The sequence below is a fragment of the Sphingosinicella microcystinivorans genome (assembly GCF_003634215.1).
GTDB lineage: Bacteria > Pseudomonadota > Alphaproteobacteria > Sphingomonadales > Sphingomonadaceae > Sphingosinicella > Sphingosinicella microcystinivorans.
Map to the genome: position 1 here is coordinate 115344 of NZ_RBWX01000010.1, position 57671 is coordinate 173014.

General features: G+C 63.6%; 43 protein-coding genes, 2 tRNA genes and 1 pseudogene (2 of these 46 cut by a window edge). 29 read left to right on the forward strand and 17 right to left on the reverse strand.

The genetic code is table 11. From position 1 onward, the window contains the following. The 3 genes in view from pglX to brxL are tightly spaced (at most 10 nt apart) and all read left to right on the forward strand, a layout consistent with a single transcriptional unit that may run on beyond the window. On the forward strand, positions 1–3260 hold the 3' portion of the coding sequence (gene pglX / locus DFR51_RS15185; protein WP_121052754.1) for a BREX-1 system adenine-specific DNA-methyltransferase PglX. It extends 277 nt beyond the left edge of the window; 3260 of the gene's 3537 nt are visible here — the last part of the coding sequence; the start codon falls outside the window, past its left edge; it ends in the stop codon at positions 3258–3260. A 2-nt stretch (positions 3261–3262) separates the two neighbouring features. After that, positions 3263–5764 (forward strand): BREX-1 system phosphatase PglZ type A, encoded by a 2502-nt coding sequence (gene pglZ / locus DFR51_RS15190; protein WP_121052756.1) that lies wholly within the window; start codon positions 3263–3265, stop codon positions 5762–5764. 10 nt (positions 5765–5774) lie between these two features. Then, positions 5775–7844 carry a BREX system Lon protease-like protein BrxL gene (brxL, locus tag DFR51_RS15195; protein ID WP_121052758.1) on the forward strand — a complete coding sequence of 690 codons (2070 nt, stop codon included), beginning with the start codon at positions 5775–5777 and terminating at the stop codon, positions 7842–7844. A gap of 564 nt (positions 7845–8408) precedes the next feature. Here brxL and DFR51_RS15205 read toward each other — a convergent pair. After that, positions 8409–8915 carry an RES family NAD+ phosphorylase gene (locus DFR51_RS15205; RefSeq protein WP_160119257.1) on the reverse strand — a complete coding sequence of 169 codons (507 nt, stop codon included), beginning with the start codon at positions 8913–8915 and terminating at the stop codon, positions 8409–8411. 76 nt (positions 8916–8991) lie between these two features. Next, positions 8992–9486, reverse strand: a complete 495-nt coding sequence (locus DFR51_RS15210; protein WP_126494958.1) for a hypothetical protein — start codon at positions 9484–9486, stop codon at positions 8992–8994. Between the two features lie 291 nt (positions 9487–9777). Between DFR51_RS15210 and DFR51_RS15215 the strand changes: the two genes are divergently transcribed. Both DFR51_RS15215 and DFR51_RS19400 read left to right on the forward strand, forming a co-directional pair. Further along, positions 9778–10167 carry a hypothetical protein gene (locus DFR51_RS15215; protein WP_121052764.1) on the forward strand — a complete coding sequence of 130 codons (390 nt, stop codon included), beginning with the start codon at positions 9778–9780 and terminating at the stop codon, positions 10165–10167. Positions 10168–10188: 21 nt separating this feature from the next. Continuing rightward, a pseudogene (locus DFR51_RS19400) lies at positions 10189–11241 on the forward strand (recombinase family protein); the annotation flags it as partial. 237 nt (positions 11242–11478) lie between these two features. Here DFR51_RS19400 and DFR51_RS19405 read toward each other — a convergent pair. The 4 genes from DFR51_RS19405 to moaA all read right to left on the reverse strand — a co-directional run bounded on the left by DFR51_RS19405 (position 11479) and on the right by moaA (position 13780). Further along, positions 11479–11799, reverse strand: a complete 321-nt coding sequence (locus DFR51_RS19405) for a hypothetical protein (RefSeq protein WP_243446571.1) — start codon at positions 11797–11799, stop codon at positions 11479–11481. Positions 11800–11823: 24 nt separating this feature from the next. After that, a tRNA-Asn gene (locus tag DFR51_RS15225) sits at positions 11824–11898 on the reverse strand. A 77-nt stretch (positions 11899–11975) separates the two neighbouring features. After that, the gene (locus DFR51_RS15230) at positions 11976–12758 is read right to left on the reverse strand and encodes an NAD kinase (RefSeq protein ID WP_121052766.1); all 783 of its coding nucleotides are present in this window, start codon (positions 12756–12758) and stop codon (positions 11976–11978) included. Further along, a complete protein-coding gene (gene moaA / locus DFR51_RS15235) occupies positions 12755–13780 on the reverse strand; it encodes a GTP 3',8-cyclase MoaA (RefSeq protein WP_121052768.1) in 1026 nt (341 codons plus the stop codon). Before moaA ends, DFR51_RS15230 begins: the two co-directional genes overlap by 4 nt. 138 nt (positions 13781–13918) lie before the next feature. Here moaA and DFR51_RS15240 point away from each other — a divergent pair, with 138 nt between their 5' ends. The 3 genes from DFR51_RS15240 to DFR51_RS15250 all read left to right on the forward strand — a co-directional run bounded on the left by DFR51_RS15240 (position 13919) and on the right by DFR51_RS15250 (position 18084). Further along, a complete protein-coding gene (locus DFR51_RS15240; protein ID WP_121052770.1) occupies positions 13919–16003 on the forward strand; it encodes a putative bifunctional diguanylate cyclase/phosphodiesterase in 2085 nt (694 codons plus the stop codon). A 66-nt stretch (positions 16004–16069) separates the two neighbouring features. Continuing rightward, positions 16070–17428, forward strand: a complete 1359-nt coding sequence (locus tag DFR51_RS15245) for a diguanylate cyclase (RefSeq protein ID WP_121052771.1) — start codon at positions 16070–16072, stop codon at positions 17426–17428. A 26-nt stretch (positions 17429–17454) separates the two neighbouring features. Next, positions 17455–18084, forward strand: a complete 630-nt coding sequence (locus DFR51_RS15250) for a DsbA family oxidoreductase (RefSeq protein WP_121052773.1) — start codon at positions 17455–17457, stop codon at positions 18082–18084. Between the two features lie 38 nt (positions 18085–18122). Here DFR51_RS15250 and DFR51_RS15255 read toward each other — a convergent pair whose 3' ends face one another. Both DFR51_RS15255 and DFR51_RS15260 read right to left on the reverse strand, forming a co-directional pair. Continuing rightward, a complete protein-coding gene (locus DFR51_RS15255) occupies positions 18123–19412 on the reverse strand; it encodes a chloride channel protein (RefSeq protein WP_121052775.1) in 1290 nt (429 codons plus the stop codon). A gap of 143 nt (positions 19413–19555) precedes the next feature. Further along, a complete protein-coding gene (locus tag DFR51_RS15260; protein ID WP_121052777.1) occupies positions 19556–19936 on the reverse strand; it encodes a VOC family protein in 381 nt (126 codons plus the stop codon). A 195-nt stretch (positions 19937–20131) separates the two neighbouring features. Here DFR51_RS15260 and DFR51_RS15265 point away from each other — a divergent pair, with 195 nt between their 5' ends. Continuing rightward, the gene (locus tag DFR51_RS15265) at positions 20132–21943 is read left to right on the forward strand and encodes a DUF885 domain-containing protein (protein ID WP_121052779.1); all 1812 of its coding nucleotides are present in this window, start codon (positions 20132–20134) and stop codon (positions 21941–21943) included. A gap of 19 nt (positions 21944–21962) precedes the next feature. Here DFR51_RS15265 and mfd read toward each other — a convergent pair whose 3' ends face one another. Together mfd and DFR51_RS15275 are read right to left on the reverse strand one after the other, a co-directional pair. After that, positions 21963–25439, reverse strand: coding sequence for a transcription-repair coupling factor (mfd, locus tag DFR51_RS15270; protein ID WP_121052781.1), 3477 nt, complete (start codon positions 25437–25439; stop codon positions 21963–21965). Next, positions 25436–25708 carry an FAD assembly factor SdhE gene (locus tag DFR51_RS15275; protein ID WP_121053156.1) on the reverse strand — a complete coding sequence of 91 codons (273 nt, stop codon included), beginning with the start codon at positions 25706–25708 and terminating at the stop codon, positions 25436–25438. The genes mfd and DFR51_RS15275 overlap by 4 nt, the downstream gene beginning before the upstream one ends. 86 nt (positions 25709–25794) lie before the next feature. On the opposite strand from DFR51_RS15275, the gene recG reads away from it, so the two are divergent. Genes recG through DFR51_RS15290 form a run of 3 tightly spaced genes read left to right on the forward strand, consistent with a single transcriptional unit; the run spans position 25795 to position 28805 of the window. Next, a complete protein-coding gene (gene recG, locus DFR51_RS15280; protein WP_121052783.1) occupies positions 25795–27858 on the forward strand; it encodes an ATP-dependent DNA helicase RecG in 2064 nt (687 codons plus the stop codon). Between the two features lie 24 nt (positions 27859–27882). Beyond that, positions 27883–28389, forward strand: a complete 507-nt coding sequence (locus DFR51_RS15285; protein ID WP_121052785.1) for a tetratricopeptide repeat protein — start codon at positions 27883–27885, stop codon at positions 28387–28389. A 17-nt stretch (positions 28390–28406) separates the two neighbouring features. Next, complete coding sequence (locus tag DFR51_RS15290) at positions 28407–28805, forward strand: GFA family protein (protein ID WP_121052787.1); 399 nt, start codon at positions 28407–28409, stop codon at positions 28803–28805. Positions 28806–28813: 8 nt separating this feature from the next. Here DFR51_RS15290 and tyrS read toward each other — a convergent pair whose 3' ends face one another. After that, entirely contained in the window at positions 28814–30037 is a 1224-nt protein-coding gene (gene tyrS, locus DFR51_RS15295) for a tyrosine--tRNA ligase (protein WP_121052789.1), read from the reverse strand. 32 nt (positions 30038–30069) lie between these two features. On the opposite strand from tyrS, the gene DFR51_RS15300 reads away from it, so the two are divergent. Together DFR51_RS15300 and DFR51_RS15305 are read left to right on the forward strand one after the other, a co-directional pair. Further along, positions 30070–31155, forward strand: a complete 1086-nt coding sequence (locus tag DFR51_RS15300; protein WP_121052792.1) for an anhydro-N-acetylmuramic acid kinase — start codon at positions 30070–30072, stop codon at positions 31153–31155. Between the two features lie 105 nt (positions 31156–31260). Continuing rightward, positions 31261–32346, forward strand: a complete 1086-nt coding sequence (locus DFR51_RS15305) for a branched-chain amino acid aminotransferase (protein WP_121052794.1) — start codon at positions 31261–31263, stop codon at positions 32344–32346. Between the two features lie 60 nt (positions 32347–32406). Here DFR51_RS15305 and DFR51_RS15310 read toward each other — a convergent pair whose 3' ends face one another. After that, on the reverse strand, positions 32407–33054 hold the full coding sequence (locus DFR51_RS15310; protein ID WP_121052796.1) for an alpha/beta hydrolase: 648 nt from the start codon (positions 33052–33054) through the stop codon (positions 32407–32409). 97 nt (positions 33055–33151) lie between these two features. Here DFR51_RS15310 and DFR51_RS15315 point away from each other — a divergent pair, with 97 nt between their 5' ends. The 4 genes from DFR51_RS15315 to DFR51_RS15330 all read left to right on the forward strand — a co-directional run bounded on the left by DFR51_RS15315 (position 33152) and on the right by DFR51_RS15330 (position 39324). Further along, positions 33152–34216 (forward strand): cysteine desulfurase family protein, encoded by a 1065-nt coding sequence (locus DFR51_RS15315; protein ID WP_243445444.1) that lies wholly within the window; start codon positions 33152–33154, stop codon positions 34214–34216. Continuing rightward, positions 34180–35340 carry a cysteine desulfurase family protein gene (locus tag DFR51_RS15320; protein WP_243446572.1) on the forward strand — a complete coding sequence of 387 codons (1161 nt, stop codon included), beginning with the start codon at positions 34180–34182 and terminating at the stop codon, positions 35338–35340. Before DFR51_RS15315 ends, DFR51_RS15320 begins: the two co-directional genes overlap by 37 nt. Then, positions 35337–35672, forward strand: a complete 336-nt coding sequence (locus DFR51_RS15325; RefSeq protein WP_121052800.1) for a 2Fe-2S iron-sulfur cluster-binding protein — start codon at positions 35337–35339, stop codon at positions 35670–35672. The genes DFR51_RS15320 and DFR51_RS15325 overlap by 4 nt, the downstream gene beginning before the upstream one ends. A gap of 196 nt (positions 35673–35868) precedes the next feature. After that, positions 35869–39324 carry an indolepyruvate ferredoxin oxidoreductase family protein gene (locus tag DFR51_RS15330; RefSeq protein ID WP_121052802.1) on the forward strand — a complete coding sequence of 1152 codons (3456 nt, stop codon included), beginning with the start codon at positions 35869–35871 and terminating at the stop codon, positions 39322–39324. 57 nt (positions 39325–39381) lie between these two features. On the opposite strand, the gene DFR51_RS15335 is transcribed toward DFR51_RS15330, so the two are convergent. Then, positions 39382–39714 carry a hypothetical protein gene (locus DFR51_RS15335; protein ID WP_121052804.1) on the reverse strand — a complete coding sequence of 111 codons (333 nt, stop codon included), beginning with the start codon at positions 39712–39714 and terminating at the stop codon, positions 39382–39384. Between the two features lie 105 nt (positions 39715–39819). Here DFR51_RS15335 and proC point away from each other — a divergent pair, with 105 nt between their 5' ends. Beyond that, positions 39820–40623: a pyrroline-5-carboxylate reductase gene (gene proC, locus DFR51_RS15340; protein ID WP_121052806.1), complete on the forward strand. Its 804-nt coding sequence runs from the start codon at positions 39820–39822 to the stop codon at positions 40621–40623. On the opposite strand, the gene DFR51_RS15345 is transcribed toward proC, so the two are convergent. After that, positions 40620–41114 (reverse strand): MarR family winged helix-turn-helix transcriptional regulator, encoded by a 495-nt coding sequence (locus tag DFR51_RS15345; RefSeq protein WP_121052808.1) that lies wholly within the window; start codon positions 41112–41114, stop codon positions 40620–40622. The genes proC and DFR51_RS15345 overlap by 4 nt on opposite strands. A gap of 260 nt (positions 41115–41374) precedes the next feature. Here DFR51_RS15345 and DFR51_RS18845 point away from each other — a divergent pair, with 260 nt between their 5' ends. The 3 genes from DFR51_RS18845 to DFR51_RS15355 all read left to right on the forward strand — a co-directional run bounded on the left by DFR51_RS18845 (position 41375) and on the right by DFR51_RS15355 (position 45840). Then, positions 41375–41584: a hypothetical protein gene (locus DFR51_RS18845; protein WP_126494957.1), complete on the forward strand. Its 210-nt coding sequence runs from the start codon at positions 41375–41377 to the stop codon at positions 41582–41584. A gap of 76 nt (positions 41585–41660) precedes the next feature. Then, positions 41661–44516: an SLBB domain-containing protein gene (locus DFR51_RS15350; RefSeq protein ID WP_121052810.1), complete on the forward strand. Its 2856-nt coding sequence runs from the start codon at positions 41661–41663 to the stop codon at positions 44514–44516. Between the two features lie 46 nt (positions 44517–44562). Beyond that, entirely contained in the window at positions 44563–45840 is a 1278-nt protein-coding gene (locus DFR51_RS15355) for a nucleotide sugar dehydrogenase (protein ID WP_121052812.1), read from the forward strand. On the opposite strand, the gene DFR51_RS15360 is transcribed toward DFR51_RS15355, so the two are convergent. Both DFR51_RS15360 and DFR51_RS15365 read right to left on the reverse strand, forming a co-directional pair. Next, positions 45835–46572: a YdcF family protein gene (locus tag DFR51_RS15360; protein WP_121052814.1), complete on the reverse strand. Its 738-nt coding sequence runs from the start codon at positions 46570–46572 to the stop codon at positions 45835–45837. The genes DFR51_RS15355 and DFR51_RS15360 overlap by 6 nt on opposite strands. A 5-nt stretch (positions 46573–46577) precedes the next feature. Next, the gene (locus DFR51_RS15365; RefSeq protein WP_121052816.1) at positions 46578–47576 is read right to left on the reverse strand and encodes an NAD-dependent epimerase; all 999 of its coding nucleotides are present in this window, start codon (positions 47574–47576) and stop codon (positions 46578–46580) included. Between the two features lie 124 nt (positions 47577–47700). On the opposite strand from DFR51_RS15365, the gene DFR51_RS15370 reads away from it, so the two are divergent. From DFR51_RS15370 to DFR51_RS15390, 5 genes are all read left to right on the forward strand, one after another. Beyond that, positions 47701–48753, forward strand: coding sequence for an MraY family glycosyltransferase (locus tag DFR51_RS15370; RefSeq protein ID WP_121052818.1), 1053 nt, complete (start codon positions 47701–47703; stop codon positions 48751–48753). Positions 48754–48843: 90 nt separating this feature from the next. After that, positions 48844–48918, forward strand: a tRNA-Gln gene (locus DFR51_RS15375). 284 nt (positions 48919–49202) lie between these two features. After that, positions 49203–51356: a TonB-dependent receptor gene (locus tag DFR51_RS15380; RefSeq protein ID WP_121052820.1), complete on the forward strand. Its 2154-nt coding sequence runs from the start codon at positions 49203–49205 to the stop codon at positions 51354–51356. A gap of 10 nt (positions 51357–51366) precedes the next feature. Further along, positions 51367–52191 carry a DUF4440 domain-containing protein gene (locus tag DFR51_RS15385; RefSeq protein WP_121052822.1) on the forward strand — a complete coding sequence of 275 codons (825 nt, stop codon included), beginning with the start codon at positions 51367–51369 and terminating at the stop codon, positions 52189–52191. Between the two features lie 40 nt (positions 52192–52231). Continuing rightward, positions 52232–54919, forward strand: a complete 2688-nt coding sequence (locus DFR51_RS15390) for a LuxR C-terminal-related transcriptional regulator (RefSeq protein ID WP_121052824.1) — start codon at positions 52232–52234, stop codon at positions 54917–54919. 39 nt (positions 54920–54958) lie between these two features. Here the strand turns inward: DFR51_RS15390 and DFR51_RS15395 are convergent, their stop codons facing one another. Next, entirely contained in the window at positions 54959–55666 is a 708-nt protein-coding gene (locus tag DFR51_RS15395; RefSeq protein ID WP_160119250.1) for a type 1 glutamine amidotransferase domain-containing protein, read from the reverse strand. A gap of 212 nt (positions 55667–55878) precedes the next feature. Between DFR51_RS15395 and DFR51_RS15400 the strand changes: the two genes are divergently transcribed. Both DFR51_RS15400 and DFR51_RS15405 read left to right on the forward strand, forming a co-directional pair. Further along, positions 55879–56901, forward strand: coding sequence for a Rieske (2Fe-2S) protein (locus DFR51_RS15400; RefSeq protein ID WP_121052828.1), 1023 nt, complete (start codon positions 55879–55881; stop codon positions 56899–56901). Between the two features lie 10 nt (positions 56902–56911). Beyond that, positions 56912–57671, forward strand: the 5' portion of a protein-coding gene (locus DFR51_RS15405; RefSeq protein WP_160119249.1) for an FAD binding domain-containing protein. 5 nt of this gene lie beyond the right edge of the window; 760 of the gene's 765 nt are visible here — the first part of the coding sequence; the start codon lies at positions 56912–56914; the stop codon falls past the right edge of the window.

Sequence of the window (57671 nt, forward strand, 5' to 3'; positions counted from 1 at the left end):
AGTTCCAGCCCGAAATCCTGGCCGAGGCTAAGGCCGGGAACATCGACGAGGACCGCGTCCCGGAAAAGATTCGCGTTCAGGTCCGCGCCCTGCTGGACGGACGTGCGCCCAGTCCCGACGCGCAGGCCGAAGCCTATCGACTACTGCTCGTCGCGATCTGCAATGACTGGCACAGGGTCATGCCGTTCCTGTTCGAGCGGATCGACGACTACACTGAGCTGCTGCTGCCCGAGGATCTGCTGTCGAACGCCTCGATACTCGCCTATTTGCGCGAGGCGATGACGCCGGACGTCTGCGAGGATGTCGAGGTCATCGGCTGGCTTTACCAGTTCTACATTTCTGAAAAGAAGGACGAGGTCTTCGCAGGGCTGAAGAAAAATGTAAAAATCTCGGCCGAGAATATTCCGGCCGCCACGCAATTGTTCACCCCGCACTGGATCGTGCGCTATCTGGTCGAGAATTCCCTCGGCCGTCTCTGGATGCTGAACCGGCCAGGCTCCCGGCTAAAGGAGCGCATGGACTACTACGTCGCTCCGGAAGAGCCGGAAGCGGACTTCCTACGCATCACGTCACCGGAGGAAATCAAAGTCTGCGATCCGGCCTGCGGATCGGGGCACATGCTGACTTATGCCTTCGATCTCCTGCACGCCATTTACGAGGAGGAGGGATATGACGCGGCCGAGATCCCGGGCCTAATCCTGGCCAATAACCTGTATGGGGTCGAGATCGACGAGCGTGCCGGAGCGCTGGCGGCATTTGCCCTGACGATGAAAGCAGCCGGGCGTCGCAAGCGGTTCCTGCGGCGAGTCGGCAAGGACGGCGTGCAGCCCAACATATGTGTGCTGGAGAACGTCAGCTTCAAGGACGATGAACTCGCCGATTACGTGAAAGAGGTGGGACGCGACCTGTTCACCGCGGACCTACGCGAGACGCTTGGACAGTTTCGAGAGGCGAAGAACTTCGGTTCGCTCATAGTACCCAAGCTGAAGGACGTCGCGGAGCTGCGCCGAGTGATCGCCGAGAAGCAGTTCGAGAACAACCTGTTCCTACGTGATGTTCATGAGCGGGTGCAGGTTGTGCTGCGCATGACCGACTATCTGAGCCCCAAGTATCACGCGGTAGTGGCTAATCCACCCTACATGGGAGGTAGTGGAATGAACCCTGCCTTGGCCGCATGGGCAAAGGAGGTATACCCAGACGAGAAATACGACCTTTACCTCATGTTTATTGAGCGCAATCGCCGCATGGCGTTGCATTCTGGTTGTATTGCTATGATTACAATGCAGGGCTGGATGTTTTTGTTTCGATACCAAAAGGCAAGAACAGGGATTCTTTCGCGCGCAGGAATCGAGACAATGGCTCATCTTGGTCAACGCGCGTTCGACTCGATTGGTGGCGAAGTTGTGTCAACTACTGCCTTTGTCCTTAGGAACGACAGGAAAGCCGCCAGAGTGGGTCAGTTTATTCGACTTGTGGATGGGGCGTCAGAGGCTGAAAAGTGTAGTTCTGCAATCGACGCAATATCGAATAGAAATTCGGGGTTGAGATACCGAGCATCCACGGAGGATTTTGAAGCCATTCCCGGATCGCCAATCGTCTATTGGGCGTCGCGCCGTGTGCGAGATGTCTTCCAAGAGCGACTACCTCTCGGACAGACGATCGAAACCCGAGAGGGTCTGACTACCGGAAGCAATGATCTGTTTCTGCGTGAGTGGCATGAAGTCTCGATCGGCAAGGTGGGGTTTGAAATCTCGTCAACCGACGAGGCTGCAACGACGGACTATCGTTGGTTCCCTTATGTAAAGGGAGGCGGATCGAGACGGTGGTTTGGAAATTCGGAGCATTTCGTCAATTGGTATCGGGACGGAGCTGAACTTCGGGAATTCAAAGATCCCAAAACGGGCCGTGTGAGATCGCACAACTACAATGGTGAATACGGGTTCCGTGAGGGGTTCACTTGGTCCGGTATCTCTAGCAGCGATTTTGCAGTTCGCCAGGTGCCAAGCGGTTTCATGTTCGATGCCAAAGGCCCGATGGGATTTCTGAATGTTCCATCTGACGAGGCAAAAGTCGTCTCCTTCTTAAACAGTAGGGTCAGTAGCTATTTTTTAAGAATGCTGGCTCCCACGCTAGATTTCAAATTGGGCCATGTTCTTAACTTGCCTTTCGAGGCCAGCGATTTGCCATCTGTATCCGGCAGATACCAGTCAGTTTTGGAAATGGCCCGTGCTGATTGGGACGCCTACGAAACCTCTTGGGCTTTTGTCGCCTTACCACTGCTCAGCCGCGAATATCGAGATAAGACAATGGAGGGCACTTATGCGCGTCTCCGAGCGCATTGGCGCGGCATGACGGAGGAGATGAAGCGCCTGGAAGAAGAGAACAACCGCGTTTTTATCGATGCCTATGGTTTGCACGATGAGCTGACACCAGAAGTGCTACCTGAGGCTGTCACGCTCACCTGCAATCCAGCTTACCGCTACGGGAACCAGAAAGCCGAGTCAGAGCTGGAGACATTGCTGCTTGCTGACACGATGCGCGAGTTTGTCTCCTATGCTGTAGGCTGCATGTTTGGTCGATATAGTCTTGATGCACCTGGCCTGATCCTTGCGAACCAGGGTGAGGGAGTGGAGGACTATCGCGCTAGGATCCCGAACCCGACCTTTGAGCCAGACGCCGACAACGTGATTCCTGTGCTCGATGGCGACTGGTTCGCTGATGACATCGCTGCTCGGTTCCGGCGGTTCCTGCGCGTTACTTTCGGCGAGGAGCATTTCCAAGAGAATCTCGCCTTTGTCGAAGGGGCGCTCGGCAAGGATATTCGCAAGTATTTCACTCGTGACTTCTTCAACGATCATGTGAAAGGATACAAGAAGCGGCCGATCTATTGGCTGTTTTCCAGTCCGAGGGGGACTTTCAATGCGCTGATATACATGCACCGCTACCGTCCCGACACGGTGAGCGTGGTGTTGAACGACTATCTGCGCGAGTTCCGGTCCAAGCTCGAGGCGTATCGCAGGGCGCAGGAGGCGCTTAGCATCAGCGGGGACGCTTCGCCTGCGCAGAAGACCAAAGCCTTGAAGGAGATCGAGGCGACAGTCAGGCAGATTGAGGAGATCGATGCCTGGGAGCGTGATGTCCTGTTCCCATTGGCAACGCAAAAGATCGAGATCGACCTCGATGATGGGGTGAAGGCCAATTACCCGAAGTTCGGCGCCGCCCTGAAGCCCATCAAGGGCCTCAACGATTCGGACGACTGAGCGTGCAGGACCGGATCGCCAAGGGGATCGAGGCCCAATTCGACAAGCACCGGATCGTCTTCTGGTACGATCCGGCGCACGAATTTCGTCAGGCGTTCGAAACATTGACGCTCGACGGCGTCGAGAAGATCGAGGTGGCGAACACCGAGTTCGCGGTAAAGCATCGCATCCTGCGGGAGGAGCCGAAGCAGCGCTTTCTGCTCTATCGGGACGGTCCGCGCCCGGCTGACATCGACAACTGGCTGCTCGACGTCGAGTTGGGGCACGGTGTGTTCAAGACCGATCAGGTCGCGATCTGGCTGGCGGACCTGGGGTTGCCGATCAGCTTCGAGGATCTCGCGCGGGAGCATCAGGAGTTCTTTCGCTCCGGCCGCCGGCTGGAGAAGCTCAAGGCCGTCGTTCGTGGTGACGACACCAAGGTCACACTTCGCCTGAGGATGCTCGGTGTGTGCGCAGGGGCTGATGGTGACTTTGATACCGTCGTCGAGGAACTGTTGGCAGAGCTGGCCGCCGACAAGGACGACAGCCTGCGGTTGATCGGCCGCGTCGGCCTGAGCGACTTCCTTTGGGATCAGATGTCGCGGCTGTTTGGTTATCGCGCCGATGAGCCGAGCATTGGCGATTTTGCGATCACACTTTTCAAGTCCTGCTACCAAAGTGCTGTTGGCGGTGAAGCGCTCCTGGCTCCCGAGGCGTTGGTTTTCTTCCGTCGTTGGAAGAACAACCGGAACGCTGAGGAGGCCTTCGCGACGCTCTCGGCTGAGTATGCTGAGGCGTTGGGCGTGGCGCAGGATCTCGCCAAGCGGGACTTCCGAACCCTCATCGAGGTGGACTATTTCGAGGAGGTTGATCGCGCGATCATCCGCGCGTTGGTCCACGAGGTTGGCAGCCAGACAGTCGCGCAGGCCGACGTCCTAACTTGGATCCGCCAGCGTCGGCAGAGTCATTGGTATGGCTCTTACCGCGACATTTACGAGGCTATCGGCTTCGCCGCCGAGTTCCAGCAGGCGATGGCGCAGGTGACACTCGGCATGACCAGCCTCGCGGAAGGCGTCGAGCGCTATGCAAAGAGCTGGTATCGGATCGACCAGCTTTATCGAAAATTCATCTGGCGCATGCAGGGCTCCGGGCAGGCGACGCTGATGCGCGAGCTGTTCGAGCAGGTCGAGAATCACTACGTCAATAGCTACCTGTTGCGTCTGAACGACGCTTGGCAGAGGCATGTGGACGCGGCCAACTCCTGGTCGGCGCCGCCGATTCCCGCGCAGCGGAGCTTCTACCGCGAGCATGTGGGCGAGTTCCGCCGGCGTGACCAGAAGATCTGCGTCATCATCTCCGATGCGCTTCGCTATGAGATCGCCGAGGAGCTGTTGGGCCGTATTCGCAGCCTTGACCGATACGAAGCGGGGATCGAGCCGATGTTTGGGAGCCTGCCGAGCTATACCCAGCTCGGAATGGCGTCGCTCTTGCCCAATGAGGATCTGCAGATTGCCGACAACGATAGCGGAACCGTCCTGGTCAACGGCCAAAGTTCACAGGGCCTGGAGAACCGCAGGAAGGTTCTAGCGACCGGGCGGGCCGGCGATAGGACGGCGGCCGTGAAGGCCGAGGACCTGATGGGCATGGACAAGGATCAGGCCCGTGCGCTGGTCCGCGATCATGACGTTGTCTACGTCTACCACAATTTGATCGATGCGATCGGCGATAAGCAAGTGTCCGAGGATCGCGTCTTTGAGGCCGCTGAGGATACGATCGAGGAGCTCGTCAGGGTGGTCAAGAAGCTCAACGGCGCCAACGCCAACAATCTGATCGTAACGTCCGATCACGGTTTCATTTACCAGCACCGGCCGATCGAGGAGAGCGACTTCTCTTCAGCGCAGGTTGAGGGTGACATGATCCTTTTCCGCGACCGGAGGTTCATCCTTGGGCACGGCCTGAAAGGCAATCGCGGCCTGCGGCGCTTCACGCCGGAGCAAGCGAGCCTCGAAGGTTCGGTGGAAATGCTGATACCCAAGTCGATCAACCGGCTTCGCCGCCAGGGCTCGGGGAGTCGGTTCGTGCATGGCGGCGCAACCCTTCAGGAAATCGTGGTCCCGGTCGTCAAGATCAACAAGAAGCGTCAGAGCGACACTTCGGCGGTCGAAGTCGAGATCATTGGCAGCTCCAACCAGTTGATTACGTCGAGCCAAATTTCGGTTCGCTTCTATCAGGTTGCCGCCGTCACGGAGAAGACCCAGCCCCGCACGCTGAGAGCCGGCATTTATGCACAATCGGGCGAGTTGATCTCCGACAGCCATGAACTGGTCTTCGATTTCCGGTCCGAGAACGCTCGCGAGCGCGAAGTCGCGGTTCGTTTCCTGTTCTTGCGGCAAGCGGATGCATTCAACGGTCAGGAGGTCATCCTGAAGCTGGAGGAACGGCACGCCGATACCTCCCACTTCAGGGAATACCGCACGGCTCGCTACACGCTGCGCCGCAGCTTCTCGAACGACTTCGATTTTTGAGGGGGAAGCGATGACCGCGCTTGACGACAAGATCAATGAACGCTTCCCAGGCCTCGTGGTGCGCAAGGACCTGGTCAAGGCGGTGAAGGGCAACGCCATCGTCCCTTCCTACGTTCTGGAATTCCTGCTCGGCCAATATTGCGCCACGAATGACGAGGCTTCGATTCAGTCGGGCATCGAGACGGTCAAGGAGATCCTGCGCAAGCACTATGTGCATCGCAACGAGGCGGGCCTGATCCGGTCGAACATCCGGGAAAAGGGCCGGTGGAAGGTGATCGACAAGATCAGTGTCGACCTCAACACCGACAAGGACGCCTATGAGGCGACCTTCGCGAATCTCGGCATCAAGAAGGTCATCATCGATTCCGACACGGTCAAGGCCCATCCCAAGCTGCTCGTGAGCGGTGTCTGGTGCATTGCCGATGTCGAGTACGAGCGCAGCGAGGACAAGAATGTCGAGCCCTGGATCTTGAGCAGCCTCAAACCGATCCAGCTCTCCAAGTTCGACTACGATGCTTTTCTCGGCGCGCGCGCCGGCTTCACGACCGAGGAATGGATCGACCTGCTGTTCCAGACGGTCGGATTCGACCCTGAGATGTTCGGACGGCGCAGCAAGCTCCTGCAACTGATGCGCCTCGTGCCCTTCGTCGAGCGAAACTACAATCTGATAGAGCTAGGGCCGAAGGGAACAGGCAAGTCGCATATCTTCTCGGAATTCTCGCCACACGGCATCCTGATTTCCGGTGGCGAAGTGACGGTTCCGAAGCTGTTCGTCAACAACAGTTCGGGCAAGATCGGCCTAGTCGGCTACTGGGATGTCGTGGCCTTCGACGAGTTTGCCGGGCGGCAGAAGCGCGTCGACAAAGCGCTTGTCGACATCATGAAAAACTACATGGCCAACAAGAGCTTTTCGCGCGGTGTGGAGACGCTTGGCGCCGAGGCATCGATGGTCTTTGTCGGTAACACCAAGCACAATGTTCCCTACATGCTGAAGCATACCGACTTGTTCGAGGAGCTACCCGAGAAATATTACGACTCAGCCTTTATCGATCGGCTTCACACTTATGTACCAGGCTGGGAGATTGACGTCATCCGGGGGGAGATGTTCGCGTCGGGGTATGGGTTCGTCGTCGACTATCTCGCCGAAATCCTTCGGCACATGCGTAATGATGACTATTCCAACCGCTACCACGGGCTGTTCACGCTCTCGTCGGATATTTCTACCCGTGACCGCGACGGCGTGAATAAGACTTTTTCAGGTATGATGAAGCTGCTCTTTCCAGCGGACAACGCAACCGAGGCCGAAGTCGAAGAGATCTTGCACCTGGCTGTGGAAGGGCGGAAACGGGTAAAGGACCAACTTCTTCGGATCGACAGCACCTATCCGGAAACGGACTTCTCGTTCACGGCGCAAAATGGACGGAAGGTCGTCGTCAAAACGCTCGAAGAGACAGAGTACCCGCAATACTACCACAAGCGCGCGATGGGCCACGACGGTCCAATGTCCGAGGGCGCAAGCGATGTCAGCGGTGCGTCCACCTCAAATGTCGCGCAGCGCGTGGGAGAAGCAAAAACTGATGCCGTCGGTCCGCGCGAAGGACACAAGGTTTTCAGCGAGAACCAGAAAGGAGTCACTTTCGCCGATCTCTTCTGGCCATGGCTTGAAGGCGCCACGAATATCGTTGTCACCGATCCCTACATCCGCATGTTCCATCAGGTGCGGAATCTGATGGAGTTCATCGAGATGATCGCAGTGCGCAAAGCGCCGGAAGAAGAGGTCGCGGTGCGGCTCATCACCTGTCCGGACGAGACATACCCCGAGAAGCAGCAGGCCAATCTAATGGCTGTCGAAAGCGCCAGCACGGCCGCCGGCGTTAAATTTTCCTGGGAGTTTGACGGGACAAACACGATCCATGCGCGTCACATCGTCAGTGATGCAGGGTGGAAGATCAGCCTCGATCGAGGTCTTGATATTTTTCAGAAGTTCGAAATGAGTGACGCTTTTAACCTCGCCAATCGGTTGCAGGCTTATCGTCAGGTCAAAGCATTCGAAGTCACATATTTAAGGGTGAAGAAGTAGCGTCTCGTGGGCAAATGCGAACCATTAAACAAGATTCCATTGCCGACGCTCAGTTTCCGCCTTCTGGCGCGTGACGTTCTCTCAGTAGGTCTCCGATGCTCCGCCCGTCCACGCGACAGACTGCGATTACTCGATCGTGCGAGATGACGCGTCCGCTGCGCCCGAGACGAGCCTCGCATCGCGCCCGACGGCCGAACGCGACCTGCTCAAGTAGCGCCTTTGCTCTGCGACCTTCAGGTGCGTGAAGTTCAGGCGCATTAAAGTCGGCGAGGCGGACTTCAATCCAAGTGCCGGGATCTGCCGCCTGCCCAACGCAGAGGCTGTCACCGTCCCCTACGTACCGTACCAAGCCCTCGAATTTCTGCCCTGCGACTGAAGGAAGTCGCCCTTCGCATGGGGCGGCCAGCGCTGGCGTGGCCCATGAGAACATCATGAGCGCAAAGGTAGCGGCCAGCAGGTGATGAACTGGCCGGGGCGAGTTGATGAAAAACTCTGGGCCGGTCGGGATCAGCGGCAGCATCAGGTTCTTGCTCGTTGAAGGTTCCACCGCCGATATTCCCCCATCTATCCCAGACCGACCTTGTAGCGTGCAAGAAGTCCAACCAATCGGTCGCGGTCTATTGTCATCGGGTGAGGGGTGCCCGCCGGCGCAAGGCGATCGCCGACGTGCTCAAAGAGCGCGACGCAGATCTCGCCATTGTCGTGGTTGGAGCGGTAGGCAATGCCGTCCGGCACCGTAGGATGGTCGTGGATGGCTCGCGACCACCGTTGCGCGACGGCATGAGGCCCACTCGTGACGGCACCGGTCGCGCCGACCTGCGCTAAGCCGGGGCCGTGAAGGGAGACCAAGCGGAGGGTCGCGGTGACCTCTACTTCGGAGAAGGATCGCGCCTCGAGGAAACTCATGGCGACAAAGCGTGCGCCAACGCTGCGCAGGCAGGTTTCCGCGAAGGCACCTTCGAGCGTCGTCGCGAGATAGCAGACCCCGTAGGTCTTTGTCGGATCGTCGAAGCGATTGCCGCCAGTCGAGCCGAAAAAGAGCGGACGGAGGTCGCTGCGATGGATGCGCACAAGGCGAGCGCCGCTGGCAATCTCTTCAAGAGGAAGCTCGCGGCTGGCGAAGTCGGGCGGCGGAAGTGGGCCAGGACTAGGCGGCGCCATGTTCGCCGTAAGCCGCCGCTGCCGTCACCACATCGTCGATCTTGCCCTTGCGAAGCAGATCGATCGGCCGCTTGCCGCCAAGTCGCTGGTCGCCCGTGAGCATGAAGTTGACGCGCATCCAAGGGTCATCGACCGTGAAGGCGTCGAGCACCTCCCGGACGCCGGGCAGCAGGCCGTTCTTGCCGATCTGGAAGGCCGGGTAGACATAGCCGTCCCCGACGTCGAGCCAGAAAACCTGGTTACGCTCCCGCTTGCGGCCGAGGCCCTGCGGCGTGATGCCCAGGTGCTCAGCGAGCTGCTGCGCGGAGAGCGCGCCGCCTTCTGCCTTCAGCATGTCGCGCTTCATCTCCGATCCGCGCAGGAATGCCTCGGTCAGAGGATCGGGCTTGTCGGGCTCGATTTCTGCTCCAATCGCGGCGGCTTCACGCAGGGACGTGAATAGCACGTCCGTGTCGGTCGATGCTCCAACGGCGGCCAGCAAGCGGTCGCGCGGGATCCGTTCTGCAATTCGCGCGAGGGCGCGGCCGGTCCGAAGGACGAAGGCCTCGACGAGATCCTCGCTTGGTGCGGGCTCCGAACGGCGGCTGCGCGTAGATGCCGTGGAAGTGGCCTTACCTCCGAAGTGGCTGGCGCGACTGCGGCGGCGAGTTCCGGCTGAAGCTGTGGGCGCCATGGCGATGTCCCTTGGAATGGTTCATTTGTCGTGATAGATATATGCCATGAAAGTCGAAACTTCAATTGCGATTGTCATGCAGGCACAGAATCCCGCTAATTGTACGATTTTGCACTCCTCCATGGTTCGAGGCGCTGCGCCAAGAGCACCGAGAAGCGCCGGGCACCGCCGATCTTGCGTCGGCAGCACCTCGCGCAACCCATTGATGTCCGTGCGCTTTTCTCGATTTTGTGCAATCTTGGGCGCATGGATGTCAAGGCTGCAGCACCCACCTCGGCGGACGTCATCGACTTCTTCGACTACGTGTCCTCCGAGCCCCGCACAAGCCGTCAGAGGGGTGACGTTGAACGCCGAACCGCGGTCTCTCGACTGGGCATGCGGATCACGGACGATTGGCCGGCATGCGTGCCGGTCACGGAGGCTGAACTGGATCTGTTCGAGGCCCATTTCGGCCCGCTCATCGATGAGCTGCTGCGCTCGACAGACTGACTTGTTGAATGGAGGTCCTGCATGAACGCCAAAGCGACCCCCGCCTTGGCATCGCCAGGGCGTGCCGCCCTCTATCTCCGCGTCTCGACCGGGCGCCAAGCCGAACATGATCTCTCGATTCCCGATCAGCGGCGTCAGCTACGCGCTTATTGCGAGGGGAAGGGGATTGCCGTGGTCGCCGAGTTCGTCGAACCCGGAGCGTCCGCGACGGACGACCGTCGTCCCGAGTTTCAGAGGATGATGGACGCCGCAGCGGAGAAGCCCGCGCCGTTCGACTGCATTATCGTCCACTCGTTCTCCCGGTTCTTCCGCGATCAGTTCCAGCTTGAGTTCTACGTGCGTCGGCTGGTGAAGAGCGGGATCCGCCTGATTTCCATCACGCAGGACCTCGGCGATGATCCCATGAGCGTGATGATGCGTCAGATCATGGCGCTATTCGATGAATATCAGTCGAAGGAAAATGCCAAGCATACGCTTCGCGCCATGCGTGAGAACGCGCGCCAGGGATACTGGAACGGCTCGCGCCCGCCGTTTGGGTACAGGATTGTGGTCGCCGAGCAGCGAGGCACGCGCGCGAAGAAGAAGATCGAGCCAGACCCCATGCAGACCGAAACTGTTCGGCTCATGTTCCGCCTTGCTCGGATCGGCAATGAAGACGGTCCCATGGGGTCACGTCAGATCGCCGATTATCTCAACGCGCATGGCATTCGGACCCAGACGGGCGGCCGGTGGGGCGTTGGTGCAGTCCACCAGGTTCTTACGCGCGAGACATATATCGGCCGCCATCGCTTCAACGTCTCGGGCAAGCGCAAGGGTGAGCGGAAATCCGAGGATGAGATCGTCGAGATGGCGGTCGAGCCGATCATTGGCGAGGAGGAATTCGCCGAGGTGCAGGCGGTCATGCGTTCGCGAAGCCCGCAACTCCGAGCGCCCCGGTTCGTGTCCGCTGGTACACTGCTTGGCGGAGTGTGCTTCTGTGCCGACTGCGGTGGAGCGATGACGCTTCGCACCTCCGGCAAGGGTGAGCAATACCGCTACTACACCTGCTGCACTGCTGCCCGACAGGGGAAGAGCGGATGTCGAGGACGCACCATTCCGATGAATGAGCTAGACGAGATGATCGTGTCCCATCTCGAAGAGCGACTGCTGGCACCCGATCGACTGGAGGAGCTGCTCTCAGGTCTGCTCAAGCGCCGGGAAGAGCATACGGAGCGTCTGCGAGGGCGGATCGCCGAATTGAGGAAGCAGGCGGCGGACGCCGAAGCCAAGCTCACACGGCTGTACGAGGTAATCGAGAACGGGCTCGCTGACCTAGACGACCCCAACTTGAAGGGACGAATTGTGGAGCTGAAGCGGATCCGGGATGCCGCCCGGGCCGACGCGGATCGGGCGGAAGGCCGTGCCGACGACAGAGGCAACCGGCTGACCCCTGAGTTCTTGCGTCGATTCGGAATCGAAGCGCGCAAGAAGATCAGGGCGCGCGACGGAGGCTTCCGGCGAAGCCACGTTCAGGCGCTGGTCCAGCGCGTCGAGGTGGGAACAGACGAGATTAGGATTAAGGGTTCGAAGCCAAGGCTCCTCCAGACGCTCGTGGCGTCCGGAGGAGGCTATGGAGTGGAAACGGCGACGCACGGCGTTCGCAGTTTCGTTCCGAAATGGCTCCCCGGGCCTGATTCGAACAGGCGGCCGTCCGATTAACAGTCGGATGCTCTACCGCTGAGCTACCGGGGAACATGGTCAGGGCGCGGCGTATAACAGTGCCGGTTTCGGCTGCCAAGCCCTGAATGCACGCGGCGTGCGGTCCGGCTTCAGGTCAGGAACTGTTCCATCGCGATGCGGTCGTCGAGCGCGTATTCCGGGTCGAACAGCAGCTCGAGCGTGATCGAGCGGTCGGTGCTGATGCGAACCACATCGACGTCGCGCACTTCGAGCTGGTCGGCGACCGCGCTCACCGGGCGTTTGCCGGCCTCCAGCATCCGGAACTCCACCACCGACGTGTCGGGAATAAGTGCGCCGCGCCAGCGGCGGGGGCGGAAGGGGCTGATCGGCGTCAGCGCGAGGAGGTCGGACTGGAGCGGCAGGATCGGGCCGTTCGCCGAGAGGTTGTAAGCGGTGGAGCCCGCGGGCGTCGCCACCAGCACGCCGTCACAGGTGAGTTCGGACATGCGCACGCGCCCGTCGATGGATATTTCGATCTTTGCGGCCTGCCGTGTTTCGCGCAGCAGCGAGACCTCGTTGATGGCCGGGGAGACGATACGGTCTCCCGAAATCGTGCGCGCATCCATTTGCAGGGGGTGCAGCTTGAACGCGCGCGCGTTCGCGATGCGCTCCGCGATGCCGTCCGGGCTGTATTCGTTCATCAGGAAGCCGACCGTGCCCCGGTTCATGCCGAAGACGCGTGCGGGGCGCCGCCGATGGAGCACGGCGTGCAGCGTTTGCAGCATGAAGCCGTCGCCGCCGAGCGCGAGGATGATGTCCGCCTCGGCTTCGCTCGCCCAGTCGTGCAGCGGCAGGATATCCGCAGCGGCCTCGTGGGCGGCAGGGGTGGGCGAGACGGCGAGCGCCACCTTGCCGGGCAGCTTGTGGTTCATCCGCCGGTCACGCTCATATGGCGGGGAACGGCCGCACGGGGCTGTCCGCGTCCGATAACGAAATCGTGGCCTTTGGGCTTGCGCGTAATCGCCTCGGTGATCGCGGCGTCGAGGTCGGCGTCGGAGGGGGAGGGGCGCACGGCGGCGCGCAGGTCGGCGCTGTCTTCCTGCCCAAGGCACATATAGAGACGTCCCGTTGCGGTCAGCCGCACGCGATTGCAGCTTTCGCAGAAATTGTGGGTGAGGGGGGTGATGAAGCCGATCCTGCGGCCGGTCTCCGCCACCTCGACATAGCGGGCGGGGCCGCCTGTCACATAATCGGTCGGTCGGAATGTGAAGCGTTTCGCAAGTTCGGCGCGCACGATGGAAAGCGGCAGGTAGTGGTCGGTGCGGTCTTCATCGACCTCGCCCATCGGCATGGTTTCGATGAAAGTGAGGTCGTGGCCTTCGCGGCAGCACCAGGCCGCCATGTCGCCGAGCTCGTCCTCGTTGATGCCGCGCAGCGCCACGGTGTTGATCTTGATCGCGAGCCCCGCTGCCTTGGCGGCGGCGATGCCGTCCAGCACGCGCGGCAGCTCGCCCCAGCGGGTGATGCGCCGGAAACGGTCCGGGTCCAGCGTGTCGAGGCTCACGTTCACACGGCGCACGCCTGCGGTGGCGAGAGCTTCGGCGTGTTTGGCAAGCTGGTTACCGTTGGTGGTGAGCGTCAGCTCGTCGAGGCCGCGTCCCAAATGCCGCCCGAGCGAGTCGACAAGGCTCACGATGCCGCGTCGCACGAGCGGCTCGCCGCCCGTCAGCCGCACCTTGCGCACGCCCCGCCGGATGAAGGCGGAAGCGATGCGCTCGATTTCTTCCAGGCTCAGCACTTCGGATTTCGGCAGGAACTGCATGGTTTCCGCCATGCAGTACGTGCAGCGGAAATCGCAGCGGTCGGTCACGGAGACGCGCAGGTACGTCACCGCCCGCCCGAAGGGGTCGACCAGCGGGCCTTGCCCGGTCGTCTCTGCGATTACGTCCTTCATCGTCCTCCAGAGTTAGTCGTGCCGGGGGCGGGGGGCAAGTTTTGCCGTATCTGGCAATGACTTCGTTCAGGCTCGGCGCTGGCCTTTGCAGGGCGTCGTGATAGTGTTACAGGCGCTGCGGTCTCCAAACGAGGTGAAATGCACGGCTCATCGCTTTCTGCGCCCGTCTTTCTCGCCTCATTCCGCTACCGGCGCGAAGCGCAGGATGCCATTGAGGCGACAGGACGCCCGGTTATCGTCAGCCTTCGGCCTGACGATGCCGCCCGTCGCTATGCCGCGTCGGAAGCGCTGATCGCGATTGTCGACGCCCGCGGCGCGCTGCAACGCGGTCTCCAGCAGGTCGAGCAGCTTTCGCAGGCGGTGCAGGAGCGGCGCGGCGGCCTTCTCGTCCTCCTTTCGCGCAGTGATGCCGCCTCGCTCGGCGATGTCTACACCGCGGGGGCGACGCACTATCTGATCAGCCCGTTCGGCGCGTCCGAACTTGGCCAGTCGCTCCGTTTCGTCGAGCGCTCCATCCGGCGGATGCAGAAGACGAGCGCCGAGGCGGCCGTGGCCTCCGCGCAGGCCTCGATTGGCGGCACGGCGCGCTGGGAGTGGAGCGTGGGCGACGATTTCGTCCGCACCAGCCCGGCGCTGGCGGTGCTCATCGGCGATCCCCCGCACACCGACCGGCTTTCGCTCGACGATGCGTTCTTGCGGCTCGATCGACGTGCGCGCGCGCAGGCGCGCCGCGCCGTCCGCCGTATCTGGCAGGCGGGCGTGCCTGGAGAGGTCGAACACCGCCTCATTCTCGACGGACGGCCCCACACCTACGTTCACCACATACGGCCCACGCGCGATGCTGCGGGCAGCGTGATCGGGCTCACCGCCACGGTCGAGGACCTGGATTCAACGCTCATTGAGCGGCGGCTGTCCGCACATTTCGATACGCTCACCGGCCTTGCGAATCTCCGCCACGCCCGCGCGTGGGTCGATGAGAAGCTGAACACGCGCGCCGGGCACAACCCCGCATGCATCGTCGTGATGTTCGCGATCAGCCGCTTCGATCAGGTGAACGCCGCCTATGGCCGCGCCGTCGCGGATTCGCTGCTCCAGGCTGTCGGCCGCCGCCTGCGCCGCCTGCTGAACGACCAGACCGCCGAAAGCGAACTTCCCGCGCGTCTCGGCGGCGCCGAGTTCGCGGTGGCTTTCGCTGGGCCGATCACGCTCAATCAGGCGGTGTTCTTCAGCCAGCGCATCGGCAAGGGTTTCGAGAAGCCGTTCATCGTCGGCGGGCGTGTCATCCACCTTTCGTGCCGCATCGGCATCGCCGCAAGCGACGAGGAGGTGACGAGCGCTGACGAGCTTTTCCAGCGCGCGAGCGCGGCGCTCTCCAGCGCGAAGGAGCTCGATCCCAACAGTTTTCAGGTGTTCCTTTCCGACGAGCACGGTAACCCGGCGCGCTTCGCCAGCCTGGAGGCGGACCTGCGCGCGGCGGCGGAACGGCGCGGCCTCAGCCTGCTCTATCAACCGCAGGTCGATATCGTCACCAACCGTATCGTCGGCGTCGAGGCGCTCGTGCGCTGGGAGCATCCGCTCTACGGCGTGCTCCCCGCCGAAACCCTGTTCGCGATCGCGGAGCGCGCCGAGTTCGGCACCCGTCTCGGCGAACAGATCATGCGGCAGGCGTGCAGCGAGGCGGCGGCGTGGCCCGACCATCTGCGCGATCTCAGGCTGTCCATCAACGTCACGGCGGCGGACATGCGCGCGGCGGATTTTGAGCGCATCGTCGCGGAATCGCTTGCCGACAGTCACTTTCCGCCGTCGCGGCTGACGCTGGAGGTCACCGAGGGCGGCCTCGTCGAGGATCTGGAGCACGCGTCCGAAATCCTCTCCAAGCTCCGCCAGCGCGGCATCAGCGTCGCCATCGACGATTTCGGCACCGGCTACTCGTCGCTCGCCTATCTGAAGTCGCTGCCGCTCGATATCCTCAAGGTCGACAAGAAGCTCGTCACCGACCTCTCGGGCTCGACGCGCGACCGTGTGATCGTGCGCGGCGTCGTCGACATGGCGCGGTCGCTCGGCATGGTGGTGGTCGCGGAGGGTGTCGAATCCGAAAGTCAGCTCGAAACGCTCGTGCGCGAAGGCTGCAACTGGTATCAGGGCTATCTGTGCAGCCCGCCGCTCGCGCTTGGCGAGCTTCCGCCGTTCGTGGAAAACTGGCAGCGCGCCCGCGCCGCTTGACCAATCCTTAACCGCCGTCTCATACAAAGCCGTACATTAGCGCTTTAACAGGGGGCTGGCTGGTTCGTGCAGGCCAATCGCGTACTCGTCGTCGGCAAGGATGAAACGCACGCGAAAGCGGGCGTCGCGAAGATCGCGGCCGACAAGTTCACTTTGGTGGAAGGTGCGTCCTGGACGGAAGCGCTACCGCTCGCGTCGAGCGGACGCTACCAGCTTGTCATCGTGCTTGCGGGCGCGGAAATCGGGATCGCCGCCGTCACCACCTTCGCGCGCAGCGCCGAGCGGTGGGCACAGCGCGAGGACATGATGCTCGTCGCGCTCACCGAAGACGGCACCGCCGCGCTTCACCGCGATCTCCAGCACGCGGGCTTCGACGACATCATTCACCGGCCGATGCACCCCACACAGGTCGCAAGCCGCGTCGCCATCCTGCTGCGCCTTTCCACCATGCGCCGCGAACTTGCGCGTCGGCAGGCGACCGCACGCGGCTTCACGAGCGGCGACGGGCTGTTCCTGGCGCCCGCCGAGCCGGTGATCGCCAGCCGCCGCGCGTCGGTCCTGCTCGTTCAGTTCGATCAGAGCGCGCATTGCGCCGAACAGTTCAACCGCGCTGTGCGGTCCTGCACCGAGGCGACGATCTGCGATGATCCGGAGGCGGCGCGGGCGCTGCTTTATCGCGGCGGTCTCGATGCCGTGCTGCTCTGCTCGGCGGTCGACCCCAAAAGCGCGATCGATTTCGCGGACCGGATGCGCCGCGTGCCCGCGCTCTACAATCTCCCCGTCCTCCTCGCGACGCCGGACGTCGAGAAGCTCGATCTCGACATGGTGTTCAATGCGGGCATCACCGATGTCGCGCCGACCTGCCTGTCGAGTGAGCAGCTCTCCGTGCACCTCACCTCGTTCAAGCGGCTCGAAGCACTGCGCGCCGCGCTTGCCGCGCGCTATGCGCAGCACGTCGAGATGGTCATTCGCGACGGGCTCACGGGATTTGCGGGCCACGGCTTCGGCATGGCGCATCTGCAGTCGACCTTGCGCGACTGTGCCGAGCTTTCGCTTCCCGTGGCCATAGGCGGCCTCACGATCGAGAATCTTGACGAGATCAATGCCGCGCACGGCTATCTGGCGGGCGACATCGTGATGCGCCGCGTCGGCGACATGGTGCGCCGCTGCATTCGCGGTGAGGATATGGCGACGCGCCTGTCGGGCAGCCGTATCCTCGTGCAGTTCCCGGACACGCGCTACGCCAGCGCGAACGTCGCGATCCGCCGCCTCGCAAACGTGCTGCGCTTCCAGAAGATCGATCTGCCGGGCGGTGCTTCCATCGCGCTCAGGATCGGCTACACTCTCGCCTGCTGGGATGGCGATGCCGACGCGCGGACCCTCGTTGCGTCGCTGAAGGCGCGGAAGGTCGCAGTCGCCGCCTGATCCAGCTTCCCCGCGGGAGGCTTTTCATGGCGATCACTATCGATGTCGTTTCGGATTTCGTTTGCCCGTGGTGTTGGATCGGCAAGCGCCATCTCGATACCTTCGCGAGCGAGGCGGATATCGATCGGCGCTGGCATCCCTACCTGCTGCACCCCGATATGCCTGAAGGCGGTGTCGACCGTGCCGATTTCGTACGCGCGAAGTTCGGCAGCGACGAGCGGGCGCGCGAACTCGGCGCGAATGTCACGGCGGTGGCGAAGGCGGCCGGTCTCGATATCGATTATTCCCGCGTGGTTCGCATCCCCGATACGCGCGACGCGCACCGTCTCGTGCGCTGGGCTGGCGGGCAGGGGCGTGCGGACACTGTCGCAGAGGGGCTTTTCCGGGCCTATTTCAGCGAAGGGCGCGATATCGGCGATGCCGCCGTCCTTGCCGATATCGGCGCTGCGGCGGGCATGGACCGGGCCATTCTGGAAGGGCTGCTTGCCGGCGATGCCGACAGGGATATCGTCGATGCGCAGGCGGACCGGGCTCGTTCAATGGGCGTCAGCGGCGTTCCCACGCATATATTCGCCAACAAGGTCGCCGTGGTCGGCGCGCAGCCGATCGAGGCACTGAGGCAGGCGGCGGAGCTCGCGGCGGCCACCGGGGATTAGAGCGATTGCGTCGGCAGGGCCGCCTGCCGAAGCGGAAATCAGGCGTCCTTGCCGGCTTTTGTCGATTCCGCGGCAAGCTTGGCGTGCCAGGGCTGGGCGAGCCCGTGATAAAGGCGTTCCTTGCAAACGAGGCGTGACGTGCCGTGCGCGATCAGCGCTGCTGTGAACAGAGGAAGAATGAGGCCCCGGCTCGCGGTCGCCTCGACGATGATGATCACGGCGGTCAAGGGGGCCCGAACGACGCCCGTGAAATAGGCCACCATGCCGAGCAGCACCACCGCGCCGCCCGGCTCGTCGGGGAAAATCGCTTTCAGGATGGCGCCAAGCCCCGCGCCGGCTGACAGCGACGGGGCGAAAATGCCGCCCGGTATGCCCGCAACAGCGGTTGCCAGCGTCGCGATCAGCTTGGATGGACCATACCAATAGGGCGTCTCCGTACCTTCGATGATACCGCGTGCGGCTTCGTATCCCGTGCCCCAGGTCAGCCCTGTCGATACGCCGGTCAGCGCGACGACGGCGCCGCAAAGCAGTGCCCAGCGCACTGGCTGGTCCCGCATCGCCGGTATCCAGCGATCCTTGTACCGGTCGATGTCGAGCATCATGCGCGCGAACAGCCCGCCGGTCAGGCCGCCGGCGATGCCTGCGATTGGCGCGACGCGAAGCGCTCCGCTGAAATGCATGGTCTGCCTGACGAAGCCGAAATAGACATAGTCCCCGGCAAGGCCGAGGCTGACCATGCCTGCGATCAGGATGGTGGTCATCGCCAGCAGCGCCATGCGCTGCTCATAGGCGTCGGCGAGTTCCTCGATCGCGAAGGTGAGACCGGCCAGCGGCGTGTTGAACGCGGCGGCGACCCCCGCCGCGCCCCCGGCGATGATGACGGAAGCGCGCAGCGGCACCTGAAGCAGGCGGTGATAGCCGGCCATGATCGCTGCGGAGATCTGCACGGTCGGACCTTCACGACCGACCGAACCGCCGACGAGCAGCGCCGCTACGGTCAGGATCAGTTTCATCGCCGCGGCTCGCAGCGGGATCAGCAGCGGCACCGCGCGCGGCGGATCGCGCGTTGCGGCGATGACCTGCGGAATCCCGGATCCAGCCGTCTCAGGCGCGAACGTCCGCGTACACCAGGCGATCAGCGCGAACCCGGCAGGGGTGAGGATCAGCGGAAGCCACCAGTGTTTTGCGATATGATGCGTGAACACGTGGCTGGCGCTGTCGGCGAGCCGGGCGAAGAGCAGCGCGGCAAGGCCCACGGAGACCGCACCGATGCTGAGAGCGATCCGTCGTCGCCAGATTGGTGCGGCGGGGCCATGCCGCCGCACCATGATTCTCAGCTTGCGCAGTGCTTCCAAAGTGAAGGTGTTTCCCCGGAGCCAGTATGAAGGATGGACCTTCGTCTAACGGCAAATGCAGGGCCGGGGCAAGAAAAGGGGCTGCCCGCGCGTCAGCAGGCAGCCCGAAATGCGGTTCAGCTCATCCGGTGCAGAGCGCAGAGCTTGTTGCCGGCAGGGTCGCGCAGATAGGCAAGGTAGAGCTTGCCGAAGCTGCCTTCGCGCACGCCGGGCGGGTCTTCGCAGGTCGTGCCGCCGTTCGCCACGCCCGCGGCGTGCCAGGCATCGGCTTCCGCCGGCGATTTTGCGGCAAAGCCGATCGTACCGCCGTTGGCGCAGCACGCAGGTTCGCCGTTGATCGGCTGCGTCACCGCGAAGATGCCGCTCTGCGTCATGTAGAAAAGGCGCCCTTTGTCATCGACTGTGCCCGGCGGAACGCCGAGCGCGCCGAGTGTCGCGTCGTAGAACGTCTTGGCGGCTGCCGTGTCGTCCGCGCCGACCATAATATGACTGAACACGTCTTCTCTCCTCCTCCAATGCCGCAGGGGAATGCGGCTTCAGATGACTGATTGCATGGGCCCCGTGGCGCATCAAGATATCACTACCGGCAGTCGGAATGCAGGTAGTACTCGACATCGCCCCCCCCAAACTGTGAAAAGTGGGGCCGCGTTCAATTCGGTACGCGAAAATCCGGCATTCGACAGGAGAAACTCATGCGCTTCACTCTTGCTCTGCTGCTGGCCTGCGCCACGCCGCTCGCTTTTGCTCCTGTTCCGGCGATCGCGCAGACAGCGCCTGAAAATGTTCAGGATGCGGCGCTGCTCCAGTTCCTCGATCAGGCGTTTGACGAGCGCGTGAGCCTCCAGCCCGAAACCTTGACGCAGCTCGGACTCAAGACCGACAACGACCGGCTCAATGACTACACGGATGCCGCTGCGGTGCGCGAGCAAGCGCTTGCAGAGCGCCAGCTCAAGGAGATGCGCGCGCGCTTCCGGCCCGAGCATCTCAGCAAGGGCGCGCAAATCAGTTTCCGCCTTTTCGAATATGACGTGGAGCGGAGCCGCAAGGCTTTCGCGTTTCGAAAACTGCGCTTCCCGGTCACGACCAACGGCAGTCCGGCGGGGGATATCCCGGTGCTTCTCATCAACAACCACAAGGTCGATACCGTGGCGGATGCGGAGGCCTATATCGCCCGCCTGCGCGATACCGAGCGCGTGATGCGGGAGGTTGCGGCAAACATGCGGGAGCAGGCCGCGCAGGGCGTTGTTCCCAACATAGTGAATTTCGCGCCCGCACGCGCCGACGCCGGAAAAGTCCTCGTGGGGGCGCCGTTCGACAGCGGTCCGGATTCAACGCTGATGGCCGATTTCCGCAAGAAGGTCGGCGCTCTGGATGCACCGCCGGCGGTGAAGGAAAAGCTTCTTGCCGATGCAAGTGCGGCGCTGACAGGCCCGCTCCGCACCGGCTACAACGTGCTGATCGCAGCGATCGACGAGGTCGCGCCCCTGTCGAAAGGCAATTTCGGGGTCTGGAGCCTGCCCGGCGGCGACGCTTATTATGCAGACCAGCTTGAAAGCGCGACGACGACGAACCTCACGGCGGATCAGATTCACGCGCTGGGGCTGAAGCAGGTTGCGGCGATCCGGCAGGAGATGGAGGCGATCAAACGCGAGGTTGGGTTCGAGGGCACGCTCAATCAGTTCTTCGATCACATCCGCACCGACCCCGAATTCAAATATCCCAATACCGATGCGGGCCGCGAAACCTATCTGAAGGATGCGCGGGCAGTGATCGCGTCGGTGATGGATGTCGCACCGCGTTACTTCAGTGTGCTGCCCAAGGCCGCGCTGGAGGTGCGTGCGGTGGAAAAATGGCGCGAAGCGACCGCGCCGACCGCGTTCTACAATCAGCCCTCGGCGGACGGTTCACGGCCGGGCATCTACTACGTCAATCTCGTTGATATGAACCAGACGCAGAAGGTGCAGGTCGCCGGAATCTCCGTGCATGAAGGCGCGCCCGGCCACCACTTCCAGATTGCGCGTCAGCAGGAGCTGACGGGCATTCCGAAGTTCCGCATGTTTGGCGGCTACGGCGCTTATATCGAGGGCTGGGGCCTTTATTCTGAAAGGCTGGCGGACGAGATGGGGGCGTACAAAGGCCCTTACGAACGGTTCGGCATGCTCTCGCTTCAGGTTTGGCGGGCGATCCGACTGGTCCTCGACACCGGTATCCATTCGAAGCGCTGGACGCGCGATCAGGCGATCGCCTATTTTCGCGCCAACAGTTCGGTGTCGGATACCGACATCGCGCGCGAGGTCGATCGCTATTTCAACTGGCCGGGTCAGGCGACGAGCTACATGGTCGGCCAGCTCAAGATAGCGGAACTCCGCGCCCGCGCCGAGCGCGAGCTCGGGCAGCGCTTCGACATTCGCGAATTTCACGAAGCCGTCCTCAGCGAAGGCGCCCTGCCGCTGAACGTGCTCGAGGAACAGGTCGATCAGTACATCGCCGCGAAGCGCCGCTAGGACGCGCTGATCGCGGCGGCTATCCGGCGAGCTTCCCCATCGCGCGCGCTACGTTGAGCCCGCCCTGAAGCCGCGATGCCGGGTTTGGCCAGTCGCGGCCGATGAACAGCTTGTGGTCGGGGCGCAACCTCGCAACCTGAGCGTTCTTCTGCACGAACTCGATCAGCTTGCCGGGCTTCGGGAAGCTGCCGGCGTGGAAAGCAATCAGCGCACCCTTGGGACCGGCCTCCAGCTTCTCGATGTTTGCAGCTTTGCAATGAAGTTTGATTTCAATAACTTTCAGGAGATTGCTCACCTCATCCGGCAGCTTCCCGAAACGATCGATCATCTCGGCGGCAAAGGGCTCCACACCCGCCACCTCGTCGATGTCATTGAGGCGGCGATACAGCGCCATGCGGAGGTTGAGGTCGCCCACGTAGCTCTCGGGGATCAGGATCGGCGCGTCGACCGCGATCTGCGGGCTGAACGCCTCGCGCGGCCGGTCGAGTCCTGCCGCGTCGGCGCGGGCCGCGAGCATCGCCTCTTCCAGCATGTCCTGGTACAGTTCGAAGCCGATCTCGCGGATGTGGCCCGATTGCTCGTCGCCAAGCAGGTTGCCCGCGCCGCGAATGTCTAAATCCTGCGCCGCAAGCTGGAAGCCCGCGCCCAGCGTATCGAGGTTGGAAAGCACCTGCAGCCGCTTCGTGGCCGTTTCGGTGATCAAGTGGTTCGCGGGCGTTGTCAGATAGGCGTAGGCGCGCGTCTTCGATCGGCCCACGCGGCCGCGGATCTGATAGAGCTGGGCGAGTCCGAACATGTCGGCGCGGTGCACCACCAGCGTATTGGCGCTCGGAATATCGAGCCCGGATTCGATGATCGTCGTCGAAACCAGAACGTCGTAGCGCTTGTCGTAGAAGGCGGACATGCGCTCCTCGACCTCGCTCGAGCTCATCTGCCCGTGTGCGACGATGTACTTCACCTCTGGCACGTGCGTGCGCAGGAACTCTTCGATTTCCGGAATGTCGGCGATCCGGGGCGTCACGAAGAAGCTCTGGCCGCCGCGATAGTGCTCGCGCAGCAGCGCTTCGCGCACCACCACTTCGTCCCACGGCATCACGTAGGTACGCACGGCGAGCCGGTCGACGGGCGGCGTCGCGATGATCGACATGTCCCGCAGCCCTGACATCGCCATCTGAAGCGTGCGCGGGATCGGCGTCGCCGTCAGCGTCAGCACGTGCACGTCGGTCTTCAGCTGCTTCAGCCGTTCCTTGTGGATCACGCCGAAGCGCTGCTCTTCATCCACGATGACAAGACCGAGCCGTTTGAAATTGATGTTCTTCGATAAAAGTGCGTGCGTGCCGACGACGATATCGACGCTGCCGTCCGCAAGGCCCGCGCGCGTCTGGGCGGCTTCGTTCGCCGAAACGAGCCGCGAAAGGTGGCCGACCTTTACCGGCAGTCCGTCGAAGCGCTCGCGGAAGTTCTGCGCGTGCTGGCGCGCAAGCAGCGTCGTCGGGCAGACCACCGCCACCTGGTTCCCCGCCATCGCGCCCACGAACGCCGCGCGCAGCGCCACTTCGGTTTTGCCGAAGCCGACGTCGCCAACGATCAGCCGGTCCATCGGCTTCCCGGCGGCAAGGTCGGCGACCACATCGTCCACCGCGCGCAGCTGGTCGTCGGTTTCCGCATAAGGGAAGCGGTCCACAAACGCCCCGAAAGTAGACGCCTCCGCCTCGAAAACCTTCCCCGGCCGAGTCGCTCTCTGTGCAGCTACTTTGAGTAGTTCGTTCGCGATCTCGCGAATCCGCTCCTTCATCCGCGCCTTGCGCGCCTGCCAGCTCGATCCGCCCAGCTTGTCGAGCGCCACGCCCTCGGAGTCGGAGCCATAGCGCGAGAGAACGTCCATGTTCTCCACCGGCACATACAGCTTATCGCCGCCCGCGTACGAAAGGTGCACGCAGTCGTGCGGGCTCCGGCCTACCTCGATCGTGGTCAGCCCCTCGTAGCGCCCGATGCCGTGGTCGGCGTGCACCACGAGATCGCCCGGTGTCATCATGGAGATCTGGTCCATGAAGGCGTCGGCCTTGCGCGCCCGCTTGACGCGCCGCACCATCCGGTCGCCGAACATGTCCTGCTCGGAAACGAGCGCAACGTCAGCGGTCGTGAAGCCGTGGTCGATCGGCAGCACCGCCATCGCCGCGCCGCCGCCCTTGGCGGCACCCAGTGCCTCCTGCCAGTTCTCCACGATGTGCAGCGGCCCGAAGCCATGGTCGCCGAGCAGCGTGCGCAGACGGTCGCGCGAGCCCTCGGTGTAGCTCGCAAGCACGACACGCTTGCCGTCCCGGTGCAGCGCCGCGACATGCGTGCCGACCGCCTCGTAGATATTCGCCTGCGCCGCCCGCTCGGGCGCAAAGTCGCGCGCTGCCGTTACGCTGAGGTCGATCACGCCGTCCTCATCCGGCCGCGCGAAGTGGGTCGCGAGGTGAATGCGCCGCGCCTCCTGCATCCCGTCCCACTCGGCCTTGGTCAGGTAGAGCGCGTCGGGCGGCAGCGGTCGGTAGCTGCCCGGCTCGCGCGTCATCGCCGAGACGCGGTTGCCGTGATAATCGTCGATCGCAGCAAAGCGCTGCTCGGCGGCAAGGCTCGTGCCCTCGTCGCGCACGATGATGTCGCCCGCGCCCAGATAGTCCAGCACCGTGCCAAGACCGTCCTCGAACAGCGGTAGCCAGTTCTCCATGCCTGCGAGCCGCCGCCCGTCGCTCACCGCCTGGTACAGCGGGTCGCTGGTCGCGGTTGCACCGAAGCGGTCCACATAGCCACGCCGGAACCGCTGGATGCTGTCGGTCGAAAGCAGCGCCTCGGAGACCGGCAGCAGATCAAACCCCGCGCTCGTGCCGCTCGTCATCTGGCTTGCGGGGTCGAAAAGCCGCAGCGTCTCGATCTCATCGCCGAAGAAGTCGAGCCGCAGCGCGTGTTCGCCGCCCGCCGGGAACAGGTCGAGAATGCCGCCGCGCACCGCGAACTCGCCCGCGTCCATCACCGTGTCCGTGCGCACGTATCCGTTGGCCACGAGCATTTCGGAGAGCGCATCACGGTCGATGCGTTCGCCCGGCGCAATGCGGGCCGAGAGCCTGCCCAGCCGCTCGGGCGTCAGCGTCCGCTGGATGAGTGCATTCACCGTGGTTGCGACAAGCTGCGGCGTTTTTAGCGGTCTCAGCAGTCCCGCAAGCCCCGCCACACGCTCCGCCGCGACACGCAGAGAGGGGGAGGCGCGATCGTAGGGCAGCGAATCCCACGCCGGGACGTAGAGCGTCTCAACCTCCGGCGCGAAAAAGTGCGCTGCATCGAGCAACTGGTGCGCGGCAAGGTCGTCAGGCGCGATGAACACGGCACGCGCGCCCTTCGCGAAGGCGGCGCGCGCAAGGTCCGCGAGCAGCCAAGGCTGGAACCCGGCGGGCGCGCTCGCCAGCGTCAGCGGCGTGTTCGCCTTGGCAATGACCTCAACGTAATTCTTCACTCCGGCGCCACCATGAAATCGAGCCGCTTCAGGGTGTTGAGCAGCTCTCCGTGCCACCGCTCCGGCGCTTCGACCGTGCCGATCGCCCACGCCATGATCTCCACGTCGTCCTCTTCGAGGAACGCTTCCATCCACGCGATCTCAGCGTCGCTCCAGCCTGCAAGATAGCGGTCTGTGAAGCTGCCGATCATGATGTCGGCTTCCTTGGTGCCGCGGTGCCATGCGCGGAAGTGGAGCCGCCGCCGGCGCGCGTCTAGTGGGGTGGTCATCTGCGTTTTCGCCAATAGCCGATAAGCGGAAAGCGCATTTGCGCCTCCCGCTGCATGGGGTTAGTCAGTTCGCGAAGCGAGATACCATGCGGCCCGATATCCTCAACCCCCTGTTCGCGGAAATCGCGGCGCTGAAAGGCGTTGGTCCAGCGCTTCAGCGTCAGCTCGAGCGGCTGGAGATAGCGCGCGTCATCGATCTCCTGTTTCATCTGCCGACGGGCGAGATCGAGCGCCTGCGGATCGATTCCGTCCACGGCGGACTGGAAGGAAAGGTCGTCACACTCGCTGTCGATGTTGTGGGTCACGAGACGCGCGGGCCCAAGTCGCCGCTGCGTGTTCGGGCACGCGATGGAGACGGAAACCTGCTCGATATCGTGTTCTTCACCGATCGCGGCGGCTATGCACGCCAGCTCCTGCCTGTCGGCGAGCGCCGCGTTGTCAGCGGACGGCTCGACCGCTTCGGGCAAAATCTCCAGATCGTTCATCCCGATCATGTCGTGGTGCTTGAAAAGGCGGGAGATATTCCCGAGCGCGAAGCCGTCTACGGCCTCACCGAAGGGCTCACGAACCGCCGACTTCGCACGCTCGTCGAACACGCGCTGGAGCGCGTGCCGGAGTTGCCCGAGTGGGCGGGCGGTTCGCTCGTGCGCCAGCGCGGCTGGCCCCGCTGGCACGAAGCGCTCGCTGCCGCCCATGCCAATGATCGCACAGTGCGCGACCGGCTTGCCTACGACGAACTTTTCGCAAACCAGCTCGCACTCCTCCTGATGCGGCAAGCATCGCGCCGCAAGGGCGCGTTGCCGCTCCGGGGTGATGGCCGCCTCATCGATGCCATGCTCCGCGCGCTCCCGTATCGCCCCACAGGCGCCCAGCAGCGTGCGGTTGCCGAGATTACCGGCGATCTTGCCCAGTCCGCGCCGATGCTGCGGCTGCTGCAGGGCGACGTCGGTTCGGGCAAGACGCTGGTCGCGCTCGCCGCCATGCTCGGCGCGGTAGAGGCGGGTGCGCAGGCGGCGATGCTCGCCCCCACCGAGATCCTCGCGCGCCAGCACATGGCGAACATCGCGGCTTTGCTGAACGGCATCGGCGTCCGCGCCGAAATCCTCACCGGCCGCGAGAAAGGCGCGCAGAGGAAGGCCATCCTTGCCGACCTCGCGGCGGGGGAGATCCAGATTCTCGTCGGCACCCACGCGATCTTTCAGGAGGCGGTGGACTACAAAAACCTCGGCCTCGTCGTCGTCGACGAGCAACACCGCTTCGGCGTCGCGCAGCGCCTGATGCTGGCGGACAAAGCGGAGAAGACCGCACACATGCTGGTGATGACCGCAACACCGATTCCGCGCACACTCACGCTCACGCAGTACGGCGAGATGGACATCTCGAAGCTTGACGAGATGCCGCCGGGCCGTACGCCAGTAGGAACCAGCGTCATCAGCCAGGAACGACTTGAAGAGGTCGTAGAGGGGGTGGGGCGCCTGCTCGCCGATGGCGGGCGCGCGTATTGGGTCTGCCCGCTTGTCGAGGAGAGCGAAGGCGCGGGCGATCTCGCCGCCGCCGACGCCCGCCACGCCATGCTGAAGGAACGGTTTGGACCCATCGTGGGCCTCGTCCACGGCCGCATGAAGGGGCCGGAGAAGGACGCCGTGATGGCGGATTTCCAGGCCGGCCGCATTCAGCTTCTCGTCGCCACCACCGTCGTCGAGGTCGGCGTCGACGTGCCGGAGGCGAGTCTGATGATCATTGAGCAGGCTGAGCGCTTCGGCCTCGCCCAGCTTCACCAGCTTCGCGGTCGTGTCGGGCGGAGTGCCGCGCGGTCGATTTGTCTGCTCGTCCGCGCGCCGCACATTTCGGAAACAGCGCGAAAGCGCCTTGCCCTCATTAAGGCTTCGAACGACGGGTTCGAAATCGCCGAGGAAGACCTGAAGCTGCGCGGCGGCGGCGAACTGCTTGGTGTCCGCCAGTCCGGCGACCCGGAGTTCCGTATCGCTACGCCCGAACAGGTTGGCGCGCTGGTCGAGGCGGCGCGCGACGACGCCCGTCTGCTCGTCGAGCACGAAGGCGGACTTTCCGGCCCGCGCGGCGAGGCAGCCCGCATTCTTCTCTATCTCTTCGGACGTGATGCCGCCGTCGGCCTCTTGCGTTCCGGCTAGCTGTTTGCGACAGCGCCAGAAGAGATGAAGACACAGCTTACTATCGCGCTGCTGCTCGCACTGGCGACGCCGTCCCTCGCTGGGATGGACTGGGCGTCCGCGCGGCTTGAAGGCGCGATGTCGGCCTATCAAACGGGCGATTACCGTACGGCGCGGCGGGGCTTCCAACGCCTTGCAGAGCATGGCTCGGCGATTGCCGAAACCATGCTTGGCGTCATGTATGCGAAGGGGCAAGGCGTTCGGGCAAGCGCAGCCGTTGCTGCCGGATGGTTCCACCGCGCGGCCAGCCGAGGCTACGGCCCCGCGCAGATTGCGCTCTCGGATGCCTTCGCGCACGGGCAGGGTGTCAGCCGAAACGTCGACGATGCCTATTTCTGGGCGCTTGCCGCCACGACCGGGGGGGACCGCAGCGCCGAGGCGTCCGGCCGTATCCGGGTCACGACACTCGGCAGATCTCTCAGTCGCGAAACCCGGGCAGAGATCGGCGAGGAGGTTCACAACTGGCGCCCGCGCGCGCAGCGGGAGCGATAAGTCGGAGGCTTTCGAAGGTGCACACGGGGTCTTGTCTGTGCGGTGCGGTGAGCTTCACGGTGGAGGGTGATCTGCCCGGGCCCGATGGCTGTCATTGCACACAATGCCGGAAACAGTCGGGCCACTTTTTCGTGTCGACCGATGTGCCTCGTTCGGCCCTCACCATCAGCGGTGCGGAAAACGTCCGCTGGTTCCGGTCCTCCGAAAGGGTACGCCGCGGCTTCTGCGCGACCTGCGGTTCATCGCTGTTCTGGGATCCGGTCGGCCGCGACTGGATGGGGATTGCGATGGGTGCCTTCAATACGCCGACGAACACGCGCCTTGCCGTGCACGTCCACACGGCCGAAAAGGGCGACTACTACGACATCGCCGACAGTGCCCCGCAGTTCACTACGGTACCGCCCCGGCCGCACTGATGGCAGTCTTAGCCGAAGTTCACCACGCCGTGCCGCTTTTTCCCCGCTGACACGCGCACCGCGCCTGCGCCTGAAACCGTCGCGGTGGCATCCGTCACGGCTTCGCCGTTCACGCGCGCGCCGCCCTGCGTGATCAGGCGCCGCGCTTCGCCCTTGGAAGCGGAAAGGCCGAGGTCGACGAGCGCATCGACGAGCGGGATCGCGCCCGCCGCGGTGATGTGCGGCAAATCCTCGCCCGCGCGGCCTTCGGCAAATGTCGCACGCGCGGTTTCCGCTGCGCCCTGCGCTGCGTCCTCGCCCCGGCACATCGCCGTCGCCGCGTTCGCGAGCGTTTCCTTGGCGGCGTTGATCTCAGCACCTTCCAGCGCTTCCAGTCGCGCGATCTCATCGAGCGGTAGGTCGGTGAACAGCTTCAGGAAGCGCCCCACATCGGCATCATGCGTGTTCCGCCAGAATTGCCAGTAATCGTAGGCGGGAAGCGACTCCTCGTTGAGCCACACGGCGCCCGCCATCGTCTTGCCCATCTTGCCACCGTCGGCGGTGGTGATGAGCGGCGTCGTCACGCCGAACACTTCGGTGCCGTCCACGCGGCGCGCGAGTTCGACACCGTTCACGATGTTGCCCCACTGGTCCGATCCGCCCATCTGCAGGCGGCAGGCGGCGCGGCGCGAGAGTTCGAGGAAGTCGTATGCCTGCAGGATCATGTAGTTGAACTCGAGGAAGCTCAGCGACTGCTCGCGCTCAAGGCGCAGCTTCACCGAATCGAAGCTCAGCATCCGGTTCACCGAAAAGTGCTGGCCGATGTCGCGAAGGAACGGGATGTATTCGAGGCGGTCGAGCCACTCGGCATTGTCGACCATCACGGCATCGGTGGGGCCGTCGCCGAAGGTCAGGAACTTCTCGAAGATGCGCTTGATCGAGGCGACGTTGCTCGCGATCGTCTCGGTCGTCATCAGCCGCCGGGCTTCGTCCTTGAAGCTCGGGTCGCCGATCTTGCCGGTGCCGCCGCCCATCAGCACGATCGGCTTGTGACCGGTCTGCTGAAGACGGCGTAGAAGCATGATCTGCACGAGGCTGCCGACATGCAGCGAGGGCGCCGTTGGATCGAAGCCGATATAGCCGGGTACGACCTGCTTCATCGCAAGCGCATCGAGCGCCGCCGCGTCGGTCTGCTGATGGATATAGCCGCGCGCATCGAGCAGGCGTAGGAGATCGGACTTGAATTGGGTCATAGCGGCCGGGCGCATAGCATGAGGGTGAGCGTATGAGTAGCGGGCTTTATCGCGCGGTTGGCCTGATGTCCGGCACGTCGATGGACGGAATCGACGCCGCGCTCATCGAAACGGACGGCGAGGGGCACGTCCGCCCGCTCGGTTTTCTCAGCGTTCCCTATGGTGAAGACACGCGCAAAAAGCTCCGTGCCTCCATCGAACGTGCGCTTGGCGTGGATGCGCCCGGCGCGGACCCGGTTATCGATGATGCCGCGCGAGAGATCACCGCGCTGCACGCCGAAGCGGTGCGCGCGCTGCTGGATGGCGCCTCCGCCGACGTCGTCGGCTTCCACGGCCAAACCATTGCGCATCGGCCGGAACGCGGCTGGACATGGCAGATCGGCGACGGCGCCGTGCTCGCCCGTGCGCTCGGCATCCCGGTGGTTGCCGACCTTCGATCGGCGGACGTCGCGGCGGGCGGGCAGGGGGCGCCGCTGCTTCCCGTCTATCACCGTGCGCTCGCCTCGGCGCTTGGCGGGCCGATCGCCGTTCTCAATCTTGGGGGCGTCGGCAATGTCACTTTCCTTGGCGCGGACGATCAGATGATCGCTTTTGATACCGGCCCGGCCAACGCGCTCATCGATGATTGGGTGCTGGCCGCGCGCGGTCTCAGCCATGATGCGGGCGGCGCGATCGCGGCGTCCGGTCACGTGCACGAGGATGTTCTGGCGCGCATGACGACGCTCGACTGGTTCGACGTTCCGCCGCCCAAGTCGCTCGATCGGCATGATTTCTCGCTGAATGCCGTCAGCGGCCTGTCGTTCGAGGATGGAGCAGCGACGCTCACCGCGTTCACGGCGGAAACCGTCCGGCTGGCACTCGCCCATCTTCCGGTGCCTCCCGCGCGGCTGCTCGTCACCGGCGGCGGGCGGCACAACGCCACGCTGATGCGGATGCTCGCAGAGCGCACGGGTGTTCCCACCGACCCGGTGGAGGCTGTGGGCTGGCGCGGCGACGCGATGGAGGCAGAAGGCTTCGCCTACATGGCGGTTCGCCGCCTCTGCGGCCTCCCCATTAGCTTCCCCGGCACCACGGGCGTACCGGCGCCCACCGTGGGCGGCGTCATCATCCAGCCCTGACGCTTCTGTATGGCGGATGGCTTGCCAAAGGGTCGCGCAATTTTCTAACAAAGCGCGCGAGTCGTCGCTGGGACCGCGGCCTGAACGAGTTTTAAGGAGAAATCGATGACATCCGGTCTTGAATTCCGCGTTACCCCCGCGACTCCGGTCCCCGCCGCGGAGCGCGCGAAGCTGCTTGAAAACCCGGGATTCGGAAAGCTTTTCACCGATCACATGGTGACGATCGAGTGGAGCGAGGGCAAAGGCTGGCACGACGCCGAAGTACGTGCCCGTGCGCCTTTCGCGCTCGATCCGGCGGCGGCCGTGCTGCACTACGCGCAGGAAATCTTCGAAGGCATGAAGGCGTACCGCGGTCGTGGCGGCGAGATCACCATGTTTCGCCCCGAAGAGAACGCGCGCCGGTTCAACGAGTCGGCGGACCGCATGGCGATGCCGCGCATTCCTGAAGAGCTCTTTGTCGAGGCGGTGGAAAAGCTCGTCGCCCTCGACCGCGACTGGATTCCGGACGGCGAAGGCAGCCTCTATCTCCGCCCGTTCATGTTCTCGGACGAGGTGTTTCTCGGCGTCAGGCCTGCCGCGCACTATATCTTCTGCGTGATCGCGAGCCCGGTCGGTCCTTATTTCAAGGGCGGCGACAAGCCGGTCACGATCTGGGTTTCGGACAATTACACGCGCGCGGCGCCGGGCGGCACCGGCGCGGCGAAGTGCGGCGGCAACTATGCCGGCAGCCTCATCGCGCAGGCGGAGGCGATCCGTCAGGGTTGCGATCAGGTCGTGTTCCTCGATGCGGCCGAGCGCCGCTGGGTCGAGGAACTGGGCGGCATGAATGTCTTCTTCGTGATGGAAGACGGCAGCATCATCACCCCGCCGCTCGGCACGATCCTCCCCGGCATCACGCGCGCGTCGCTCATCGAGCTCGCGCGGGCAGATGGCGTCAAGGTGGAAGAAAAGCCCTACAGCTTCGATGAATGGAAGGCGGACGCGGAAAGCGGTCGTCTGCGCGAGGTGTTCGCGTGCGGCACCGCGGCGGTCGTCGCAGCGATCGGCACGGTTCGCTATCGGGGCGGCGAGTTCACCATCGGTGACGGCATGACGACGGGCCCCGTCACGCAGAAGCTGCGCGAGGCGCTCGTCGGCATCCAGCGTGGAGAGTCGAACGACGAGCGCGGCTGGATTCGCAAGGTCGCCTGATCACAGGCAAAGAAAAAGCCCCCGGTCTCATGCGAGGCCGGGGGCTTTTTTGTGCGTTTCCTAGCGGTCCGTCGCGAGCCGCATGTCGAGGTAAGTGTCGATCACGCCCATCAGTTCGTTCATCTCGTTCGCGAAGAAGTGGTTCGCGCCGGGAACGGTCTCATACGTGATCGTGATGTGCTTCTGGGTTTTCAGCTTGTCGACGAGCTTCTGAACCGCGCCGTGCGCGACCACTTCGTCGGCAAGGCCTTGCACGATGAGGCCCGACGAGGGGCAGGGGGCAAGGAAGCCGAAGTCGTACATGTTCGCGGGCGGTGCTACCGAAATGAAGCCCTTGATCTCCGGGCGGCGCATCAGCAGCTGCATCCCGATCCACGCGCCGAAGCTGAAGCCGCCAACCCAGGTGACGGGCGCTTCCGGATTGAACTGCTGCAGCCAGTCAAGCGCGCTCGCTGCGTCCGAAAGCTCGCCGACGCCCTGGTCGAACGTACCCTGGCTGCGGCCGACACCCCGGAAGTTGAAACGCAGCGTTGCGAAGCCGCGCCGCACGAACGACTGGTACATCGCCTGCACAATGGCGTTGTTCATCGTGCCGCCGCCCTGCGGGTGCGGGTGGAGTAGAATGGCGACGGGTGAGCGCGGCTTGTTGCCGGGCTGATAGCGTCCCTCGAGCCGGCCTTCCGGTCCGGGGAAAATCACTTCGGGCATCTATGGTCCTGATACTGTGCGCGTGAAAGCGCATCCCTATATAGGAAACACCCTTCCGAACTCAATGAATGAGTCGCGGGGATGGCAAGGTAGTGATTTGACGCAGCGTATCTATCTCGATTGGAATGCCACCGCACCGATGTCGGCGTGTGCGGCAGAGGCGATGGCCGAGGCAGCCCGCGCCTGGGCCAATCCGTCGTCCGTCCATGCCGAAGGGCGCCGTGCGAAGGCGCTTCTGGAAGATTGCCGCGACCGCATCGCCGCCGCACTTGGCGCCTTTCCGCAGCAGATCGTGTTCACGAGCGGCGGCACCGAGGCGCTGGCCCTCGCGCTGAACGGTGCGAAGGCGAGCCGCCGCCTCGTCCTTGCGACCGAACACGCCGCCGTCCTCGCCGCTGCGCCGGACGCGGAGATCGTTCCTGTTGACGCAAACGGCCTCGCCCGGCTTCCGGCGCTGGAGGCCGGCGATCTTCTCGCCGTTGGACACGCCAACAACGAAACCGGCGTCATCCAGCCGATCGCCGAGATCGTTGAAGCTGCCCACGCCGCCGGTGCGCGCGTCGTTTGTGATGCGGTACAGACCGCCGGCAAACTGCCGCTTCCGCCAGCCGATTTCGTGGTCCTCTCAGGGCACAAGCTCGGCGGTCCACCGGGCGTCGGCGTCCTTGTCGTGCGCTGCGCCGACGACTTCTCTGCGATCCAGAGGGGCGGCGGGCAGGAGCGCGGGCTTCGCGGCGGCACCGAGAACCTCATCGGCATCGCCGGTTTTGCAGCAGCGCTTGAAGCTCGCCGCGCGGACACGGATTGGCTCGCCCGCGCAGGCGAACTGCGGGATCGTATGGAGGCGCGCTTCGCGGCCCTAGGTGCCGAAATCGTCGCCGCGTCCGCGCCCCGCCTGCCGACGACGAGCATGATCCGCATGGCGGGCGTTCCCGCCGCCACCCAGCTCATCCGGTTCGATATGGCAGGCATTGCCGTTTCCAGCGGCTCGGCTTGCTCCTCGGGCAAGGTCGGTGCCAGCCATGTGCTTGCCGCGATGGGCATGGGCCCTGCGGCTGCGGAGGTCATCCGTGTCAGCCTCGGCTGGACAACGACCGAGGCTGAAATCGATGCCTTCTGCGCGGCATGGGAAGTCGCCGCCTCGGCAAGGCAGGCGGCATGAACATCTATCTCGACTATCAGGCGACGACGCCTGCTGATCCCGCCGCCGTCGCCGCGATGCAGCCCTTCTGGACGGCGAAGTTCGGCAACCCGCACAGCAATCATCGCTTTGGTTGGGAGGCGGAAGCGGCCGTGGACGTCGCCCGCGGCCAACTCGCACAGCTTCTGAATGTTCAGCCGGAATCCGTTGTTTTCACAAGCGGAGCGACCGAAGCAAATAACCTCGCGTTGAAGGGCGTGATGGCCCGCGCCGCGCGTCGTCGCCTCGTCACCGTCGCCACGGAGCACAGCTGCGTCCTCGAAACTGCGCGCTATCTCGAAGCGCGCGGTTTCGTGCTCACAGTGCTCGGCGTCGGCGCGGACGGCCTCATCGATCTCGCCGCCCTCGAAGCCGCGCTCGGTCCCGATGTGGCGCTCGTTTCCGTCATGGCGGTCAACAACGAGATCGGCGTCGTTCAGCCGATCGCTGAGATCGCTGCTGCCGCTCACGCCGCCGGCGCGCTGTTCCACTGCGACGCTGCGCAGGGCTTCGGCAAGATCCCGCTCGACATGCCGGGGTTCGGCATCGATCTCATCAGCCTGTCGGCGCACAAGATTTACGGGCCAAAGGGCATCGGTGCGCTTGTCCTCCGCCCCGGTCTCGATCTCGAACCGCAGATGCACGGCGGCGGGCAGGAAGGGGGCGGCCTTCGTTCCGGCACCCTCGCCACGCCGCTTGCTGTCGGTTTCGGCAAGGCCGCAGAGATCGCGGGCGCGCGCATGGAGGAAGATGCTGCCCATGCCGAAGCGCTGTGGGAGGCTTTCCTTGCCGCGCTCCATGTGCCCCAGGTCATCAACGGCAGCACCGCGCACCGCTGGCGCGGCAACATCAACCTGCGCTTCGAAGGGCTGGATGGCGACCGCCTGATCGCGGACCTCCGCCGTCTCTCCATCTCATCGGGCGCTGCGTGCGCAAGCGCGAAGGGGCGGCACAGCCACGTTCTCGAAGCGCTCGGGCTCAGCCGCGCGCAGGCAAAGGCGAGCCTCCGTATAGGCTGGGGACGTTTCTCGACCGAAGACGAGGTGCGCGCCGCTGCTGCAATGATTGAAGAGGCGGTGCTTATGCAGCGGAGGACAGCGGCGTGACGTTGGTACGGTTCATATCGGCGGACGGCGCCAAGGTCGTCGAGGTGGAAGCCACGCCGGGCGAGCGTGTGCTGGAGATCGCGCAGCTGCATGATCAGCCGCTGGAAGGCGTCTGCGAAGGCCAGATGGCCTGCTCCACCTGCCACGTCATCGTCGCGGAGCGGCATGCAGCTCTGCTGCCGCGCCCAAGCGTGGAGGAAGAGGACATGCTCGATTTCGCCTACGGCGTCACGCGCAACTCGCGGCTCGCCTGCCAGCTTTACACGGCTGAAGACTTGGCGGAGCTTGAGATGCGCATGCCCGCCGGCGCGGTGAACATGCAAAGTCGCTAGATTCTGTCTTTCTTTCGGTGATTGGAAAGGGTCGGAGAAGAATTCTGCCAATCAATAAAAAGTTTTGGGTTAAACCTGCTCATAATGGGGACTTTGGTGCCCGTATCGGCCAAAAATGCGACTTTGAGGCGTTGTAACAATCTTGCGCGAAAAAGGATAAGGCAGTATAACTGACCTATTGAGGGAGAATCGATACATGGCCACCAAGCCCGCCATCACGCTCAGCGACAAGTATCTGCTCGAAGACGGGCGTGTGTTCATGAGCGGTGTGCAGTCGCTGGTCCGGCTTCCCCTCATCCAGAAAGCACGGGACCGCGCCGCCGGCATCAACACCGCAGGCTTCATCTCGGGCTATCGCGGCTCGCCGCTCGGCACCTACGATCAGGAACTCTGGCGGGCGAAGAAGCTCCTCGAAGCGCAGGACGTTCGTTTCGTTCCGGGCGTCAATGAAGAGCTTGGCGCCACCGCCGTCTGGGGCACGCAGCACGTCGGACTCAATCCGCACCGCAAGTTCGATGGCGTGTTCGGCATCTGGTACGGTAAAGGCCCGGGCCTCGACCGCGCTATGGACGTGCTGAAGCACGCGAACGCCGCAGGCACCTCGCAGCACGGCGGCGTCCTCGCCCTCGTCGGCGACGACCACGGCGCCAAGTCCTCCACGCTGCCGCACCAGTCGGACCACAATTTTCTCGCCGCGTTTGTGCCGTTCCTCTACCCGGCGAGCGTCGATGAATATGTCGAATACGGCCTGCTCGGCATCGCCATGTCGCGTTTCGCCAGCACGTGGGTCGGCTTCAAGGCGACCGCCGACACGGTCGAAACCTCCGCGACAATCGACCTTGCGAAAGAGCATCGCCGTATCATCGTGCCCGGCGACTTCGAAATGCCCGAAGGCGGTCTCGGCATCCGCGAAGGCGACATCTGGCGCGAAGAAGACACGCGCCTTCAGCGCTACAAGGGCTTTGCGGCGATGGCCTTCGCAAAGGCGAACGGCATCGATCGCACGGTGTGGGACACGCCGCGTCCGCGCTTCGGCATCATCACCACCGGCAAGGCCTATGCCGATACGATGGAAGCGCTGGATGCGCTCGGCATTGACGAGCACGTGGCACGCGATATCGGGCTTCGCATCTACAAGGTCGGTATGCCCTGGCCGCTGGAGCCTGACGGCATCCGCCAGTTCTGCGAAGGGCTCGAGGAAATCCTCATCATCGAGGAAAAGCGCGAGTTCATCGAGCATCAGGTTCGCTGGCAGCTCTACAACTGGCGCGAGGACGTGCGTCCCCGCATCGTCGGCAAGCAGGACGAGCGCGGCGAATGGCTGCTCAGCCCGGATAACGAGCTGACCCCCGGCATGATCGCGCACGTGATCGCTAGCCGAATCCAGAAATATCACGATACGGAACGAATTCGCGCCCGCCTCGCCTTTTTCGAAGAGCGGGCGAGAACGTCGGAAAGCTACACGCCGCCGATCAAGCGCGCGCCTTACTTCTGCTCGGGCTGCCCGCACAACACCTCGACCAAGGTGCCGGAAGGCAGCCGTGCAATGGCGGGCATCGGCTGTCACATCATGTCGATGTGGATGGACCGGGAGACCGGCAACTTCACGCAGATGGGTGGGGAAGGCGTGCCGTGGATCGGTGAAGCGCCGTTCGTCGACGAGCCGCATATCTACGCGAACCTCGGCGACGGCACCTATTTCCACTCCGGTATTCTCGCCGTGCGCCAGTCGATCGCGGCGGGCGTCAACATCACGTACAAGATCCTTTATAACGACGCTGTTGCGATGACCGGCGGACAGCCGCACGACGGTGACATCACCGTGGCGCAGATCGCCGCGCAGATGCTGGCCGAAGGCGCGAAGAAGGTCGTCGTCCTTACCGAGGATATGTCGCGCTACGAAGGTGAAACCGTCTCCGGCGTGCCCGTGAAGGACCGCGATCATCTTCCCGCCATCCAGAACGAGTTCCGCGAGACCAAGGGCACCACGGTCATCATCTACGACCAGACCTGCGCCGCGGAAAAGCGCCGCCGCCGCAAGAAGGGCAAGTTCCCCGATCCCGATCGCCGCGTGTTCATCAACACTGCTGTCTGCGAAGGCTGCGGCGACTGCTCGGTGCAGTCGAACTGTGTGTCGGTGGAGCCGGTGGAGACCGAATTCGGCCGCAAGCGCCGCATCAACCAGTCGAGCTGCAACAAGGACTTCTCGTGCCTGAAGGGCTTCTGCCCCAGCTTCGTCACCGTTGAAGGCGCGCAGATCAAAAAGGCCAAGTCGGCGGATGTCGACCTGTCGGATGTACCGCAGCCTGCGCTGAACGCGCCCGGCCACGGATACAACATCTTCGTCACCGGGATCGGGGGCACCGGCGTGCTCACCATCTCGGCGCTGCTCGGCATGGCCGCGCATATCGAAGGCAAGGCGTCGACAACGGCCGACATGGCGGGCCTCGCGCAGAAGGGCGGGGCGGTTTACAGCCACGTTCGCCTCGCTGATCGCAACGATCAGCTGCTCAGCCCGCGCATTATCGCCGGCTCGGCGGACCTCGTGCTTGCGTTCGATGCGGTGGTTGCGGTGGACAAGGCCGCGCAGAATCTGATGCTGCCGAACCGTACGGCGGTGGTCGCGAACGCGAACATTTCGCCGGTCAGCGATTTCGTTCGGAACCGCGATCTCGATTTCCAGAATGCGGCCATCGAGCGTGCGATCCGCAAGGTTGCGAACCCCAACGCCACAACCTTCGTGAAGGCCGACGAGATCGCGACCGCGCTGCTCGGTGATGCCATCGGCACCAACATGCTGATGCTCGGCTACGCGTGGCAGCAGGGCCTTGTTCCACTCGCGCTGGAAAGCATCGATGCGGCGATCGACCTCAATGGTGTCGCCATTCCCTTCAACAAGCGCGCCTTCGCGCTTGGGCGGCTGCTCGCGCACCGGCCGGACAAAGTGCTGGCGATGGTCGAGGAGGCCAAGGGGCCGGCGGCAGAGCCGCTTTCCGAAACACTGGATGACCTTGTCGCCCGCCGCGTGAACGACCTCACGGCCTATCAGAACGCCGACTACGCCGGCCGCTATGCCGCCCGGATCGCGGCGGTGCGCGCAGCTGAGCAGGCTGCGAGCCCGGACAGCGAATGCCTGACACAGGCGGCAGCGCGCTCGCTCTACAAGCTCATGGCCTACAAGGATGAGTACGAAGTCGGCCGCCTTTATACCGATGGCCGTTTCGCCGCGGCGATCGGTCAGCAATTCGGCGGCGACTACAAGATGAAGGTGCAGCTTTCCCCGCCGCTCTTCGCGCGTCCTGATCCGCGTACGGGGCGCCCTAAGAAATACGAGTTTGGCGCATGGATTATGCCGGTGTTCAAGGTGCTGGCGAAGCTGAAGGGGCTGCGCGGCACGCCGCTCGACGTCTTCGGTTATTCGCAGGAGCGCAAGGACGAGCGCGCGGCTATTGCCGCGTTCGAGGCTGATCTTGATCGGTTGGTCGCCGGTCTTCGTGCCGACAACATCGCGCTAGCCACGTCCATCGCGTCATTGCCGCTCGACGTTCGCGGCTACGGCCCGGTCAAGGAAGAGGCGGTGAAGAAAGTCGCGGCCCGCGCTGCGGCTCTCTGGGCGAAGTGGCCGGGCGAGGAGCTCCGGCAGGCAGCATGAGCAAAAAAAGCCCGGTGAGCAGGGCCCACCGGGCTTTTTGTTGAGTGAGACCGCGCTTTACTGGTCGGCGGCGTCGCGGACGGCGTCAGCCTTGTCTTCCATGGCGTCGGCTTTCGCTTCGCCCGCTTCGCGAACGGTTTCAGCCTTGTTCTCCATCGACTGTTCGGTGGTCGAATCGACCCCGTCCAGCGTCGGGTCCATGTTGTCCGCAGCGTCTTCCATCTGGTCCGCCTGCGCATCCGCGCTATCGCGCATCGCGTCAGCCTGATCTTCGATGGCGTCTGCGCGGTCTTCCGCCTTCTGCTCAGCTGGGCTGTTGCAGGCGGCAAGTGCGCTGAACGCCGTCATTGCCGCAGCCGCGGTGGCGATTCGAAAAACCCTGGAATGCATAGCGATCTCCTTATCCTCGGTCCCCCCATAACACCGCGCCGCCCCGTTGGTTCCGAAAGACACGATTGCGGTTGTCTCCGTGCTTGGTTAAGGAGCGCATCGATTATGCAGAACGAGAACAAAATTCGAACGCTGTGGCTGATTGGCTGCGGTAACATGGGGAGCGCGCTGCTCGCCCGCTGGACGGATGCGGCAGAAACCATCGTGGTCGTGGATCCAGGTTCGCCGCAGTTGCCTGATGGCGTCGAGCATCTTTCCGCACTGCCTGCGGGCGTGCTGCCGCGTCCCGACGTGGTCGTGCTTGCGGTAAAGCCGCAGGTCGCGCCGACCGCGCTCGCCGGACTCCCGGCGCTTGTGGGGCCGGAAACGGTCGTCATCTCGATCATGGCTGGCACGATGCTCGCCGATCTCTCTGCCTTCGCGGGTGAAGCCGTGCCCGTTCGTGCCATGCCGAACACGCCCGCCGCCGTCGGCAAGGGCGTCACCGCGCTCTATGCCAACGGCCTCCCCGAAGCCGCACGCGTCTCGGTCGAGGCACTCTTCGAACGCGCCGGCTCGGTCGTCTGGCTCGAATCAGAAAACCAGTTCGACGCCGTCACTGCCGTCTCCGGCTCCGGCCCGGCGTACGTCTTCCGCTTCATCGAAGCCCTTGCCGCGGCCGGCGAAGCCGCGGGCCTCCCGCCGGAACTCGCTGAAAAGCTCGCCCGCGCCACGGTCGTCGGCGCTTCGGCTCTCGCAGAGGTCGACCCGCGCAGTCCCCGCGATCTCCGCGCTGCCGTCACCTCGCCGGGCGGTACGACGCAGGCTGGCCTCGAAGCGCTTGATGCGGACCCTGGCCTTCCTGCGATGGTTCGCGCCGCCGTCCGCGCTGCGGCCGCGCGCTCGAAGGAACTTGCGGAAGGGCGTTAATCGCCCTGCTGAAGGTCGCCCACGGCCTCACGCAGATCAGGCGGCAGCAGCCCGCGCAGCACCGACCAGAAACCGCCCACCGATTGCTGCCCGGCCTCCGCGTAGGCCTCGGCCATGCGACGGCGCAAAAGATCGAAGAGCTCATGCTCGAACGTCTTGCCCGCCTCGGTCAGGAAAAGCCGGCGCTGCCGCCGGTCCCGCTCGCCGACCTTCTGCTCGACAAGACCGCCCTCCTGAAGATCGGTCAGCACCCGCCCGAGCGATTGCTTGGTGATGTCGAGCAGTCGCAAAAGCTCCGAGACAGTGAGCCCAGGTTGGCGCGCCACGAAATACAGTGCACGGTGATGTGCACGGCCATAGGGCGTGCCGGCGAGCTTGTCGTCTGCCCGCTTGATCAAGCTGGAATAGCCGAAATACAGAAGCTCAATACCGCGGCGAACCTCAGCCTCGCGAAGGAACAGCGGTGACGGAGGCATGAAAGAGTCAGCCATATTGACGTATCTTGCATGGATCACGCCTCGGGAGAAGGTGCGAAAAATCGGTACGCACCGGTTATGGCTTTGATGCACGCAATCGTGGATGTGTGAACTGAGTCACACCTCAGCCCTTAAACTGAACTTCCGGTCGGAACGATTTTTTAACGACTTGATTTTGTAATACTTGCGCTTTAGTTCCGCTCGCGGTTGGGGAATGCAAGTTGATAAAAAAAGAGGCTGGGACCTTGTCCCGTCCCCAGGCACAGGCATGTAGTATGAAATTGCGAGTTCAGGCTCTGGCGGCGCTCTGTATTTCTGCCGTATTCATTGTTACTCCCTCTCCCGTCTCACAGGGCCAGGCGAGCAGTGCTTATCAGCGCTATCATGCTGATAACGCTCTCTTTGCGCAGGATCGCAATGAAGTGGATTTTGAGCGCATCGACGACGAAACTCTGAAGGCCGTTGAAGCTCTTCTTTCAGATTAAGCACAGGCTGCGCCGCTACCTGTCTCGATATGGGGCAGGGGCGAGTTGACGGGCATTTCTCGCCTATCTATCAGGCATGACAACCACTTTGATCGGGAGAGGGCTGGGCATGGCAATCGTGCGCGCGGCGTCGAGTGCAATACATGCTTGGGCGGTGGGAGCGGTGCGGCGATCACTGCAGCTCGTCCTGATTCTCGGTTTGGCGTTTCCAGCTGCGGCGCAGGTCGATCCGCGCGTGATCGAGCAATTACAGGGGCGGCTCCAAGGCACCCAAGATGCTGGCGCACAGCTCGATCAGGCACGCGAACAGAACAGGCGCGTCACGCTGCCGTCGAATACGGACCAGACCAGCGAGGAACGCGAACTCCGCCGCCAGCAATCAAGGATTCAGCTGAATTCCCTCTATCTGCCGTCACCGGTCGAGCAACAGTATCGGGAGCGGCTTGGCGATCCGTCGCTTCGGCAGTTTGGCTATGATCTGTTCCGCGTTTCCGAAGGGGGTTCCGGCCCCGTAACGGGCGAGGTTTCCGATGGTTACGTACTTGGGCCGGGCGATGAACTGGTCGTCACGTTTCAGGGCGCCACAAATAACAGTCAAAGCGCGCGCGTGGCCCGGGATGGTCGGCTGATTGTCGGCAGCCTGCCTCCCATCCGCGCTGCGGGCCGGACGCTGGGTTCGGTACGCACTTCGCTATCCCAGGCCACGCGTCAGAACCTGCTTGGTACCGACGTGTTCGTCTCGCTGGGCGGTGTGCGTTCGGCGACGGTGCTCGTTGGCGGCGAGGTCGAGCGGCCGGGGCAATATCAGGTCACTGCGCTGTCCGACGTCGCGAACGCGATTGCGCTTGCTGGAGGTGTCCGCAAGGCCGGTAGTCTTCGGAACATCCGTCTCGTCCGGGGCGGGGTGACACGCACGGTCGATCTCTACGGACTGCTCGGTATCGGAACGGCATCGCGTATCCGCGTGCAGGATGGCGACCGCATCGTTGTACCCGTGGTGGGCAATACGGTCGCCGTCACCGGTTCTGTTGCGCGCCCTGGAATCTACGAGATTCAGGGCTCGGCGAGCGTCAGCGATGTCATCGCTTATGCCGGCGGCGCGCTTTACCCTCGCGGATACCAGATTTCGATCAGCCGCATCGGAGACGACGGGCGCGAGATTTTCGTCCGTCCGCAGGGAACAGCCGCCGCTATCTGGTCGGGGGATGGAGTGCAGGTGCTTTCGGGCAGTGCAGGTGCAGCCTTTGATCGAGTCATGCTTGCCGGCCACGTCCGAAATCCCGGCGCGCGAGCGCTTGCCGCTGTCCCGACGCTCGCCGATCTGATTGGCAGGCCCGAGGATTTGCAACTCGGCACCTATATGCCAATGGCGATCATCATCCGGCGCAATGCACTCACCGGTATGCGCACCTATGAAGCGGCAGACCTGCGCAGCGCGCTTGATCGCAGTCGCCCCGTGGCGCTTCGCGGCGATGATCGTGTGTATGTGTTCAGTGCCGAGGACATCGCCTTCCTGAACTCAAGCGCCACACGCCAGATTATTCTGGGGCAGGACAACCCGAAGCCGCAATGCTACGCGCTTGAAAAGCTCCAAAGTCTCGTTGCGGATACGCAATCACCTCGTTTTAACGTCATTACGCGCGGCACGATCACCGTCGAGCGCGAGGGACGCGACGTGGCCGCAAGCGCCGGACGCGCGCTTACTGGTGCGGGAACGAGCGGATCCAATGAATCGCTGGAGGCGGTTCGTACACGGCCCCTGCAGGACGTCGAGAGGATGGAGCGTGTGGCGGCCCGGACGCGGGGCGAGAGCGATCGAGACCAGCAATATGACCGGAACGAGATTGAAGAATCGGATGCCGAAAAACTCGCGCGTAAGAATCGCGAGTGCCCTGCTGTGTTCGAGGATGTTCCAGAACTCCTTCCTGTCCTGATCGAGCACAGCGTCAGCGTGGGCGGCGCCGTTCGCCGACCGGGTGCCTATCCCGTGGCAGGGTCGATCTCTGCCGATGCACTTGTCTCAGCGTCTGATGGTGTCATGGCAAACGTGCGTGGCCCTGTGTTGGATATCACCCCGGCGAGCGGGCCGTTTACGCGCTATGAAATGGCGCCGGGTCAGGAAGACCGGCTTGCCAATGTTCTTGTGAGCGCTGGCGACGACATCCGCATTACGGCGAACAATGCGGCTTATGAAGCCGGTGCGGTGCTGTTGACGGGAGAGTTCAACAGTCCGGGCCTCTATACGATCCGCAAGGGCGAGCGGCTTTCGGAGCTCATCGCCCGTGCTGGCGGTCTCACCGATCAGGCGTATCCCTATGGCGGTGTCTTCACGCGCAGGAGTGTTCGGGAACAGCAGCAGGATGGCTTCCAGCGTACCGCGCGTGAACTCAACACCTCGCTGCTTGCTCTGGCGGCACAGGAAAATGTGAACGGGCAATCGATTATCGCTGCGGGGGATTTGATCAAGACCTTGTCAGAGACCGAGGCTGTCGGGCGCATGGTGGTTGAAGCCGATCCCCGCGTGCTTGCCCAGCGACCTGACCTCGATCCCATACTCGATGGCGGTGACACGCTGCACATCCCCAAGAAGCCGACTTACGTGCTCGCGCTTGGCGATGTCTCCAACCCGGGCGCCGTCCAGTTCCAGCCGGGAAAGTCGGTTTCGGAGTATGTCTCGGAGGTTGGCGGAACGCAGTCCACGGCGGACGATGGTCGGGTGTTCCTGGTTCTGCCGAACGGCAGCGCGCAGCCGGTCCGGTCCAGTTTTTGGCGGCGTTCCAATGTCGTCGTGCCGCCGGGCAGCACGATCATCGTGCCGAAGAACCTGCAACCGCTCAGGACTCTTGGTATCGTTCGTGATGTAGCAACCATTTTCGGGCAATTGGCGACCGCCGTCGCTTCTATCGCGATTCTGGCGGACCGGAACAACTAGTCGCAGCGGGCGCGTTGCCCGCCGCCGAACCTGTGGGAATGAATGCATGAGCCTTGATGCTGCAACGAAGGTGGTCGTCGTCGGCCTCGGCTATGTCGGTTTGCCGCTGGCAGTAGCGTTGGCGCGCTATTTCGACACGACGGGGGTCGATATCAACGCCGCCCGCATCGCTGCGCTGAAAGACGGGCATGATGCGACGCGTGAGATCGACAGCGACACGTTGAAGGCCAGCAGCCTCAAATACGCGTCCGACATGGCATCCTGCGCGGACGCCGCCTTCATCATTGTGACAGTGCCGACGCCGGTTGACGGCGCCAACCAGCCCGATCTCGGTCCCGTCGAAGGCGCAACGCGCGCGCTCGCGGCGGCGATCACCGCGGGCTCGAAGCCAGTGATCGTTTACGAGAGCACGGTCTATCCCGGTGTTACTGAAGAGATATGCGGCCCGCTCATCGAAAGGGTGTCCGGCCTCAAGCAGGGCAACGACTTCTTCCTCGGCTACTCGCCGGAGCGCATCAACCCAGGCGACCGCGAACACACTGTCGACAAGATCATCAAGGTGGTTTCGGGCGAAAGCCCCGAAGTGCTCGAGAAGGTGGCGGCGCTTTACAACAAGGTCACGACCGGCGGCGTGTTCCGCGCGGCCTCAATCAAGGCGGCAGAGGCGGCAAAGGTCATCGAAAACGCGCAGCGCGACATCAACATCGCCTTCGTGAACGAGATCACCCAGATCTTCCAGAAGATCGACCTCTCCGTATACGACGTGCTTGAAGCGGCCGGCACCAAATGGAATTTCCTGCCGTTCCGTCCGGGCCTTGTCGGCGGCCACTGCATCGGCGTCGATCCCTACTACCTCAGCTACAAGGCTCAGCAGCTTGGCCAGTTTCCGCAGGTCATTCTCGCGGGTCGTTCGATCAACGACAGCATGGGCGCCTACGTTGCGGACCAAGTTCACGACCGTCTCCGCAAGGCCGGGGATGTTCTCGTGATGGGCCTCACCTTCAAGGAGGACGTACCCGATCTTCGCAATTCGAAGGTGGTCGATGTCATCGAGCGCCTGAAATGGCTGGGTCACAACGTCACGGTGCATGATCCACTCGCAGACCCTGAGGAAGCCGTGCACGAATACCATCTGACGCTGGACGCCGATGCGCTCTCGCGTCGCTACAATGCGGTGGTTCTTGCGGTTCCGCACGCCGAGTATCTGGCGATGGACCCTGCTGTGATCGGCGGCCTCGTGAAGGACGGCGGCCTTGTCGCAGACATCAAGGGCGCACTGCGTGGTAAGGCGTTGCCCGCCGCGATCGCTCGCTGGCAGCTATAGGCGGCCACTCAATCGATACCAAGCGAGGCCCACGTATTCGTGGAGCGCAAGGTCCGCGCGCTCGATATTTTCGATGAATGCGGGCGAGAATTCGCGGTCGCTTGCCTGCCGGTCTACCGGGTAGGCAACGGCATCGACGCCTGCGGCTTTCATGCACGCCATTGCGCGCGGCATATGGAACCCTGACGTGACGAGCAGTACGCGCTTTCCAGGAAGGGCCGAAGCAATCCCGCGCGCGTTGGTACAGGTATCGAGCGTTCCGGTGACCTTGCCGATACGCCCCTGCGGCAGGCCTGCCCGGTGCCAATAGTCGGCCGTCCAGTCGACGTCGCGGCTGCCTTCATGCGTCACGCCGCCAACAATCCAGATTTTTGCCTGCGGATACGCCCGCGAGAGCGGGAGCGCCTCGCTCACTCTCTCGCCGTGTGGGCCAAATTCCAACGAACCTGAAAGCGCCGAGGCGCGCAGACGTTCGGCTCCGGCGAGTACCACTACAGCGTCAATCTGCTCTGGCAGGGCCGCTGGGCGAGGATACGCTGCCTCCAACCGACTCATCAGCCAGTTGCCCGTCGGCAGTATGGCGAACACGAGTGTCCAGAGCGCCAGAAGCACGATGGCGCCGCGCGCAGGCCGCAGAGCGCCGTTCAGCAGGAAGGTCGCCGTCAGCAGTATCAGCCAGACAAACCAGCCCGCGGGGCCGAAAAGCGCCCAAAGCAGGTAGTTCAGCGACACGCCCGTCAGACGCCGTGGTAGGTGCGGAACCAGTCGACGAAGCGAGGGATACCCTCTTCGATCGACGTGGTCGGATGGAAGCCGAGATCACGCTCGATCGCGGAAATATCTGCGAACGTGTCCTTCACATCGCCGGGCTGCATCGGCTCGAACTGCTTGACCGCGGTTTTGCCCACGGCCTTTTCGAGCACGGCGATCATGTGCATCAGCTCTTCGGAACGGTGGTTGCCGATGTTGTAAATACGGTGCGGTGTCACCGACCCGCCGGCCTTCACGCTACCGTCGTCGGGCGGCGGGTTGTCGAGGCAGGCGACGATGCCCGAAACAATGTCGTCGACGTACGTGAAATCGCGGCGCATATCGCCGCTGTTGAACACCTTGATCGGCTCACCCTTCAAAATGGCATCGGTGAACAGCCACATCGCCATGTCGGGTCTCCCCCACGGGCCGTAGACCGTAAAGAATCGGAGGCCTGTCTGCGGAAGGCGATAGAGGTGGCTGTAGGTCTCGCTCATCAGCTCATCCGCCTTTTTGGTGGCTGCGTAGAGCGAGATCGGCTGGTCGACGCGGTCTTCCACCGAGAACGGCAGCTTCTCGTTCTTGCCGTAAACCGACGAAGACGAGGCATAGACGAGGTGCTCGACACTGTCCGAATGCCGCGCATACTCCATCAGGTTGAGGTGCCCGACGAGATTGGAGTGCACGTAAGCATGCGGGTTCGTCAGAGAGTAGCGAACGCCCGCCTGTGCGCCGAGATGGGCGATCCGCTCGACCCGGTGCGACGCAAGCGCGGTTTTCAGCCCGTCGAAGTCCGCGAAGTCCTGCTCGATGAAGGTAAAGCCGTTGTGACGCCTTTTCAGATCTGCGATACGATCACGCTTCAGCTTCGGACTGTAGTAGTCGTTAACGTTATCGATTCCGATGACCCGCTCACCGCGCGAAAGTAGCCGTTCAGAAAGGTGGTAGCCGATGAAACCTGCGGCTCCGGTCACGAGAAAAGTCATTGATTCATCCTGCGTAAAGCCGAGCCGTTGCACTTCGGCGCTGCACTGAGGGGAGTTAGCGTAGCGCTGGCCGTGCCGCAACGGTAAGGTCGACCGCGTTGACGATGAAGGGGCCAAGACCGCAATGACCGCAATGAGCCTGAACATGCTCTGCGCAGCCATAGGCGTGGCGATCGCGCTTTTCGTGGGGCAAAACGCCGGCCGCGTTGGCGGCGCCCTCGGCCTTCTCGATTATCCCGATCCATTCGGCGGTCGTAAGCGTCACGCCCGCGTGACGCCGCTGGTCGGCGGCCTTGCCGTCGTACTGGCATTCGAAGTTTCTGCGCTGCTGCTTTATCACCTCCTCGCCAAGGATTCCGCACTCCTGGATTGGCAGGTGATGTGGCTTGGTTACGCGGTCGGGGCGATGGCGTTTGTCGGCCTCGCCGATGATCGCATGGGTCTGTCCCCGATCGTAAGGCTGACGTTGACCTCGTTCGTGCTCGTTCTGGCGATCCTCGAAGTGCCGGACTTCCGCGTGGATTTCCTGCGCTTCGCCGGGGTCGATCAGCTCGTCCTGCTTCCTTCATGGGCCTCGGTTCTGTTCACGCTTCTCTGCCTCATTGGGCTTCTGAACGCGGTCAACATGGCGGACGGCAAGAACGGCATCGTGCTCACGCTGTCGCTGATCTGGACGGCGGTGCTGTTCGCCCGCAACCCTCAGCCCTTCGATCCGCTGCTGTTCGGCATCGCCGGCAGCCTCATTGTCATGCTCTGGTTCAACATGAAGGGCGCGCTTTTTCTTGGCGATGGCGGCAGCTACGGCATTTCGGCGATCTTCGGCCTGCTTGCCATTTATGCCTACAACCACAGTTTCGCGACATTCGACGCTGGGCAGGTGGCGCTGCTGTTCCTGGTCCCTGTGCTCGATACGGTCCGCCTGATGGCTTGGCGGGTCGCGCAGGGCCGCAGTCCGTTTTCGGGAGACCGCAACCACCTCCATCACTATCTGCATGCGCGCTGGGGCTGGCCGATGGGTCTTGGTATTTATGCAGTGCTGGTGGCGCTGCCGAATTTCCTCGGCGTCTTGTTTCCGGCCTACAGCCTTGCGCTGCTCGGCCTCGGCGCCGTGATGTACGTGGCGACGCTGTTCGCGTCGACGCGTGGCGGTACGGTTCGTAGCGGCGTCAACGCCTGAAACAAACCCTTTGGCGACCTCTTCCCAAAGCTGAAGCAGCGGCTATAAGGGCCGCCGCAAACACGGCGTTCGCCGTTTCAAGCATCGCATTGGGGCGTAGCCAAGCGGTAAGGCAGCGGTTTTTGGTACCGCCATGCGGAGGTTCGAATCCTCCCGCCCCAGCCAAGCCTTTTCACCACTTTCCTTAATCCCATGATGGCGGGTCCGTGGAAAAGTCCCTTAGCGCGGTTGAACAGGTTTGGGCCGCAATGGTCCCTCGCTCTCCCCATGCCATGCCGCCTCTCTCCCCCACCTATCCCTCCGGATAGGCGGCAACGCGGTTCATTTGTTCCCAAAAGATAGGATGAGCCTCGCCCCGCCCTCGGGCTAGAACCAAGGTCGCCGAACAGAGGGCGCAGAACAGTCCAAGCGATCGGGAGCATCGCCGGCGGATGCGGAGGGGAAGTGGGATGCGGAGACAATCTAGCCTGAACTATACGTGCGCCTGCCTTTTGGCTGGCGTTGCAACCATCGTCACCACACCGGCATGGGCGCAGGAAAGCGTCAGCGATACTGCCGCGCATGGGGGAGAGGTCGAACAGATCGTCGTCACGGCGCGCAAGCGTGAGGAGCGCGTGCAGGATGTGCCGGATTCGATCAGCGTCTTTACCGCCGCAGCGCTCGAAGCGACGCGCGTCGATAACGTGAAGGACGTGGCGCTTCGCGTGCCGAACCTTTCGATTGTCGAGGCGCAGCAGCCGGGCGTCGCGCTGCTTACGATCCGCGGTGTGGGGCAGGCGCGCAACGGCGAGCCGCCGATCGCGGTCGTTGTCGATGGCGTGCAGCTCAGCAACGCCTATCAGATCACGCAGGACCTGTTCGATATCGAGCGCATCGAGGTTCTGAAGGGACCGCAGGGCGCGGTTTACGGCCGCAACGCCATCGGCGGCGCGATCAACATCACCACCAAGCAGCCGACGAACGATTTCGAAGGCTTCATCCAGGGAAGCTACGGCACGGGGCAGGACTGGCGCCTGTCCGCCGCGATCAGCGGCCCGATTGTTCCCGACAAGTTGCTGTTCCGCCTGGCCGGGTCGCTGCGCGATTTCGACGGCGACATCGAAAGCGTCAACGCGCCGCGTTCCAAGGAAGCGAACTGGGCGAAGGACAAGAACATCCGCGGCAGCCTGCTGTTCACGCCGTCGGATGTCGTCTCGGTCGATCTGCGCTATTCGCGGCTTGAGACCGAAGCAGGCGCGGCTTGGTACGCTTCTGTGCCGCCCGGCGGTGACATTAACGAGCCGCGTCCTTACATCGGCGACTATCCCTCGTGGGCGGAGCGGATATTGAACGATGCCTCCGCGAAGGTGGATATCGATCTCGGTGCTGCAACGCTCACGTCGGTCACGGCCTATTCGAAGGTCTCGTCGTACATCGACGAGGAGCTCGATCTCAGCCCGCTTGACGGCATCATCGGACAGCAGACTCTGAAGACGCGCAATTTCAGTCAGGAACTGCGGCTCGCCTCCACAGGCAACACGCGCTTCAAGTGGCTCGCTGGCCTCTACTATCTGAAAACGCGCCAGAAGCTCGATACGGAAATTTTCCTCGGCGCGGACTTTCTGCCGCTGTTCGGCCTGCCGCCGGAACTTGCGCCGCTCCTGTTCGCGCAGAGCCGTTCGACCGATCACAACAAGGCCTACGCGGCGTTCGGGCAGGTCTCCTACCGCTTCGATATGGGCCTCGAGCTCACCGGCGCGCTGCGCTACGACGTGGACGACAGGAATCAGATCGATCGTGCCGCACCGGGGCTGCCGGAATATGATCGGACGTTCAAATCCCTGCAGCCGAAGGTTTCGGCGACATGGTTCTGGAACGACGATTCGATGGTCTACGCGACCGTTGCGAAGGGCTTCCGCAGCGGCGGTTTCAATCCGCTCGATATCATCACGCGCTCCTACGACAAGGAAGAGAACTGGAACTACGAGGTCGGGCTGAAGGCGAGCGCGCTCGATCGCAAGCTGACCCTCACAAGCGCCGTTTTCTACACGCGCATCAAGGATCGTCAGGTCTACACGCTCGACGTCAACAACTCGGCGCAGACGCTCACGAACCCGATTCCAAAGTCGGAAGTCTACGGCTTCGAGGCGGAGGTGATCGCGCGACCGGTGCCCGGTTTCGATCTATCGGCCTCCATCGGCTACACGGATTCGAAGATAATCAGCTACGACACCTCGGTCTTCGCGGGTCTTCCCTCGGCAGGTGATTACACCGGCAACAAGCTGCCGCAGATGGCGAAGCTCTCTTATGCCTTCGGCGCGCAGTACGAGCACGAGTTCGGCGACGACATGTCGATCACCCCGCGTGTGGAGCTGAACGGCTCCAGCGGCGCTTATTACTGGGAAGTCGACAACACCGACAAGCGCAGCGGCGTCAGTCTCGTGAACGCGCGTCTCACGCTGCGCAAGGGCGGACTGTCGCTCGCGGGCTTCGTCGAGAACCTGTTCGACGAGAACTATATTATCGAGTTCGTACCCGTCGAATGGAGTGGCGCGGGCGCGGGCGATCTTTCCGCCGCGGCGCCGGGACGGCGCTGGGGTGTGCAGGCCAAGCTGCGCTTCTAGGGGGGTGATTATGGGCAATGCACAGGTCGTCCGCCGATTCAACGCACCGGCGGAGACGCTCTGGAGCTATATTTCGTGGCGCGGCATGGAAAAGCTCGCCGGAGGCGGCTTTTTCAAGCGCATTGTGTTCGAAGGGGAGGGCGCGGAGGTTGGCGCCACCAAGTGGATACACCTTGCGGAAGGCCCACCGGTCCGCGAACGTCTCGAGTGGATCGACGCTGCCGGCTATGGATACGGCTACCGCATCGTCGATAGCGGGCCGCTACCGGTCACCGACTATGTCGGTGAACTGCGCATCACGCCTTGCGGGCCGGCGGCATGCGACGTCGTCATCCGCAACAGCTTCGTCGGCGTTACCACCGACGACGACTGGGGCCGGGAATGGGAGACGATGGAGAACGGCCTGCTCGACGAGATTGAAGCCTTTGTCGGCGGCGCACCTACACCCGGTCCGGAAGACGTGGCAGCGGCGATCCGCGCGGCGAGCGACCAGTTCGAGGCGGACTTCCGTAGCGGCGATCCCGAACGCCTCGTCGCGAACTACTACGTCGATGATCCCCGCATCGCCGTGCCCGACACGCCGCTGCAAAAAGGCCGCGACGCTGCGATTGCGGTCTTCCGCGGCCTGATGGACGGCTTCTCGGCGTGCGACCTCCGGCAGGTGGAGGTCAGCCACGGCGGCGGCGACATCGCGTTCGAACTTGGCGAATCCACCGTGCATCCGAAGGCGGCCGGCGAGGCGCCGACACTCGTCCGCTACACGATCCTCTGGCGCCGCACCGCCAAGGGTTGGCGCGTGGATACGGACTTCTTCGCGTGGGGCGCGCTTTCGTGATAGGCTCCCGGGCTTGATGTGACGGGGCTGGGAGGGAGCGATGCCGGTCGATCACAGCCTTGAAGCCGATACTGCCGCGCTGCCGCATCGCTTCGGCCCCGTGCGCGGCGATGTGCCGCTCGTCCGGCGCCAGCTTTTGCTGCGCGAGCTGACCGAAGCGAGCCTGCTGCGCCAGCTCACCATCGTTCGCGGCCCCGCGGGCTCCGGCAAGACCGTGCTCCTCACGCAGTGGGCCGACCTTCTGCGCCAGATGGAACGCCCGGCGGCATGGCTCACGCTCGATGCGTCGGACCGCGCCCCCGCGCTGCTCATCGCCGCAATCGCCGAAGCGCTGGCGCACGCGGGGTACGACGATCTCGCCGAAGCCTTCGCCGCAATCGCGCCGGGCCTCTCCCCGGATGCGCCGGAGGCCTCCGCCCGCCGGCTCGCCGCCGCTGTCAACCGCTCTGCGCGCAAGCCCATCCTGATCCTCGACGGCTGCGAGGCGATCGACACGCCTGAGGCCTGCGGGTTCCTCGCGAGCCTGCTCCTCCATTCGCCTGCGCTCCGCCTGGTGCTGTCGTCGCGCCGCCGCCCGCAGCTTCCGCTCGGCGCCCTCCGTGCGCGCAATCAGCTCCTCGAGATCGGCCCCGGCGACCTCGCCTTCACGCCCGCGGAAATTCATGCACTGCTCTCGAACCAGGTGCCGGAGCTCTACACACGCCGCCTCCATGCCAGCACGAGCGGTTCGGCCGTCGCGGTCGCCTTCGCGCGGCGGTCGCTCGATCACACGCCGCGCCCCGGGCACGATTGCGGCACGTGGCAGGACTGGCTCGGCGATTATTTCCGCGACGAAGTGCTGAGCACGCTCGATCCCGATCTCCGCGCCGCCATGAGCCGCCTTGTCGTCGTCGAACGCTTCGATCTTTCGCTTGCCGAGGCACTCGTCGGGAATGTGGCGCTATCGCTGGTCGAAAAGCTCTATCACGACGAAGGCCTGCTGCTCCGCGATCTCTACACGCAGGAATTCCATTTCCCCGAGATGCTGCGCCGGTTCCTTGATGATCGGCTCGCGCTCATGGACGCGAAGGAACGCGCCGCGCTCCACGCCCGTGCTGCCGACTGGTTCGCGGATCGCGGTCTGTTTCAGGAAGCGCTTCGCCATGCGATCGAGGCGGGCGAACGCGAGCGCGCGCTCGCGCTCATCGAGCAGGTTGGCGCGACCACCGTCGTTACGCGGCAGGGCATCGCGGCGGCGCGGCTGATGCTCGATTCGATCGGCATCGCCGCCGATCCGCGCTGCCCGAGCGCACAGCTCTCGCTCGCCGTGGTCAGCGCACATGAAGGCCGCATCGTCGACGCGGTCGAGCGCCTCCAGTCGGTGCGGCTCCAGCTCGAAAACGCGGAGACCGCAATCGATACCGCTCTGATCGAACGCCAGTTCTTGATCGCTGAAGGCTTCGTCAACGGCTTCCTCGATCAGCGGGCAAGCGCCGAGGATGAAGCCGCGCTCGAACGCTACATCGCCGAAGCTTCGCCAAGCGATCATCATGGCCGCGCGCAGGTCCATATCCTCCGGTCGTGGAACAGCTACTGCGGCGGCGACCTCGTCAAGGCGGAGCGCGCGGCCGTGGAAGCCGCGATCGATTACGCGGGCACGGAGAGCGTTTTCGGCGCGCTGTTCATGCATGTGCACCGGATGCTCGCGCAGTTCTGGCGCAATGATCTCGAAGGCGCGCTCGCTGAATCCGCGCTCGGCGAGAAGATGGTGCGGCTGTTCTTCCCGGAAGACCAGCGGTTGCGCGTGCTCACGGAGATGCTGCGCACCAGCATCCAGTTCGAACTCGGCAAGCCGGATCTCCACGCCAATCCGCTCGATCTCGCCGCCATGGTCGGCGCGGTGGAGGCGTGGGTGGAGGTGCAGCTCTGGGCGCATCGCTATGCCGCGCGCGCCGCCGCGGCGGCGAACAGGCTGGACGAAGCGCGCGCGATTCTCGCGAACGGGGTCGAGGTCAGCGAACGGCTGCAGACCCCGCGACTTGCATGGAACATGGGTCTCACCGGCGCGCTCATCGAGGCGCGCAGCGGCGCTGTGGACAAGGCATGGCGAGATGTGGAGGCGCTCGGCCTTCCGGGCGGCGCCTTCCTCGGCGGAGCAGGCGTTCCCCTCACATGGCAGGAGCGCATCGGTGGCCTGCTCGCGCTTGCCGAACTTCAGACGTCGGCGCGCAGTCTCGACGAGGCCGCGCACTGGCTGCGCGTCGCCGAGGAGGAGGTCGGGCGTACCTCGGCGCTACGCTTCGCGACCGAGATCGATATCGCCTGGGCGCGCATCCACCATGCCGAAGCGAAGCCCGCGCTCGTTCGCGCGAAGCTGCAGGCGGCGTGCGGGCACTGCCAGGGGCTGCTACCCGCGCGGCTGTTCGTGGAGGCGGGCGCGGCCCTTCAGCCCTATCTCGCCGAGCTGCCGGGCTGGTCGACGCCCGATCCGCAGCGCGGCGACATTCCGCTCGCGGGCACTGACCCGGCGCTGGCGTCCAGCGATCCGCTCACGGCGCGCGAGCGGCAGATTCTGCATTTCATGGGGGAGGGCCACCCCAACAAGGTCACCGCCCATCGTCTCGGTCTCAGCGAGGCGACGATCAAATTCCATCTGCGCAATATCTACAGGAAGCTGAGCGCGCAGAACCGCACGCAGGCGCTGGCGCGCTACCGCGCGCTCGTCGGCGCCACACCCGTCGGGGGATAGCAACGCGATCGGGGGCAGCAGCGCCGCCCCCGGATCGGTTCAGGCAGCGGCAGCCGCGGCTTTCCGTTCGAGGTGATCAATAATCTGCTTCGCCAGCGGCTCGGCGGAGGCAGGGTTCTGCCCCGTGAAGAACGGTGCGTCGCAAACGACGTGTGCGCCGAAGGGCTGCGCCGCCGAATAGATCGCGCGCAATTTGCGCAGCATGTCTTCGGGAAGTACGGGCACGATCTTGTCGACGCCCATCATCACGTCTTCGGCGTTGCTGATCGAGGTGAGCTTGCGGTTCTTCACCAGTGGCTCGCCGTTCGGGTCGACCGTCTGCACCAGTCCGATGACGCCGTGGCAGATCCCCGCGACGACATCGCCGCGCGCGAACAGCGTTTCGGCGAGGCGCTTGATCACGGGGTTGTGCGGGAAGTCCCACGTCGTCGCGGTGCCGCCGACGAGGAAGATTCCGTCCAGCCCTTCGTCGCCGATGCTTTCGAGCGGCTGCGTGCCGTTCATCTTCGCCGATGCGGTCGCATCGCCAAGGAAGCGGCGTCCGTTGTCGCTGATCCACGCATCCTCAAGGCTCATCGGATCGATCGGCGCCTTGCCGCCCTTCGGCGACGCGATCGCGACCTCGAAGCCGGCGTCCACGAACTGCCAATAGGGTGTCGCCAGCTCTTCAAGCCAGCTGCCGCTGGCGTTGCCGCTCGATCCGAGCTCGCCGTGCGAGGTGACGATAAACAGGATTTTCTTGGGCATGTCGGGCTCCGCTTGCTCCGCTGATTGGAATGGAAGGACCATAAGCGGCGCGGGGACAAGCACACACACGTCCGATCGGCGAGCATTGCCCGTCCGTTAGGATAGGGCTGCATACCGCTGCATTGGCCGTACGTGGGGCTATGCGCCGCTGTATGCTTGACCGATGCTCCAGCCTCATATTCCATTCCAGTGGACCAAGAGGGAGGTCTCGCATGTCGCTTGATGATGTCAGTAAGCCACGCGGTCTCGATCAGCCGGTAAAGCGGCCTTTGAGCCAGCCCGTGCCGTTCGAAGGTGAAGACGGGCTCTTCACCCAGTCGTGGTATCCGATCTGCCTGTCGAGCGCGGCAACGTCGTCTTTCGTGCGTGGCTTCGATTTCCTTGATGGGCGCGTCATCGTGTTCCGCGACAAGGAAGGCAAGGCGCACGTGATGAGCGCGTATTGCCCGCATCTCGGCGCGGACCTTTCGGTCGGCGACATGGTGGATGGGCAGGTGCGCTGCGTGTTCCATCACTGGCGCTACGGCGCGGACGGGCGCTGCTCCGGTATGCCGAGTAGCGATCCGATTCCGCCGACCGCGCGCCTCTTTGAATTCCCCACCTGCGAGAAATACGGCCTCGTCTGGGCCTACAACGGCACCGATCCGCACTATCAGCTGCCCGATTTCCCATATCCGGACGATGAGCTGGTATTCAAGATCAAGACGTTCGGCGAGGAAATCCCCACCGATCCGTGGGTGCTCTGCGCCAACACGCCGGACATGCAGCACATCCGCTACCTGCACGGCATCGTCATCAATGGCGACAATCCCCACGACGCCGTCGAGTGGACCGACCATTCGATGTACTACGAATTCGAGGGCGCGCACGTCACTGGTGATCCGGTCAGCCACCGCATCGGCATCGTCGGCACCAGCATGTATTTCCAGAGCACCAATTTCGCGGGGCGCTGGTTCGGTTTCGTGTCGCCGTTCAGCCTCAACCGGCCGGGCCGCTCCACGGTGTTCATCGTCGTATGCGCGCGCAAGGACATGGGCACGCCCGAAGAGATCGATGAGTATCTCGAGTTCGTGGCCGATCTGGAAACACGTGTGGTGCTCGATGATCTCATCAACATGCAGACGATCCATTTCAAGCCCGGCACGCTGACGCGCAGCGACAAGACGCTCGCGCGCTTCTTCGACTACATGCGGGATTTCCCGAGGGCGCATCCCTCGGCCGATTTCATTCGCTGATCGGCTGGGCGTGGCGGGGGAGAGCGGAGGCTACGCGGCGCCGAACGATCTGGGAGCGCTGCGTGCGGTCCTTGATGCCCATCCCGGCGCCGCGATCCTTGCCGGGGGGCAAAGCCTGCTGCCGAGCCTTCGGGGGCGTGCACCACCGCTGTTCGTCGACATCGGTCGTATCGCGGCGCTGAAAGCGATCGAGGTCGAGGGGAAACGGGCGCGGGTCGGCGCGGGCGTCACGCTCGCGGCGCTGGCACGGCATCCCACCGTGGCCGGCGGATTTGCGGACGCGATCGGGTACGTCGGCAACGTCACCATCCGCAACCGCGCTACGGTTGGCGGCTGCCTCGCGTGGGCCGACCCGCGCGGCGAGTTGCCGCTCGTTCTGCTTGCACTCGGCGGAACAGTCGTCACGGACAGGCGGGAGGTCGCAATGGAAGACTTCGTCACGGGTCCCTCGTGTACCGTACTCGAACCCGGCGAGGTCATTCTGGCCGCGACGTTCGAATCTGGACGCAAACTCGCCTTTGAAGAATTGCTGGTGCGGAATTCGACCGGACGCGCCGTGGTGGCAGCGGCCTGCGAACGGGTGGGGGAGGCGATGCGCTACACCGTTTCCGGCCTCGTCGACCGTCCCGTCCGCAGCGCGCCGATGGCGGACGATCCCGATGCGTGGCTGGGTGATCTGATGCAGCAATTCCCCGTCCTCGCCGATGCGAGTAGCCCGGCCTATCGGCGGCGCGTTCTTCATGCGCTCGCCCTTCGCGCGAGGGAGCGGG

Excerpts from the sequence above, each read along its gene's own strand:
- proC (WP_121052806.1), top strand. The coding sequence starts at position 39,820 with ATGCAGAACGAGAACAAAATTCGAACGCTGTGGCTGATTGGCTGCGGT.
- tyrS (WP_121052789.1), bottom strand. The coding sequence starts at position 30,037 with ATGACCCAATTCAAGTCCGATCTCCTACGCCTGCTCGATGCGCGCGGC.
- DFR51_RS15365 (WP_121052816.1), bottom strand. The coding sequence starts at position 47,576 with ATGACTTTTCTCGTGACCGGAGCCGCAGGTTTCATCGGCTACCACCTT.
- DFR51_RS15310 (WP_121052796.1), bottom strand. The coding sequence starts at position 33,054 with ATGCCCGAAGTGATTTTCCCCGGACCGGAAGGCCGGCTCGAGGGACGC.
- DFR51_RS15355 (WP_121052812.1), top strand. The coding sequence starts at position 44,563 with ATGAGCCTTGATGCTGCAACGAAGGTGGTCGTCGTCGGCCTCGGCTAT.
- DFR51_RS15255 (WP_121052775.1), bottom strand. The coding sequence starts at position 19,412 with ATGGTGCGGCGGCATGGCCCCGCCGCACCAATCTGGCGACGACGGATC.
- DFR51_RS15285 (WP_121052785.1), top strand. The coding sequence starts at position 27,883 with ATGAAGACACAGCTTACTATCGCGCTGCTGCTCGCACTGGCGACGCCG.
- moaA (WP_121052768.1), bottom strand. The coding sequence starts at position 13,780 with ATGAAGGACGTAATCGCAGAGACGACCGGGCAAGGCCCGCTGGTCGAC.
- DFR51_RS15250 (WP_121052773.1), top strand. The coding sequence starts at position 17,455 with ATGGCGATCACTATCGATGTCGTTTCGGATTTCGTTTGCCCGTGGTGT.
- recG (WP_121052783.1), top strand. The coding sequence starts at position 25,795 with ATGCGGCCCGATATCCTCAACCCCCTGTTCGCGGAAATCGCGGCGCTG.
- DFR51_RS15380 (WP_121052820.1), top strand. The coding sequence starts at position 49,203 with ATGCGGAGACAATCTAGCCTGAACTATACGTGCGCCTGCCTTTTGGCT.
- DFR51_RS15240 (WP_121052770.1), top strand. The coding sequence starts at position 13,919 with ATGCACGGCTCATCGCTTTCTGCGCCCGTCTTTCTCGCCTCATTCCGC.
- DFR51_RS15345 (WP_121052808.1), bottom strand. The coding sequence starts at position 41,114 with ATGGCTGACTCTTTCATGCCTCCGTCACCGCTGTTCCTTCGCGAGGCT.
- DFR51_RS15230 (WP_121052766.1), bottom strand. The coding sequence starts at position 12,758 with ATGAACCACAAGCTGCCCGGCAAGGTGGCGCTCGCCGTCTCGCCCACC.
- DFR51_RS15320 (WP_243446572.1), top strand. The coding sequence starts at position 34,180 with ATGGGAAGTCGCCGCCTCGGCAAGGCAGGCGGCATGAACATCTATCTC.
- DFR51_RS15350 (WP_121052810.1), top strand. The coding sequence starts at position 41,661 with ATGACAACCACTTTGATCGGGAGAGGGCTGGGCATGGCAATCGTGCGC.
- DFR51_RS15275 (WP_121053156.1), bottom strand. The coding sequence starts at position 25,708 with ATGACCACCCCACTAGACGCGCGCCGGCGGCGGCTCCACTTCCGCGCA.
- DFR51_RS15370 (WP_121052818.1), top strand. The coding sequence starts at position 47,701 with ATGACCGCAATGAGCCTGAACATGCTCTGCGCAGCCATAGGCGTGGCG.
- DFR51_RS15400 (WP_121052828.1), top strand. The coding sequence starts at position 55,879 with ATGTCGCTTGATGATGTCAGTAAGCCACGCGGTCTCGATCAGCCGGTA.
- DFR51_RS15305 (WP_121052794.1), top strand. The coding sequence starts at position 31,261 with ATGACATCCGGTCTTGAATTCCGCGTTACCCCCGCGACTCCGGTCCCC.
- DFR51_RS15335 (WP_121052804.1), bottom strand. The coding sequence starts at position 39,714 with ATGCATTCCAGGGTTTTTCGAATCGCCACCGCGGCTGCGGCAATGACG.
- DFR51_RS15265 (WP_121052779.1), top strand. The coding sequence starts at position 20,132 with ATGCGCTTCACTCTTGCTCTGCTGCTGGCCTGCGCCACGCCGCTCGCT.
- DFR51_RS18845 (WP_126494957.1), top strand. The coding sequence starts at position 41,375 with ATGAAATTGCGAGTTCAGGCTCTGGCGGCGCTCTGTATTTCTGCCGTA.
- DFR51_RS15330 (WP_121052802.1), top strand. The coding sequence starts at position 35,869 with ATGGCCACCAAGCCCGCCATCACGCTCAGCGACAAGTATCTGCTCGAA.
- DFR51_RS15390 (WP_121052824.1), top strand. The coding sequence starts at position 52,232 with ATGCCGGTCGATCACAGCCTTGAAGCCGATACTGCCGCGCTGCCGCAT.
- DFR51_RS15385 (WP_121052822.1), top strand. The coding sequence starts at position 51,367 with ATGGGCAATGCACAGGTCGTCCGCCGATTCAACGCACCGGCGGAGACG.
- DFR51_RS15300 (WP_121052792.1), top strand. The coding sequence starts at position 30,070 with ATGAGTAGCGGGCTTTATCGCGCGGTTGGCCTGATGTCCGGCACGTCG.
- brxL (WP_121052758.1), top strand. The coding sequence starts at position 5,775 with ATGACCGCGCTTGACGACAAGATCAATGAACGCTTCCCAGGCCTCGTG.
- DFR51_RS15395 (WP_160119250.1), bottom strand. The coding sequence starts at position 55,666 with ATGCCCAAGAAAATCCTGTTTATCGTCACCTCGCACGGCGAGCTCGGA.